Here is a 57,671-nt window from a genome sequence, read left to right as displayed (position 1 = left end):
CGGGCTGGGTCTACATGGGAATCCTCGCGCTGGGCGCGGAGTCCTTCGCGGTCGTCCAGATCATGACCGTGGGCCCCGGCGGCCCCGACTACTCGACGACCGTTCTGGTGCTGTACGTCTACCAAACGGCGTTCAGGGACGGCCAGGCAGGTTATGCGACAACGATCGGTGTGGCGCTGCTCGTCATCACTCTGGCCCTCGCGGCCCTGGTGATGCGGGTGGGCCGGCGTGAGCGGCTGGAGTTCTGATGAAGACCACTGACACCCCGCCCACAGGCGCGCCCGAAGACGCCCCGTCCCTGTCGAAGACCACCGGACAGGGACCCGCCAAGCCTAAGAAGGACGTGAGCGGCAGCACGCTCAACGTCTTCTCGCACGGCATCCTGATCCTCTGGGCCTTCATGGTCGTCATGCCGCTGCTCTGGGCTGTGATGACGTCCTTCAAGGACGACGCGTCGATCTTCGGGTCGCCCTGGTCGCTGCCGGACAAGTTGCACTTCGAGAACTGGTCGCGGGCCTGGTCCGAGGCGCACATGAGCGAGTACTTCCTCAACACGATCATCGTGGTGGGCGGTTCGCTCATCGGCACGCTGCTGCTGGGCTCCATGGCGGCGTACGTCCTCGCGCGCTTCGAATTCCCCGGGAACCGCTTCATCTACTTCCTCTTCGTCGGAGGAATGAGCTTCCCGATCATGCTGGCGCTGGTCCCGCTGTTCTACGTACTGAAGAACATGGGTCTTCTTGAGACCATCCCCGGACTGATCCTGGTCTACATCGCGTACTCGCTGCCCTTCACCGTCTTCTTCCTCACCTCGTTCTTCCGTACGCTGCCCAGTTCGGTGGCGGAAGCGGCGATGATCGACGGGGCGTCGCACACCAGGACGTTCTTCCAGGTGATGGTGCCGATGGCCAAGCCCGGCCTGATCAGCGTCGGCATCTTCAACTTCCTGGGGCAGTGGAACCAGTACATGCTGCCGACGGTGCTCAACAACGACCCGGACAACCGGGTGCTTTCACAGGGCCTGGTCGAGCTCGCGACCAGCCAGGGTTACAAGGGCGACTGGTCGGGCCTCTTCGCCGGCCTGGTGATGGCGATGTTGCCGGTCCTGGCGGCGTACATCATCTTCCAGCGCCAGGTCGTCGCCGGCCTGACCGCGGGAGCCATCAAGTAGTGCGCCCTCCGGGGGCACGTCCGCCTCGTCCGAACCGCCCGCCGGCAGCATGCCGGCGGGCGGTTCGGTGTGTCCTGCAGCTGTCTTGCAATGCTCAAGGTCTTGACGGGAGACAACCCGAAAGGCTCAGCTTAGAGTTCATATGTTGGAGGAAGGGTGGGGTCCTCATCGATGCGGCCCCGCCCGGGACGGCCCTCGGGCCGTCCGCCTAGGGCAGGAGTGGATGAGTCAATGGAGACTCCGGGGTCGCAGACGTCTTTGCACCGGGCCAACCTCGAACGGGTCGTACGCGCCGTTCGCATGGCGGGTTCCCTCACTCAGGCAGAGATCGCCAGGACCACAGGGCTCTCCGCAGCCACGGTCTCCAATATCGTTCGTGAGTTGAAGGACGGCGGGACCGTCGAGGTCATCTCGACCTCCGCGGGCGGCCGCCGGGCCCGCAGCGTCTCGCTGAGCGGTGACGCCGGCATCGTCATCGGCGTCGATTTCGGTCATACGCACCTTCGCGTCGCCGTCGGCAACCTGGCCCATCAGGTGCTCGCCGAAGAGGCCGAGCCGCTGGACGTCGACGCCTCGTCCGCCGAGGGCTTCGACCGGGCCGAACACCTGGTCAAGCGGCTGATCGCGGCCAGTGGCATCAGCCAGGACAAGGTCATCGGCGTCGGGCTCGGCGTGCCGGGACCCATCGACGTCGAGTCGGGCACACTCGGCTCGACCGCGATTCTGCCGGGCTGGAAGGGCATCAACCCCAGTCAGGAACTCGCCGGGCGCCTGGGCGTGCCCGTGTACGTCGACAACGACGCCAACCTCGGCGCGCTGGGCGAGCTGGTCTGGGGGAGCGGGCGCGGGGTCAAGGACCTGGCGTACATCAAGGTCGCCAGCGGCGTCGGCGCGGGCCTGGTCATAAGCGGCCAGATCTACCGCGGCCCCGGCGGAACGGCCGGCGAGATCGGGCACATCACGCTCGACGAATCGGGCCCCGTTTGCCGCTGCGGCAACCGCGGCTGCCTGGAGACCTTCACGGCCGCCCGGTACGTCCTGCCCCTGCTCCAGTCCAGTCACGAGCCCGGTCTGACCATGGAGAAGGTGGTACAGCTGGCCCGCGAGGGCGATCCCGGCTGCCGCCGCGTCATCGTGGACGTGGGCCGCCACATCGGCAGCGGTGTCGCGACCCTCTGCAATCTGCTCAACCCCAGCAGGGTCGTCCTCGGCGGCGACCTCGCCGAGGCTGGGGAGCTGGTGCTGGGGCCGATCCGCGATTCGGTCTCCCGTTACGCCATTCCGAGTGCGGCGCGGCAGCTTTCCGTGTTGCCCGGAGCGCTCGGCGGCCGGGCGGAAGTGCTCGGCGCGCTGGCTCTGGCACTCAATGAAATGGGCGATTCGACCCTTCTGGACAGTACGTTGCCCGCTAGTACACCTGCCTTCACTTAGATAACGAATGGCACCGTTGTCATCTCGTTAAGGATTTACTCCTTGACGCTGGCAGCGGGGCCGAGTTGACTTCCAGCCACCTCGGCCGCAACGTCGCGGCCTCGTCAGGGAGGTTTCTCAAGTGAACACGCAGATGCGTCGTGCCGCCGTGGCCGTGGCCGCCACCGCAATGGCCGTTTCCCTCGCCGCTTGCGGCAGCGCCAAGGAATCAGGCGACAAGGCCAAGGAGTCCGGCGCCAAGAAGGGCGACGATCTCAAGATCGGCCTGCTCCTGCCGGAGAACGAGACGGCGCGGTACGAGAAGTTCGACAAGCCGCAGATCGAGAAGAAGGTCAAGGAGCTGACCGGCGGGAAGGGCGAGGTCGTCTACGCCAACGCCAAGCAGGACGCGTCGACCCAGAACCAGCAGGTCGACACCATGATCACCAACAAGGTCGACGCGCTCATCGTGGACGCGGTGGACGCCAAGGCCATTCAGAACTCGGTCCAGAAGGCCAAGGACGCGAACATCCCCGTCGTCGCCTTCGACCGCCTCGCCGAGGGCCCGATCGACGCGTACACCTCCTTCGACAACGAAGAGGTCGGCCGCGTGCAGGGCAAGGCGCTGCTGGAGGCGCTGGGCGGCAAGAAGGACGCCCAGATCGTCATGATGAACGGCGCCATCACCGACCCGAACGCCGCCTTCTACAAGAAGGGCGCGCTGTCGGAGCTCGACGGCAAGGTCAAGATCGGCAAGAGCTACGACACCAAGGAGTGGAAGCCGGTCAACGCCAACGCCAACATGGACGGTGCGATCTCCGCCCTGGGCAAGGACAAGATCGACGGCGTCTACTCCGCCAACGACGGCATGGCGGGCGGCATCATCACCGCCCTCAAGGCCGCAGGCATCACCAAGCTCCCGCCGGTCACCGGTCAGGACGCCGAACTCGCCGCCGTGCAGCGCATCATCGCCGGTGAGCAGTTCATGAGCGTCTACAAGCCGTACCCGGTGGAGGCCACCGCGGCCGCCGAGATGGCCGTCAAGCTGGCCAAGGGCGAGAAGCTCGACTCCTTCGCCTCGGACAAGGTGGACAGCGCGTCCGCCAAGGCCGTCCCGAGCAAGATCATCCCGGTCGTCTCGCTGACCAAGGACAACATCCAGGACACCGTCCTCAAGGACGGCATCTACACGCTCAGCGAGATCTGCACGCCGAAGTACAAGGCCGCGTGCGACAAGCTCGGCCTGAAGTAGGCCGCCCGGTCGCGACTCCCCTGCCCCGCAGGGGAGTCGCGCACCGCTGAAGCCTGTCCGGTGCCCCGCCTTCACATGCCCCGCCGCACTGGCGGGGCGCCGGACAGAACACCCAGTCCGTTCTGCTCGTTTCTGCTCAGCCTCCGCGCCCCACCCCGGCGCGGCATCCCCGCCGGTCAGGCGGCGAAGGAGATGGTTCAAGTGTCCGCTACGCCCGTAATGGCGTTGCGAGGGGTCTCCAAGCGGTTCGGTGCCGTCCAGGCGCTCACCGACGTAGAGCTTGAGGTCCACGCCGGCGAGGTGGTCGCCCTCGTCGGCGACAACGGCGCCGGAAAATCCACACTGGTCAAGACCATTGCCGGTGTGCACCCCATCGATGACGGAGTCATCGAGTGGGAGGGCAAGTCCGTGGCGATCAACAGGCCGCACGACGCCCAGGGTCTTGGCATCGCGACCGTCTACCAGGACCTCTCGCTCTGCGACAACCTCGACGTCGTCGGCAACCTCTACCTCGGCCGGGAGCTGCGCAAGCGCGGCATCCTCAACGAGGTAGAGATGGAGCGCCGCGCCCGTGAGCTGCTGACCACGCTCTCGATCCGTATCCCCAGCGTGCGCATCCCGATTGCCTCGCTCTCCGGTGGCCAGCGCCAGACGGTGGCCATCGCGCGCTCGATGCTCGGTGAGCCCAAGCTCGTCATTCTCGACGAACCCACCGCCGCCCTCGGCGTCGAGCAGACCGCCCAGGTCCTCGACCTGGTCGAGCGGCTGCGCGAGCGCAACCACGCGGTCATCCTCATCAGCCACAACATGGCCGATGTGAAGGCCGTCGCGGACAAGGTGGCCGTGCTCCGGCTGGGCCGGAACAACGGTGTCTTCGATGTGAAGACCACCTCGCAGGAAGAGATCATCTCCGCCATCACAGGTGCCACGGAGAACGCCGTGACCCGTCGTGCGGCGCGCAATGGGGAGGCCCAGAAGTGAGCATCAAGAAGACCTCGGGCCCCGAGGACGCACCGGGCGCCGTCGACGCACCGGCCCCCGCGGCCGACGCGGTCACCGCCATCGACCCGCGACTCCTCGTCCGCGAGCAGGGCTTCGCCGGTTATCTGTCGGAGTTCAAGCGCAAGATGCGCGCGGGTGACCTCGGCTCGATCCCTGTGGTCGTCGGCCTGATCATCATCTGCGCGATCTTCCAGGGACTGAACTCCAACTTCCTGACCGCGCAGAACATCAACAACATCTCCGTGACCATGGTCGCCACCGGCATGATGGCGGTCGGCGTCATCTTCGTGCTGCTGCTCGGCGAGATCGACCTCTCAGTCGGCGCGGTCAGCGGTGTGTCCGGCGCGATCGTCGCCGTGCTCAGCGTCACCAACGGCGTCAACGAGTGGCTCGCGCTGCTCGCAGCCATCGCCGGCGGTGCGCTCATCGGCGCGATCCACGGCTTCTTCTTCGCCAAGATCGGCGCCCCCGCGTTCGCCGTCACCCTGGCAGGCCTGCTGTTCTGGCAGGGCTTCATGCTCCAGATCCTCGGCGAGAACGGCACGATCAACCTGGACGGCGACGGCCTGATCGGCCAGCTGACCACGTACTACTTCACCGATGTCGCGGCCGGCTACGGCCTCGCGCTCCTCGCGGTGGCGGCGTTCTTCTTCTCGTCGTACACCGACAGCCGCCGCCGCGACGCGGCCGGCATCCCGTCCCGCCCGCTCAGCGAGATCGTGCTGCGCACGGTCCTGCTCGCGATCGTGGCCTTCGCCGCCGCGATCATGTTCAACCAGTACAAGGGCACGCCGCTGGCCGTCGTGCTCTTCCTGGCCGTGCTGGTGCTCACGGACTTCGTGCTCCGCCGCACCACGTACGGCCGCAAGGTCTTCGCACTCGGCGGCAGCGTCGAGGCGTCCCGCCGTGCCGGTATCAACGTCGAGATGGTCCGGATCTCGGTCTTCGCCATCGCCGGCATGTTCGCGGCCATCGGCGGCCTGTTCTGGGCCTCCAAGATCGCCGCGGCCAACCAGGGCGCCGGCGCCGGTGACCTGCTGATGAACGTCATCGCAGCGGCCGTCATCGGCGGCACCAGCCTGTTCGGTGGCCGCGGTCGCACCTGGAACGCGCTCCTCGGCGTCATGGTGATCACGTCCATCCAGTACGGGCTGGCGCTCGAAGGCATCGCCACCCCCGTCCAGTACATGATCACTGGTGGCGTACTGCTGGCCACCGTCGTGATCGACTCCGTCACGCGCAAGACCCAGAAGACCGCGGGCCGCGCCTGACCGCGGAACCGCAGGCGTGCCCGGCACCGAACGCTGGTGCCGGGCACGCCTGCGTGTACGCCGCCCGAGTGACAGAGAACGCACCGCCCGCCGTCCGCAGTCGCGAGCGGAACATTAGACTCGGCAGACCGGCAAGCCAGACAGTTCAACTGCAAGGAGGCACGGGTGGCTCTGCTGACCCGCATCACGGGACCGCGCGACCTGGACAGGCTCGGCCCGGAGCAGCTGGAACAGCTGGCCGCAGAGATCCGGTCCTTTCTGGTCGACGCGGTCGCCAAGACCGGCGGACACCTGGGCCCCAACCTCGGCGTCGTCGAGCTGACGATCGCGCTGCACCGGGTCTTCGACTCCCCGAAGGACAAGGTTCTCTTCGACACCGGGCACCAGTCGTACGTGCACAAGCTGCTCACCGGCCGTCAGGACTTCGTCGGCCTGCGCACCAAGGGCGGCCTGTCGGGCTACCCCTCGCGCGCCGAGTCCGAGCACGACGTCATCGAGAACTCGCACGCCTCCACCGTGCTGGGCTGGGCGGACGGCCTCGCCAAGGCCAATGAGGTGCTGGCGAAGGAGGACCACGTCGTCGCGGTCATCGGCGACGGCGCGCTCACCGGCGGCATGGCCTGGGAGGCGCTGAACAACATCGCCGCCGCCAAGGACCGCCCGCTGGTCATCGTGGTCAACGACAATGAGCGCTCGTACGCCCCGACCATCGGCGGCCTCGCCAACCACCTGGCCACCCTGCGCACCACTGACGGCTACGAGCGCTTCCTGGCCCGCGGCAAGGACTTCCTGGAGCGCACCCCGGTCGTCGGCCGCCCGCTCTACGAGACCCTGCACGGCGCGAAGAAGGGCCTCAAGGACTTCATCGCCCCGCAGGGCATGTTCGAGGACCTCGGCCTGAAGTACGTCGGCCCCATCGACGGGCACGACATGGAGGCGCTGGAGTCCGCGCTGCTGCGCGCCAAGCGCTTCGGCGGCCCGGTCATCGTGCACTGCCTCACCGAGAAGGGCCGCGGCTACAAGCCCGCCGAGCAGGACGAGGCCGACCGCTTCCACGGCATCGGCCCCATCCACCCCGACACGGGTCTGCCCATCGCCGCCTCCGGCATGGACTGGACCTCGGTCTTCGGCGAGGAGATGGTCAAGCTCGGCCGGGAGCGCGAGGACATCGTGGCGATCACCGCGGCGATGCTCCAGCCCGTCGGCCTGCACAAGTTCCAGAAGGCCTTCCCCGAGCGCATCTACGATGTGGGGATCGCCGAGCAGCACGCGGCGGTGTCCGCGGCGGGCCTGGCCACCGGCGGCCTGCACCCGGTCTTCGCGGTGTACGCCACCTTCCTCAACCGCGCCTTCGACCAGGTCCTGATGGATGTGGCCCTGCACAAGTGCGGTGTCACCTTCGTGCTCGACCGGGCCGGTGTCACCGGCACCGACGGCGCCTCGCACAACGGCATGTGGGACATGTCGATCCTGCAGTGCGTCCCGACCCTGCGGATCGCGGCCCCGCGCGACGCCGACCAGCTCCGCGCCCAGCTGCGCGAGGCCGTCGACGTCGACGACGCCCCGACCGTGGTGCGCTTCTCCAAGGGCGCGGTCGGCCCAGCGGTGCAGGCCGTGGGCCGGGTCGGCGGCATGGACGTCCTGCGCAACGCGGACGTCGGCGCCGAGCGCCCCGACGTCCTGCTGGTCTCCATCGGCGCGCTCGCGCCCATGTGCCTGGAGATCGCGGCCCTGCTCGACGCCCAGGGCATCTCGACGACCGTCGTCGACCCGCGCTGGGTCAAGCCGGTCGACGAGGCGCTCGCGCCGCTCGCCGAGCAGCACCGCGTCGTCGTCACCGTCGAGGACAACAGCAGGGCAGGCGGCGTCGGCTCCGCCGTCGCCCAGGCGCTGCGCGACGCGGGCGTCGACGTACCGCTGCGCGACTTCGGCATCCCGTCGCGCTTCCTCGACCACGCCTCCCGCAAGGAGGTCATGGCCGAGATCGGGCTCACCGCGCCGGACATCGCCCGTCAGGTGACGGGCCTGGTGGCCAAGCTGGACGGCCGCCTGGCGGAAGCGACGGCCGAGGTCGCGCGCGACTGACACGCGAAGCGGCCGACGCACGAAAGGGCCGTACGTACGAAAGAGGCCGGGCCCGGAGCAGCACGCTCCGGGCCCGGCCTCTTTTTTTGTGCCTCTCCTGTGCCGGATGTGCCGTTCTGGGTACCCCGAAAGGGTCAACTGTGGAGTGATACCGGGCGGCGGCACGCGTGGGCGCCCCGATTCGCTCCGATCATGGGTGAAACTCGCTCATTTCAGGTTGGGCGGGGGTCGACACGCGGAGGTACGCCGTGAGTACACAGCAGGACCCGGGCCCAGCCAGAGACGGTGTGTTCCGGACCAAGACGGTCGAACAGTCGATCCTCGACACGGAGGAACCGGAGCACGCGCTCAAGAAATCCCTCTCCGCCCTCGACCTGACGGTCTTCGGCGTCGGGGTCATCATCGGTACCGGCATCTTCGTCCTCACGGGCAAGGTGGCCAAGGAGACCGCGGGCCCCGCGACGGCCCTGGCCTTCGTCGCCGCGGGCATCGTCTGCGCCCTCGCGGCCCTGTGTTACGCCGAGTTCGCCTCCACCGTCCCGGTGGCCGGCTCCGCGTACACGTTCTCGTACGCCTCCCTCGGTGAGCTGGTCGCCTGGACCATCGGCTGGGACCTGGTCCTCGAATTCGCGCTGGGCACGGCCGTGGTGGCGGTCGGCTGGTCGGGTTATGTCCGCTCGCTGATGGACAACGTCGGCTGGCACATGCCCGAAGCGCTCTCCGGAACCGACGTGGCGGACGGCTTCGGCTTCGACATCCTGGCCTTCGTCCTCGTACTGCTGCTCACGGTGGTCCTTGTCCTCGGCATGAAGCTGTCCGCCCGCATCACAGCGGTCGTGGTCGCCATCAAGGTGGCCGTGGTGCTCATCGTGATCATCGCGGGTTCCTTCATCATCGACACGAAGAACTACACGCCCTTCATCCCCGACGCCGTGAAGCAGCCCTCCGGAGCGGGCCTGGACGCGCCCCTGGTCCAGCTGCTGTTCGGCTACGAGCCCACCAACTTCGGCATCATGGGCATCTTCACCGCCGCCTCCGTCGTCTTCTTCGCCTTCATCGGCTTCGACGTCGTGGCCACCGCCGCCGAGGAGACGAAGCTGCCGCAGCGGGACATGCCGCGCGGCATCCTCGGCTCGCTGGTGATCTGCACCGTGCTCTACGTCGCCGTGTCCATCGTGGTCACCGGAATGCAGCACTACAGCGAGCTGTCGGTGAGCGCGCCGCTGGCCGACGCGTTCAAGGCCACCGGGCATCCCTTCTACGCCGGTGTCATCGGCTTCGGCGCCGCGGTCGGCCTCACCACCGTGTGTCTGATCCTGCTGCTCGGGCAGACCCGGGTGTTCTTCGCGATGAGCCGCGACGGGCTCCTGCCGCGGTTCTTCTCCGTCACGCACCCGAAGTTCGGCACGCCCTACCGCCCGACCATCCTGCTCGGCGTGATCATCGCGGTCGTCGCGGGCTTCACCAGCATCAACGAACTGGCGACGCTGGTGAACATCGGCACGCTCTTCGCGTTCGTCGTGGTCGCCCTCGGCGTGATCGTGCTGCGCCGGACCCGGCCCGAGCTGCACCGGTCCTTCCGCACCCCGTGGGTACCGCTGGTCCCGATCCTCTCGGTGGCGGCCTCGGTCTGGCTGATGCTCAACCTCCCGGCCGAGACCTGGCTGCGGTTCGGCATCTGGATGCTGCTCGGCTTCGTCATCTATTTCGCGTACGGGCGCAGCCACAGCCGGATGAGCCGCAAGTCCCGCTGACGGCAGCCCAGTTGCCCGCCGCACGCCCGGCCCCGTACGTCCTCGGATGCGGACTGCGGGGCCGGACGCTGTGTGCAGCTACGTGGTCTCGTCGCCCCTCACGGGCCGCACGGTGCGCGGCCCGGCGCACTGGGCGCCGTACGCCTCTACCCTTCGCCTGAGCTCCCGGTCGGCGGTGACGACCAGCACGGGCCTCGCCCCCGTCTCCACCACGACCTCCACGATCCGGTCGTCCCCGCTGCCCGGCGCCGACTCGACCCGCACCCCGGGCACGGAGTCGATGCCGCGGGCCGCGCCCTCCACCACGAGGACGATGTCCAACGGACCGGGGTGGCCGGGGACGCCCTGCTCGGCGTACGTCCTGAGATGGTCCCGCAGTCGCTCGGCCGCCCCGCGCCGGTCGCGCCACCAGCCGTCCGGGACGGACCCGACGACATTCGCCGCGTCCACGATCACCAGAGTTCTCATACCATCAGCGTGGCATGCGCGGCGGCCGCCACCAGCCAAAACGCTATGCTTGTTCGAAAGCAGGAAGCATCGATGCACGGAAGGCTGGCGTGACGCCAATGAGGCCGCGGGCCGCAGGCAAGTCCGAGCAAAAGCTTCCGCCGCCGCCGCCGTCCGGCACTCCGGCGGCGACCGGCCCCCGGTTCGCGCGCTGGCTGCTGCGCGGCAAGGACGACAGGCTCACGGCGTACGCGCCCACCCCCGGCGGGGTGCTGCGCTGGACGGAGACGGCTCCTGGCGGCCCCGACTGGTCGGGCCCCGAGTTCTTCCCGGCTCCCGGCATCGAGCACCTGGTCCTGGCCCAGGGCCCCGATGGCTATGTGCACCTGATCGGCCGCCGCAAGCGGAAGGCCGTTCAGAAGGGGCCGACCGTCGACATCGTGCACGCGATCCAGTACCAGACGGGCCGCCCGCTGACCGCCTGGCACTCCCTGGGCAATCCGTACACGGACCCGGACCGCATAACGCGGATCGGCGTCCCGGTCAGCACGGTCAACGCGGCGGGCTCGGTCCATGTCTTCGTGCGCAACGCGGGCGGCGGCGTGCAGATGCGCAGGCAGGCCGCGGACGGCAAGTGGGAGAACTGGAAGGACCTGCGCGGCAGTAAGACCCAGGACTGCCCGGCGGCGGTGGCCACGGCCACCGGCACGGTGGAGGTGCTGGCCGCCGCGGACAGCAGGGCGCTGCGCTGGACGCAGGAGAAGCCGGGCGGTGAGCTGAAACAGGCCGAGGCCATCGAGCTCAGCCCGGTGGCGGGCACCGTCACGGGCCTGGAGACCGCCGAGGGCGCGGTCACGTACTACTGGAACGACGCGGCCTCCAAGGGCATCACCGCACACCGCCCCGGGGCGGACACCGTCCCCCTGGGGGGCACGCCGTCCGACGGGCCCCTCGCGGCCCTGCGCACCGCCATCGACGGCCATGACTGCACGGTCCTGGCCCACCGCGGCAGCGACGGCCAGGCCCTCCTGGCGGCCTGCGTCACGCAGGCCGAGGCGGAGGGCGTGTGGTGGACGGAAACGGGCGGCGAGTGCCTGGGCGCACCGGCGCTCGCGGTGGACGTGAAGGGCCGTGTGGTCATGGCGGTGATCGGTGCGGACGGCGGGCTCCACGTGGCCCGTCAGAAGCCCGAGGAGGGCCTGGCCCTGGCGGCCTGGACCCGCGTCTGAGAGCGTGCCCTCGCCGCGCGTCACCGCCGGTCTGAGAGCACACCCCGCCGCGCGTCACCTCCGGCGGGACATGCGGAACGGGCCGTACGGAGAGAATCCGTACGGCCCGTTCCGCATGTCCGTCAGGCGTTACGCGGGGACGCTCGCCACGCCCTGCGCCAGGAACTTCTTGCCGTACACGCGCTCCGAGTAGCCCTCACGGTCCAGGTACGGCGTGATGCCGCCCAGGTGGAAGGGCCAGCCGGCGCCGGTGATCAGGCACAGGTCGATGTCCTGGGCCTCGGCCACGACACCCTCGTCGAGCATCAGGCCGATCTCCTGCGCCACCGCGTCCAGGACGCGGTGGCGGACCTGGTCCGCGGTCAGGACCTTGTCGCCCTGCTTGAGAAGCGTCGCGACCTCCGGGTCCAGCACGGGCGCACCCGTGTCGTAGACGTAGAAGCCGCGCTTGCCGGCCTTGACCACCGCGGCCAGGTTCTCCGAGACGGTGAAGCGCTCCGGGAAGGCGCGGTTCAGCGTCTCGGAGACATGCAGACCGATGGCAGGGCCGACCAGCTCAAGGAGGACCAGCGGGGACATCGGCAGACCGAGGGGCTCGATGCCCTTCTCGGCGACCGCGACCGGGGTGCCCTCGTCGATGATGTTCTGGATTTCGCCCATGAAGCGGGTGAGGATGCGGTTGACGACGAACGCCGGGGCGTCCTTCACCAGGACCGCGGTCTTCTTCAGCTTGCGGGCCACGCCGAAGGCCGTGGCCAGCGCGGCGTCGTCGGTCTGCTCGCCGCGGACGATCTCCAGGAGCGGGAGGATCGCGACGGGGTTGAAGAAGTGGAAGCCCACGACCCGCTCGGGGTGCTTGAGCTTCGACGCCATCTCGGAGATCGAGAGCGAGGAGGTGTTGGTGGCGAGGATCGCGTGCGCCGGGGCGACCGCCTCGACCTCGGCGAACACCTGCTGCTTGACGCCGATCTCCTCGAAGACCGCCTCGATGACGAAGTCGGCGTCCGAGAAGCCGTCGGCCTTGTCCAGCACACCGGTGACCAGGGCCTTGTAGCGGTTGGCCTTGTCCTGGTTGATGCGGCGCTTGCCGAGCAGCTTGTCGATCTCGGCGTGGACATAGCCCACACCCTTGTCGACACGCTCCTGGTCGATGTCCGTCAGGACGACCGGGACCTCAAGACGGCGCAGGAAGAGCAGCGCCAGCTGCGAGGCCATCAGGCCGGCGCCGACGACGCCGACCTTGGTGACCGGGCGGGCCAGCGACTTGTCCGGCGCACCGGCCGGGCGCTTGGCGCGCTTCTGGACCAGGTTGAAGGCGTAGATGCCGCTGCGCAGCTCGCCGCCCATGATCAGGTCCGCGAGAGCGACATCCTCGGCGTCGAAGCCGGCGCTCAGGTCGCCGTCCTTCGCCGCCGCGATGATCTCCAGCGCGCGGTACGCCGCCGGGGCCGCGCCGTGCACCTTGGAGTCCGCGATGGCCTTGCCGCGCGCCACGGCCTGGTCCCAGGCGTCGCCGCGGTCGATCTCCGGCCGTGTGACCTGAAGCTCGCCGCGCAGCACCGCGGACGTCCAGATCAGCGACTGCTCCAGGAAGTCCGCGCCCTCGAAGATCGCGTCCGCGATGCCGAGCTCGAAGACCTGCTTGCCCTTGAGCTGCCTGTTCTGGTTGAGCGAGTTCTCGATGATGACCGAAACCGCGCGGTCGGCGCCGATCAGGTTCGGCAGCAGCGCGCAGCCGCCCCAGCCCGGAACCAGCCCGAGGAAGACCTCGGGGAGGGAGAAGGCGGGGATCGCGGAGGAGACCGTACGGTACGAGCAGTGCAGGCCGATCTCGACGCCGCCGCCCATCGCCGCACCGTTGTAGTACGTGAAGGTCGGGACGGCGAGGCCGGCGAGGCGGCGGAAGACGTCGTGGCCGCCCTTGCCGATGGCCAGCGCGTCCTCGTGGCGCTTCAGCAGCTCCACGCCCTTGAGGTCGGCGCCGACCGCGAAGATGAACGGCTTGCCGGTGATGCCGATGCCGACGATCGTGCCCTCGGACGCCTCCTTCTCGACCTGGTCGACGGCGCGGTCGAGGTTGCCAAGTGACTGCGGCCCGAAGGTGGTCGGCTTGGTGTGGTCCAGGCCGTTGTCCAACGTGATGAGCGCGAAGCGCCCTGCGTTGGAGGGCAGGTCGATGTGGCGCACGTGCGCCTGCGTGACGACCTCGCCGGGGAACAGCTCGGCCGCGCCCTTCAGAAGCTCAGCGGTAGTGGTGCTCACTTGTTGCCTCCGTCAAAATGCGGGTTCTCCCAGATGACCGTTCCGCCCATGCCGAAGCCGACGCACATGGTGGTGAGGCCGTACCGGACGTGCGGCTGCTCCTCGAACTGCCGCGCCAGCTGCGTCATCAGGCGTACGCCCGACGAGGCCAGCGGGTGGCCGAACGCGATCGCGCCGCCGTACTGGTTGACGCGCGGGTCGTCGTCCGCGATGCCGTAGTGGTCGAGGAACGCCAGCACCTGCACGGCGAAGGCCTCATTGACCTCGAACAGCCCGATGTCGGAGATGGACAGACCGGCCTTGGCCAGCGCCTTCTCCGTCGCCGGGACCGGGCCGATGCCCATGACCTCGGGCTCGACGCCCGCGAAGGCGTAGGACGCCAGGCGCATCTTGACCGGCAGACCCAGCTCACGCGCCACGTCCTCGGCGGCGATCAGGGAGGCGGTCGCACCGTCGTTCAGACCCGCGGCGTTGCCCGGGGTGACCCGGCCGTGCGGGCGGAACGGCGTCTTGAGGCCGGCCAGGTTCTCCAGCGTGGTGCCGGGGCGCATCGGCTCGTCGGACACCGCCAGACCCCAGCCGGTCTCCCCGGCCTCCGGGTTGGTGCGGCGTACGGAGACGGGCACCAGGTCGGCCTGGATCTTGCCGTCGGCGTAGGCCTTGGCGGCCTTCTCCTGGGAGCGGACCGCGTACTCGTCCGAGCGCTGCTTGGTGACGGCCGGGAACCGGTCGTGCAGGTTCTCGGCGGTCATGCCCATGAAGAGGGCGGACTCGTCGACGAGCTTCTCCGACACGAACCGCGGGTTCGGGTCGACGCCCTCACCCATGGGGTGGCGGCCCATGTGCTCGACACCGCCGGCGACGGCGATGTCGTACGCACCGAAGGCCACGCCGCCCGCGATGGCGGTCACGGCGGTCATCGCGCCCGCGCACATGCGGTCGATGGAGTAGCCGGGGACGCTGCTGGGCAGGCCCGCGAGAATGCCGGCGGTACGGCCGAGCGTCAGACCCTGGTCGCCGATCTGCGTGGTCGCGGCGAGGGCGACCTCGTCGATGAGGGCGGGGTCGAGATCCGGGTTGCGGCGCAGCAGCTCCCGGATGCACTTGACGACGAGATCGTCCGCGCGGGTCTCGTGGTAGATGCCCTTCGGGCCCGCCTTGCCGAACGGGGTGCGGACGCCGTCGACGAAGACGACGTCCCTGACGGTACGAGGCACGATGGCTCTCCTCCAGGGAACGGGGTGGCACTGCTGCACGCACGGCACGCCGCGAAGGCGTGCTGCGTACCGCCATGCTACTTGCGGGTAACCAAGCTGCCCACCCCCCACGGCGGGAGCGTCGAACGTCACACACGGAAAACCCCGCGGGCCGCCTCGAAGGAGGCGGCCCGCGGGGCTAGCAGAGGCCGGCGCGCGGCGGGCGCGGTCAGGCGGCGGCGGCGAGCGCCGTCGTCAGCAGCGGCGTGACCAGGTCGATCTGCCACTGTCGTGCGCCGTACGTAGCCAGGGAGGCCGCCACCGCTTCCGGCGACGGGTCCGCCGGCGGCTCCCAGCACACGCGGCGCACCGTGTCCGGGGTGATCAGATTCTCCTGCGGCATGTTCAGCTCCTCGGCGAGGGCCGTGACCGCCGCCCGCGCCGCCGAGAGGCGGGCCGCGGCGGCCGGGTCCTTGTCCGCCCAGGAACGCGGCGGGGGCGGACCCGTCATGGCCTGTCCCGGCTGCGGGAGCTCCAGGTCGGGCAGCGCCCTGGCGCCGTCGACCACGGCCTGCCACTGGTCGAGCTGCCGACGGCCCATGCGGTGGCCGAAGCCGGGCAGCGCGGCCAGGGTCCGGGTGTCCAGCGGCACCGCGAGGGCGGCCTCGACGATCGCGGTGTCGCTCAAGACCTTGCCCGGCGACACGTCGCGGCGCTGAGCGATCTCGTCCCGGGCGTTCCACAGCTCGCGCACGATCGCCATCTGCCGACGGCGCCGCACCTTGTGCATCCCCGAGGTGCGCCGCCAGGGGTCCTTGCGCGGCGGCGCGGGCGGGGCCGACGCGATCGCGTCGAACTCCTGGTGGGCCCAGTCCAGCTTGCCCTGCCGGTCGAGCTCCTTCTCCAGGGCGTCCCGCAGGTCGACGAGGAGCTCGACATCGAGCGCCGCATAGCGCAGCCAGGGCTCGGGAAGCGGGCGGGTGGACCAGTCGACCGCGGAGTGGCCCTTCTCCAGGGCGTATCCGAGGACGGACTCGACCATCGCGCCCAGACCCACGCGCGGGAAGCCCGCGAGCCGGCCGGCGAGTTCGGTGTCGAACAGCCGGGAAGGGGCCATGCCTATTTCACGCAGGCACGGGAGATCCTGGGTGGCCGCGTGGAGGATCCACTCGGTGTCGGCGAGGGCGTCGCCGAGGGTGGAGAGGTCGGGGCAGCCGACCGGATCGATGAGCGCGCTGCCCGCGCCTTCACGGCGCAGCTGTACGAGATAGGCCCGCTGGCCGTAGCGGTAGCCGGACGCGCGCTCCGCGTCGACGGCGACGGGTCCGGTGCCCGCGGCGAACGCCGCGACCACTTCGGCCAGTGCTTCGGCGGTGGTCACCACGGGGGGAATGCCCTCGCGCGGCTCCAGCAGGGGAATCGGCGCCGGTTCGACGTCGACCGGGGCCTGCGACGGCGGCGGCAGCCGTCGCTCGTCCCCGGGGGTTCGCAGGTCTGGCTCTGCTGCGGTCGTCTCTTGGGCGTCGGTCACGTGTAAAGGGTATCTGTGTATGGACAGCGCCCGCCGACGGAACGTTCCGTCGGCGGGCGCTGGAGGGTTGCGAACCGGTCAGTGGATGATTCCGGTGCGCAGAGCCACCGCGACCATGCCGGCGCGGTCACCCGTGCCGAGCTTGCGCGCGATGCGGGCGAGGTGGCTCTTGACGGTCAGGGCGGACAGTCCCATCGAGACGCCGATGGCCTTGTTGGACTGGCCTTCCGCGACCAGCCGCAGCACCTCGACCTCACGGCCGGAGAGCTCGCGGTAGCCGCCCGGGTGGCTCGGGGACCCCGGGGGGCGGCGGTGCATTCGTGCTGCCGCGGCGCCGATGGGGGCGGCGCCGGGGCGGTTGGGATGCCCGATGTTCGTGCGGGTGCCGGTGACGACATAGCCCTTCACGCCGCCCGCGAGGGCGTTGCGTACGGCGCCGATGTCGTCGGCGGCGGAGAGGGCGAGGCCGTTGGGCCAGCCCGCCGCACGGGTCTCGGACAGCAGGGTCAGCCCGGAACCGTCGGGCAGGTGGACATCGGCGACACAGATGTCGCGCGGGTTGCCGATGCGAGGGCGTGCCTCCGCGATGGACGAAGCCTCGATGACGTCGCGCACTCCAAGGGCCCACAGGTGGCGGGTGACGGTGGAGCGGACGCGCGGGTCGGCTACGACGACCATGGCCGTCGGCTTGTTCGGGCGGTAGGCGACCAGGCTTGCGGGCTGCTCGAGGAGAACGGACACCAGGCCTCCTGGGGGGAGTGGCGGACGGACCGGCTCGGGGATGAAGCCGGGGCGAACCGTGCTGGAAGGGTCAATGACCTCTTCGGCAGCAGTGCCGCTCTCCTTTAGGGGAAGATCACGATTTAGTGAGTAACAATTCGGGCAATTCAGACACGCGATCGATCATGTGAAGAAATAGGAGGGCGATGGGAACGCGGCGGGAGCGCTCCGGACGCACGAAAGGGCGCGCCCGAAGGCGCGCCCCGGCACATTCCTACGAGGTCTGGGGCCCGCGCCGCTGCGGCAGCGACACCACGCCCGCACCCGCGTCCACCGAACCGGAACCAGGTTCGCCGACGGGCGCGGGCGGCAGCCCCGCGAGCTGGCACAGCAGATCGCACCAGGCCGCCAGATGTGCCGCGGTGTCCGGCACTCCGCCTCGGCCCTCGCGCGGGGTCCACGACGCACGGATCTCGATCTGTGTCGCGGGGCGCCGGTCAGCCAGCCCGCCGAAGTAGTGCGACCCGGCCCGGGTGACGGTGCCGCTGGCCTCCCCGTACGACAGGCCGCGCGTCTCCAGGGCGCCGGTCAGCCAGGACCAGCACACCTCGGGCAGCAGCGGGTCGGCCGCCATCTCCGGCTCCAGTTCCGCCCGTACGAGCGTCACCAGCCGGAACGTTCCCTGCCAGGCGTCGTGCCCCGCGGGGTCGTGCAGCAGCACGAGTCTGCCGTCCGCCAGATCGTCCTCGCCGTCGACGACCGCTGCCTCCAGGGCATACGCGTACGGCGCGAGTCGTTTGGGCGGCCGGGTCGGATCGACCTCGACCCCTGGGCGCAGCCGCGCTGTGCGCAGGGCGTCGACCGCCTGACGGAACGCGGGCGGGGCGGAGTTGTCCTCTGTGCCACCGGTGTCGTCAGCATCATCCGAAAGTCGTCCCTGAGCCGGAGCCATGCGGGGAAGAGTAGGCGGAACGGGGGCTTCGCGCAGGGACAGACACCCTGCCCGGGACAGCGGCTTCGGCGCGCATGCGAAGATTCTGGGCGTGAGTGCCAACGACCTTCCCCAAACTCTCAAGTTCCTTCGAGCAGGGGAGACCCCACCCTCGGGCCGACCGCAGAGCCAGACGTACGACTCCACCTTCCTCAAGGCATGCAGGCGCGAGCCCGTGCCGCACACGCCGGTGTGGTTCATGCGGCAGGCGGGGCGCTCACTTCCGGAATACCTGAAGGTGCGCGAGGGCACCGCGATGCTCGACTCGTGCATGCGGCCCGACCTGGTCGCCGAGATCACCATGCAGCCCGTACGACGTCACAAGGTCGACGCGGCGATCTACTTCAGCGACATCGTGGTGCCGCTCAAGGCCATCGGGATCGACCTGGACATCAAGCCGGGCGTCGGTCCGGTCGTCGCCCAGCCGATCCGCGGCCGCGCCGATCTCGCACAGCTGCGCGACCTCACGCCGGACGACGTCGCGTATGTGACCGAGGCGATCGGCATCCTCACGGGGGAGCTCGGGTCCACTCCGCTCATCGGATTCGCGGGCGCGCCGTTCACTCTGGCGAGTTACCTCGTGGAGGGCGGGCCCTCCCGCAACCACGAGCACACCAAGGCCCTGATGTACGGCGACCCGCAGCTGTGGGCCGATCTGCTCGACCGGCTCGCGGAGATCACCTCGGCGTTCCTGAAGGTGCAGATCGAGGCCGGCGCGTCCGCCGTGCAGCTCTTCGACTCCTGGGTCGGCGCGCTCTCGCCCGCGGACTACCGGCGCTCGGTGATGCCCGCCTCGGTCAAGGTCTTCGACGCGGTCGCCGGGTACGGCGTCCCGCGCATCCACTTCGGCGTCGGCACGGGCGAGCTGCTCGGCCTGATGGGTGAGGCCGGCGCGGACGTCATGGGCGTCGACTGGCGCGTCCCGATGGACGAGGCGGTACGCCGGGTCGGCCCCGGTAAGGCGCTGCAGGGCAACCTCGACCCGGCCGTCCTCTTCTCCACGACCGAGGCGGTCAGGACCAAGACCCGCGAGGTGCTGGACGCGGCGGCGGGGCTCGACGGGCACATCTTCAACCTCGGCCACGGGGTGCTGCCGACGACGGACCCGGACGCGCTGACCCGCCTCGTCGAGGACGTCCACGAGCAGACGGCACGGTAGCGGCGGGCGGCCCCCTACGCCCCCGTCTTCCGCACCGCGGTCACCGCCTTGCGCGCCGCCACCAGAACCGGGTCCCAGACCGGGGAGAACGGCGGCGCGTACCCGAGGTCCAGCGCCGTCATCTGGTCCACCGTCATCCGCGCGGTGAGCGCGACCGCCGCCACGTCCACCCGCTTCGCCGCACCCTCCCTGCCGACGATCTGCACGCCGAGCAGCCGCCCCGTACGCTTCTCCGCCGTCATCTTCACCGTCATCATCGACGCGTCCGGGTAGTAACCGGCGCGGCTCGTCGACTCGATGGTCACCGTCACGAACTGCAGGCCCTCGGCCCGCGCGTCCTTCTCGCGCAGCCCGGTACGGGCGATCTCCAGGTCGCAGACCTTGCTGACCGCCGTGCCCACGACCCCGGGGAACGTGGCGTAACCGCCGCCCGCGTTCGACCCGATGACCTGGCCGTGCTTGTTCGCGTGGGTGCCGAGCGCGATATGGCGCAGTCGGCCCGAGACCAGGTCCAGGACCTCCACACAGTCGCCGCCCGCCCAGATGTTGTCGTGGCCCCGCACCCGCATCGACAGATCGGTGACCAGCCCCCCGGATCCGCCGAGCGGCAGCCCCGCGGCGCGGGCCAGGGCGGTCTCCGGCTCGACACCGATGCCAAGGACCACGACGTCGGCCGGATACCGCGCGTCCTTGGTCGCGACCGCCGTGACCCGGCCGTCGTCGCCGGTGAGGACCTCGGTGACCTCGGCGCCCGAGACGGTGGTGATGCCCATGCCGTTCATCGCGTCGTGCACCAGGCGGCCCATGTCCGGGTCGAGGGTCGTCATCGGCTGCTCGCCGCGGTTGAGTACCGTCACGTCGTAGCCCCGCCGGACCAGCGCCTCGGCCATCTCGACACCGATGTAACCGGCGCCGACGACCACCGCCCGCCGGCCCTTCGTCTTCTCCAGGGTGTCGATGAGCGCCTGGCCGTCGTCCAGGGTCTGTACGCCGTGCACCCCGGGCGCGTCGATGCCGGGCAGTGACGGCCGGACCGGGCGGGCGCCCGTCGCCACGATCAGCTTGTCGAAGCCGGTCCAGGACTCAGCGCCCGATTCGACATCGCGGGAGCGGACCCGCTGCCCGGCGACGTCGATCTCGGTGACCTCGGTCCTGACCCGCAGATCGATGTCGCGCTCGCGGTGCTCCTCGGGCGTACGGGCGATCAGGGCGTCGGGGCCCGCCACTTCGCCGCCCACCCAGTACGGGATGCCGCACGCCGAGTACGAGGTGAAGTGGCCGCGCTCGAAAGCGACGATCTCCAGCTCGCCCGGGCCCTTGAGCCGGCGGGCCTGCGATGCGGCGGACATGCCCGCCGCATCGCCCCCGATGACCACCAGTCGCTCCGCCGCCATCGCGTGTCCTCCTCAGTGTGTGAAACCTGAGAACAGTCTCACTCCTGCGGCTTCTCCCCGGCGGGCGGCCCGACCGGAGTGGCCGTCACGGCAGCGGGGACCGGCGTCCGCCGCCGCGGCAGCCGGTCGCGCAGCAGTCGCCACAGCACATGGAGCACGGCGAGCGCGGCGGCGAACGGAGCGACCGCGCCGAGCGCCATGGCGACCCACTTCAGGGTCGTGATGAACGCGTCCCAGCCGCCGCCGAGCGCGTCCAGGAAACCGGGGTCGTCGTCCTTGGGGTCCTTCTTCGGCTCGGTCTCGGAGAGTTCGAGGGTGATCGTCGCCATGGTCGTGCGGTCCTTCAGCGACTCCTGCTGGGCGAGCAGCGCCTCAAGGTCCGCCTGACGCGTGGTCAACTCGCTCTCGGTCGTGACCAGATCGCTGATCTTCGTCGCCCTGTCCATTATCACGCGGATGCGCGCGATGCTGGTCCGCTGCGACTTGACGCGGCTCTCGACGTCCACCACCTCACCCGTGACGTCCTTGGCCTCGGCCTTGCGGCTGAGCAGCTTTCCGGTGCCCGCCAGCTCCTTGAGCACGGCGTCGTACGCGTCCTGCGGGACCCGCAGGACCACGCGCGAGAAGACATGGTCGTCATCGGTCCGTTCGGTGCTCTCGTTCCCGACGATGCCGCCCGCCCTCTCGGCCGCGGAACGGGCCTCGGCGAGCGCCTTGGGGGCGCTGTCCACCTGTACGTCGAGCGAAGCGGTGCGCACGATGTGGGTCGCGGCGCGCGGGAGTTTCTGCTGCCCCGCCCGGTCGGCGGGCTTGCCGGACCCCGCCGCGTTCCCGTTGTCCGGGGCCTTGGCCCCCGCATCCGGGCCGTCGGCGACGCTCCCGTCGTAGCCCCGCTCCTCGGACGTCGCGGCCTTGTCCGACATCGTGCCCTCGCCGCTGTCCCCGCCCGCGCATCCGCCGAGCGCCAGCGAGGCGGTGAGCAGGGCGGCCGCGAGGACCTTGAGAGAACGATGCCTGGGCGTACGTACTGCACGCATGTCGGCTCCCCCGAATGTGGTGATGAATGTTGCCGGTTCGACGTGGGAGGCATCGGAACGGGTTGCCCCTTTCGGGTCCCGAAGCGGTCACGTTCGGGACTCGTTCAGGGTCTGTCCGGGACTCGTTCAGGGTTTGAGAGAGTGGACCCATGCAGCGTTCCTCGCACCACGTGGACACCCACGCGCGCCATGTCGTCGTCATCGGCGGCGGGATCTCCGGTCTCGCCGCCGCGCACCGGCTCACCGGCGCCGGCCTGCGCGTGACCCTGCTCGAAGCCACCCATGGGCTCGGCGGCAAGCTGTTGGCGGGAGAGATCGCTGGCGCGGCCGTCGACCTGGGCGCCGAGTCGATGCTCGCGCGACGGCCCGAAGCGGTTGATCTCGCGCGCGAGGTGGGGCTCGGCAACCGGCTTCAGCCGCCCGCCACCGCCACCGCCTCCCTGTGGAACCGGGGCACCCTCCAGCCGATGCCCGAGGGACACGTCATGGGGGTGCCCGGCGACCCCGCGGTGCTCGGCGGAGTCATCTCCGAGAGCGGCCTCGCCCGCATGGCACAGGACCACGAGCTCACCCGCACCGAGGTCGGCGAGGACATCGCGATCGGCGAGTACGTCGCGGCCCGCCTCGGCCGCGAAGTCGTCGACCGGCTCGTGGAGCCGCTGCTCGGCGGGGTGTACGCGGGGGATGTGTACCGGACCTCGATGCGGGCCGCGGTACCGGCGCTCTTCGAGGCGGCCAGGACGTACGCCTCACTCCTCGACGGCGTACGCGACATTCAGCGACGAGCCGTCGAGAAGCAGCAGACAGGTCCCGTGTTCATGGGCATAGAGGGGGGCGTGGGCACGCTGCCGCACGCCGTCGCCGACGCCGTGCGCGCCCGGGGCGGCGAGATCCTCCTGGACGCCCCGGTGATCGGGCTGACCCGCAGCGCCACCGGCTGGCACGTGCGCACCGACGCGCTGCTGATCGAGGCGGACGCCGTTGTCCTCGCGGCGCCCGCCTGGGCCGCCTCCGCGCTGCTCGCCGCCGAGTCACCGGCCGCGGCCACCGAGCTGTCGACCGTCGAGTACGCCTCTATGGCCCTGGTGACCATGGCGTTCCGGCGGGAGGACATGGCGGGGATGCCGCAGGGGTCGGGCTTCCTGGTGCCGCCCGTCGACGGGCGCACGATCAAGGCCGCCACTTTCTCCACCCGCAAGTGGGGCTGGGTGGACGCGGGCGCCCCCGACCTCTTCCTGCTGCGCACCTCCGTCGGGCGCTACGGCGAGGAGGATCACCTGCACCGCGAGGACGCCGAGCTCATCGGTGTGTCGATGCGCGATCTCGGCGCGGCGACCGGGCTCGCGGCCCGGCCGGTGGCCACCGAGGTCACCCGCTGGATCGGCGGCCTTCCGCAGTACCCCGTCGGGCACCTCGCCCGCACCGCACGCGTGCGTGGAGAGGTGGCGAAGCTTCCCGGACTGCGGGTCTGCGGGGCGGCGTACGACGGAGTCGGCATCCCCGCCTGTGTCGCGAGCGGCACGCGGGCCGCCGACGAGATCATGGTCACCCTGGCCCCGGCGCGGGGCACGGATCACGGCGCGGGAGAATAGCCCTATGACTGATGCCCCGGAGACTGCGACATCCCCCCGAGGTCCGAACGCAGGCAAGAAGGCCAAGGACCTCAACGACGTCATCCGTTACACGCTGTGGTCCGTCTTCAAGCTGCGCGACGTGCTGCCCGAGGACCGCGCCGGTTACGCGGACGAGGTGCAGGAGCTGTTCGACAAGCTCGCGGCGAAGGACATCACCGTGCGCGGCACGTACGACGTGTCCGGCCTGCGCGCCGACGCGGACGTCATGATCTGGTGGCACGCGGAGACCTCGGACGAGCTCCAGGAGGCGTACAACCTCTTCCGCCGCACCAAGCTGGGCCGCGCGCTGGAGCCGGTCTGGTCGAACATGGCGCTGCACCGGCCCGCCGAGTTCAACAAGTCGCACATCCCGGCGTTCCTGGCCGACGAGACGCCGCGCGACTACATCAGCGTCTACCCCTTCGTGCGCAGTTACGACTGGTACCTGCTGCCCGACGAGGACCGTCGCCGCATGCTCGCCGAGCACGGCAAGATGGCCCGCGGTTACCCGGATGTGCGCGCCAACACCGTCGCTTCGTTCTCGCTGGGCGACTATGAGTGGCTGCTGGCCTTCGAGGCCGACGAGCTTTACCGCATCGTCGACCTCATGCGGCACCTCCGCGCGTCCGAGACCCGGATGTACGTACGCGAAGAGGTGCCCTTCTACACCGGACGTCGCAAGGACGTCGCGGATTTGGTGGCGGGACTCGCCTGACCGGCGGTCCCGTCATCCTGGCCCGGAAGATCAGACGGCGGGCGCAGGCCTTCTGGCCACTGCTCGTTCGTCCAGCGACACCGGGTTCGGCTCCCGGTGCGGCGCGCATTGTGCGCGCCGCACCGGCGTCCGGCCGGTCAGCAGATACCTCTCCAGATGGCCGTTGACACACGCGTTGTCGCCACCGCCGATGCCGTGCGTACCGGCGTTCCGCTCCGTGACCAGCGCGGACCCCGGCAGCCGCCGTTGCAGCTCCAGAGCGCCCGGGTACGGCGTCGCCGCGTCCCGCTCGGCGGCCAGGATCAGCGTCGGGGGCAGCTTGCCCGGCTCCACGCGCACATCGAGGGGCACCTGGCGCGGCGCGCTCCAGAAGGCGCAGGGCAGATTCATCCAGGCGTTGGCCCAGGTCTCGAAGGGCGCGCGCGCCGCCAGCGCCGTGTTGTCGCGGTTCCACACCCGCCAGTCGGTCGGCCAGGGCGCGTCGTTGCACTCGACGGCGGTGTACACGGCGTTGCCGTTCTCGTCGTCCCACGCGGCCTCGGGCTTGGGCGCTGCCTGGTCGATCAGCGGCCTCGGGTTGCCCTTGAGGTACTCGCTGAGCGCGGTGGCCCGCATCGCCCAGTAGTCGTCGTAGTAAACCGTTCTGAGGAACGCCGACTGGAGCTCGCCGGCCCCCACGCTGCCGCCCGCCGGTTTCTTGGCGACCGCGGCGCGCACCTTCTCGTAACTGGCCAGCACCTCGCGCGGCGTATCGCCGAGCAGGTAGGTCCTGTGGTGCTTGGCGACCCAGGTGCGGAAGTCCGCCCAGCGGCGCTCGAAGGCCAGTGACTGGTCGAGGTTGTTGCGGTACCAGATCTGCCCCGGGGCGGGGTTGACCGCCGAGTCGAAGACCATGCCGCGCACATGGGTGGGGAAGAGCGTCGCGTACAGGGCGCCGAAGTAGGTGCCGTACGAGGCTCCCATGAAGGTGAGCCTCCGCTCGCCGAGCGCCGCCCGCAGGACGTCGAGGTCACGGGCGTTGTTGAGGGACGTATAGTGGCGCAGCGCGTCGCCCGCGTTGCGTGCGCACCCGTCGGCGTACGCCTTGGCCCGGTCGATCCGCTCCTGCCGGTACGCGGCCGAGGGCTCGGCCGGGTCCTTGGTCGGTGCCTTCGTGAAGTCCTTGGGGCTCTGGCAGGAGAGCGTGGCGGAGCGGCCGACGCCGCGCGGCGCGTAGCCGACGAAGTCGTACGCCGCGCCGATGCGCTTCCACTCGGGCATCTGGGCGGCCATCGGGAAGTACATGCTGGAGGCGCCGGGGCCGCCGGGGTTGTAGACGAGCGCGCCCAGCCGCTCCGTGGGTTTCCCGCCCGCCTTGACGCGGCTGACGGTCAGGGTGATCAGACGGCCCGAGGGCTTGGCGTAGTCGAGCGGTACCTTGACCGTGCCGCACCGGACCGGGGCGGGCAGGTCCTCGGCCTTGGGGCAGGCACCGAAGGCGATACCGGCGGTGGCCGCACGCCGGGCGGCCACCGCGGTGCCGAGGGTCTCGGCGGCGCGGGGCTGGCCTGCGCGGGGTTCGGCGCCGCCCGCGGGGACGGCGACGAGGGCCGTCAGGACCAGGGAACCGAGGGATGCCACGGTCCCGTACATCACAACTGCTCTCACCGCTGCCATCCCTTCATGCGATTAACCTACAAAAGGGATCCTGGTGGGGTGACCGGTGATGTAAAGGACCTGGGCCCGGTGTCGGGGTCAATGACCCCGATGCTTCATACGGATGTCTCGTGACCGCTGCCGGTGCTGGTCAGAGCGGCCCGCAGAGCGGGGTCCGCGACGGCGTGGGCGCCGTGCAGGGCGACGGCGGTGAGGAACTCGGCATCGGCGCCGTCATGGCCGCCGACGGGCCGGGGCGCGAGCGCGCCGAGCAGCCGCAGGCCGGTGGGGGAGGCCCAGCGGGTGTACGAGCCGACCTCCATCCGGGCCACGACGAGACAGCCCGGACTGAGGACGAGTGGCAGCGCGAACCAGGCCACGATGTGCAGCCGGACGGACTGCTCCTGATCGGGCATCAGCAGGGAAACGGCGCCCAGCGCCAGCACGAGCAGAGTCGCGCCCCGCACCGTGCGCACCGCGGTGTTGAGGGATGTCCTGGTCGCGTCGGGGACGGCGAGGCCCGCGGCGACCAGCCGGTCGGCCACGCCCCGTACAGCGCCCGCGGCAGCCGTGGCGGTCCGTACGGCCGCCGTCCTGGCCTGCCCGCCGGAGCCGATCGCGCGTATGACGGAGCGCTCCAGGTCGTCACGGCCCACCGGGTCCACGACGGTCGCCCAACCGGTGTGCGCGAGCAGCAGCCTGCGGTGGCGGTGCATCGACAGCAGGGTCAGATCCGCGACCCTGGCCGGGCCGCCGGTGAGGAACGCGGCCTCGGGCAGGGCCAGTGCGCGCTGCGTGGCGGTGGCCTCCGCCGCCGAGCCGAAGTCGGCCGCGGCGGTGGCAGCGAGGCAGAGCCTGGCGCAGGCGGTCACCACTGCCGCGCAGGCCACGGCGAGGAAGAGGACCCAGAACATGGCGGATGTCTACGCGAAGGGCCCGGCGGGGCGCCATGGGCTGTTCAGCATGTGGACCGTCCGTCGTGCGCCCGGGGACTCGTCACCTGGCCTCCCTGCTGATCGCGGCACGCGCCGCCCGGACGATGCGGGTCGCCCGACGGGTCGGGCGCGGCCCGGAGTGGTCCTGCCACCAGTGGGTCAGCCTGCGGCGTACGACGGCGTCCGACGGCGGGTCGGTGACCAGCAGCTGCTCGGCGAAATCCAGTGCGTCGCGACGGTAACCGTCCGACATCGGGAGGGACTTGGCGTAGGCGAGGAACGCGAGCCGGTAGCCGTCACCGAGGATCTCAGCCAGCTCGGGGGCGACCTTGGCGACGACGTCGGCCCGCTTGCCGGCGAGCGCGCGGCTCTGGACGCGCAGCCGCGTGGAGTCGAAGCCCTCGGGGGCAGGGGTGCCGGCCACGAGGGAGGACAGGAGGGCGGTCTGGGCGAGCGCGACGTGCGTGCGGGTGTCGGCGGCGCCTTCCCCCTGGCCCGGCCCTTCCCGGAGCAGGGGGCCGGATCCCGGACCCCTGGCGGCGCTTGCGGTGGCGCACGGTGCGGTCGGGGCCACGGAGGGCGGGTCCGACCTTTCTGCGTCCCGTTCCCGAAGCCGGGTGCCGACCCCCGGCCACCCGGCGGCGCGTGCGTCGCCGCGCGGTGCGGCCGGAGTCCCGAGGGGACGGTGGCCCGTCCCCTCGGGGGCTGTCGCGCCGGGCCGCTGGGACCCGCCGGTCGTGGGCCGTGTGCGCGGGGCGGTCAGTGTCGTACGTATCTCCGCCAGTTCCGCGGCCAGTTCATCCGGCGACGGGAAGTTCTCGTCCCGCTCCAGGAGCACCCCCGGCGGGTCCGTGCGGGAGCGCAGCTCGGCGAGGATGTCCAGGATCGGGCGCGACACCGGGTGCCCGTGGGTGTCGTGCCAGACGCCGTCCTTCTCCACGCCGCCCGCGACATGGACGTACGCGATCGCCTCCACCGGGAGTTCGTCCAGCGCCGCGGCCGGGTCCTCGCCGCGGTTCACCCGGTTCGTGTGGAGGTTGGCCACGTCGATCAGCAGCCGTACGCCGGTGCGCTCCACCAGTTCGGCCAGGAACTGCCCCTCGGTCATCTCCTCGCCGGGCCAGTTGATCAGCGCGGCGATGTTCTCCAGGGCGAGCGGCACCGGCAGCGAGTCCTGCGCGACCCGGACGTTCTCGCACAGCACGTGCAGGGCGTCCCAGGTGCGGGGGACCGGCAGCAGATGCCCCGCCTCCAGCCGCGGTGAGGCGGTGAGCGGGCCGCCCGCCCGTACGAACGCGATGTGCTCGGTGACCAGGGGGGAGCCCAGCGCCTCCACGCGGGCCGCCAGGTCGGCCAGGCGGTCCGGGTCGGGGCGGTCCGCGCCGCCCAGGCCCAGCGAGACCCCGTGCGGGATCACCTTCGTGCCGCGGGCACGCAGGCGCAGCAGGGATTCGGGGATGTGGCCGGGGCAGATGTTCTCCGCGACCGCCTCGACCCAGTCGATGCCGGGCAGCCGCTCCACCGTGTCCGCGATCTCGGGACGCCAGCCGATTCCTATTCCCAGACGCTCCATGTGGGTGTCCCCCTCCTGCGCTTCGTGCAGGGGTAATGGCCCCGGCGCGCGGCATCGAACCCGCAGGAGGGGATGTTCAGAGGTTGATTTGAGGTTACCGCCGCGATGCCGTCCCTCCTACGGCGAGGGCTCGGGGCGGTTCGTATTGACCGCGGGCCTGCCGATTTCCCCGGTCGGTTGCGCGGAGGGCTTCGATGTGGCGCTCTGGCCCCCGGTCGGTTGCACGGCCGGCGCCGAGGGCACGGTGACCGCGCCATTGGGCGGCGGCGGCCCCGAGGGACTCGCGGTGGCGCCACCCGCCGCCTCGTTGGCCATGGCGTCGAAGTCGACGAGGCCGGTGGCCTCCAGCATGGTGATGTGGTCCAGGACGGTCTGGTTGGAGTCGGTCGCCAACTGCCGGATCAGGGAGTTGCGGGTGGTGTGCCGCACCTGGGCGATCGCCGAGAAGACCTTGCCGTGCGCGTTGCGCAGGAGGTTGGCGAACTTGCGCTCGTACTCCTGGCCGGTGGCCGCCGACAGCTCCCTGAGCCAGCCCTGCTGCTGCTCCGTGGGCTGGTTCGGCAGCGGCACGTTGAGCTGCGCGGCCACTAGACGGGCCCGCTTGTCGAGGTCCGAGTGGCCGACGATCAGGTGGTCACCCGCCTCCTTGATGGCCTCACTGGGCGCCCGCTCGATCGCCTGCTGGCCCGCGGGCAGTTCCCACAGGCCCGCCAGCCGCACCTTCACCAGCAGATCGCGGTCGGCGGCGGACAGCGGGCCCCACTGGGTCCCGACGGACGAGGCGTTGAGATTCGCCTCGCCCGTTCCCGAGCGGTCCGCGTAGGACCACACGGGGAAAGCGAGCGCGCCGAGGGTGGCGACAAGTGCCGCGATGATGAGCGCTGTGCCGTTGATACGTCGCAACAAAATGTGTCTCCCGAGCCGATGCGTTACCACCGTCGAACCAACCGCCTACTGAACGGCCGGACAACCCAATCACAGGTATTCGTAGGTACGTGTGACGCAGTCGACGTGTTCAACGCGACTCAGGAGCAAGCTGATTCAGACGTGTCGCGACGGGCGGAGCGCGGGGTGATCGGCGACCACCGTGCAGGAGCCCGGGGCGATCTCCGTGAACCCCGCGTCCCGGACCACCGGCAGCCCGCTCGTGGTGAGCTCCCGCCATCTGTCGGCCGGAGGCGTCCGTACGGACAGCGGGAATCCGGCGTCCCGCCAGGCCACGCGCTCCGCCTCCGACAGTTCCCACCAGGCCAGTTGCGCCCCGTGCCCGGCCTGCGCCATCGCCTTGCCCGCCGACATGCCCAGCTCCGGGCTCAGCCACAGCACGGGGGCCGTCGGATCGGGGGCGGGCGGCGGCTCCGGGTCGTCCAGGTCGGTCCCCGACACCTGGAGCTTCGCCAGCTCCTTGGGCCAGCCGTCCAGCGGCACTGGCGGAAAGACCCGCACCTCGGCGGCGTCCGCCGCGCCCGCCGCACCCTCGGCCCCGTCCGTCGCCACCTCGGCCGCGTCCCCCGTTTCCGCTCCGCCTCCGGTGACCGTGATGCCGGGCAGTGCCGACGCCTTGCGCCACTCCGCCCCGCGGGCCCGCCGCACCACCTTGCGGATCCGGGCGTCCTGCCAGTCCCGTACGGCCTCGGCCCACTCGCCCTCACCCAGCGAGCGCTCGTCCGAGAGCATCACCAGCACCGCGCGCGCCGCGGTCTCCAGGGCGTTCGTACGGGTCGGTGGCTCGGTCTTCTCGATGTGGACGACCAGAGGCAGCACATACTGCGGTGCCTCGTCGCGTGCCGTCTGCTCGTGCCGGAAGGGACTGTCGGGGGTGTCGTCGGTGCTCACTCGCCCCAGTCTGCCAGCCGGATTCCCGCACAGCCGGATTCCCGTGGCGTCTTGGCGGAGGGAGGCCGTCCGGGTGAGGATGCACCTCATGAAGAGCGATCTTTTTGCCTCAGAGAACATGGCGCAGCAAGCCACCGTCCCCGGGATGACTCTCCAGAACGCCAAGTCGGTCAAGTACGCCGTCAACGGCGAGATGCACGCGCGGCAGGGCTCGATGATCGCCTTCCGCGGCAATCTCCAGTTCGAGCGCAAGGGCCAGGGCATCGGCGGCATGCTCAAGCGCGCCGTCACCGGTGAGGGCCTGGCCCTCATGGCGGTCACCGGCCAGGGCGAGGCGTGGTTCGCGCACGAGGCGCAGAACTGCTTCATCGTCGACATCGACCAGGGCGACGCGCTCACCGTCAACGGCCGCAATGTGCTGTGCTTCGACGCGACCCTCTCGTACGAGATCAAGACAGTGAAGGGCGCCGGCATGACCGGCGGCGGGCTTTTCAACAGCCTCTTCACCGGATACGGCAAGCTCGCCGTGATCTGTGAGGGCAACCCCATCGTGATCCCCGTGACCCAGCAGCAGCCCGTGTACGTCGACACCGACGCGGTGGTCGGCTGGAGCGCGCAGCTCAACACCAGCCTGCACCGCTCGCAGTCCGTCGGATCGATGGTGCGCGGCGGTTCCGGTGAGGCGGTCCAGCTGATGCTCCAGGGCGACGGCTTCGTGATCGTGCGGCCCAGCGAGCTCACAGCGAAGCCGACCGCCTGAAACGCGTAGGGGTGGCCCGCGCACTATTGCCCCCGAGGTCGTTACTGCGGGCGGGTCGACCTCGACCCGCCCGCACGCACCCTGGTCCGCGTCGAGGGCGCGGGCGGGGTGGCGGCGGTGGCCCGGTGCGCCTCAGCTCGCGACCCGGCTGAGCGGGCTCGTACGGGCTGAGCAGGCACGTAGACATGGCTGAGTAGGCTCGTAGACATGGAAGACAGCGGCCCGTACTGCGAGATCCCGGCGCACGAGACACCCGTCGCGGGCGGCCCGCCCTTTGCCGAGTGTGTGCTGTGTCGCGAGCCGACCGAGTACTCCGAGTCGGTCAAGGGCGTCGTGTACTGCGCCGTCTGCGAGTGGCAGGAGGCGCAGCGCACGGCCTGCTCCGGGTGAAATCCGGTGGACACCGTTCCGGCGCGCGATGATGATCCGCACGATGACAAATCACCCCGGACCGCCCCTGCGCTTCGTCGAGCTGCCCGCCGCGGCCATGACCGCCCTCCTGGACAAGGACCTGGTGAAAGCCAGTGCCCTGACCGGGGTCGAGCTGACGGACCTCTTCCTGACCGACGGCCTGATGTGGCTGTGGCGCTACCGGCTCGGGCAGCTGGCCGGCGACCCCGGCGGCGCACCCTGGATTCTGCGCATCCTCGCCTGCGGGGCGGACGGCGCCGTCGTCGGGCACGCCGGGTTCCACGGCCCGCCCGACGACGTGGGCATGGTCGAGGTCGGCTATGGCGTGCTGCCGGAGTTCCGCCGCCGGGGACACGCCCGCGCCATGCTCGTGGAGCTGCTGAGCAGGGCGGCCACCGATCCGGGCGTCACCACCGTGCGGGCCTCGATCAGCCCCGGGAACGTGGCCTCGGAGGCCACGATCGCCGACTTCGGCTTCGAGGAGGTCGGAGAGCTGTGGGACGAGGAGGACGGCATGGAGACGCTGTACGAGCGCCCCGCCCGCCCTACCGCTGTCGGCCCTGCCGCTGAGCAGACTGCTTCATGAGGTCGGAGACCTTGACGAAGCGATAGCCGCGCTCGCGCAGTTCCGGCACGATGCGCCTGACGGCCGCGTCCGTGACCGGCGCGGCGCTCCGTGTGCAGTGCATGACCACGAGCGACCCTGGCCGTACACCGGCCAGCACTTGCTCGGCGACGGCGTCCGCGTCCCGCGCGAAAGCGTCGCCGCTGACGACGTCCCACTGGACCGCCGTCACCTTCGCCGGGCCCAGTGCGCGCAGCGCGCGGTCGTCGTAGCAGCCGCCGGGGAAGCGGAAGTACGGCACGATGTGCCGCGCGCCGGCCGTGCGGAAGGCGGCGAAGGCACGCTCCACGTCGGCGCGCATCCGCTGCCGGGAGACCGTCGGGAGTCCGTAGCAGGGGGTCGCGAAGGCGTAGTGGCTGTACGAGTGGTTGGCGATCTCGAAGAGTGGGTCCCGGCCGATGGAGCGGGCCTGCTGAGGATACTCCTCGGCCCACCGGCCCGTCATGAAGACGGTCGAAGGCACCCTGAGCCTGCGCAGCGAGGAGATCAGAGCGGGATTGTCGAACCGCTCACCGCCCGCCGCGCGCGGCCCCTGACCGGCGGTCATGTCGGCGTCGAAGGTGAGAGCCACGGTCTTCGCCGCCTGCGCCCCGGTGGCGCGGCCGGCCTTGAAGACGGGGGTGAGCCCGCCGGGACCCGGCGCGAGGGTCGGCGGCGCCGGCAGCCCGGGACGGGCCTGGCGGGGGAAGGAAGGGGCGGCGGGCGGGGGCGCCGCGGCCTCGGAGCGGGTGGTGTCGGTGCTGCTGCCGCAGCCCGTGAGCAGCGCGCCCAGGGCAGCAACGGTCACCAGTCTCTGCGCAAAAATGATCACTGACGGAAAATAACCGATCAATCAGACAATATCCGTCTGCGGCGCTCCGGCGCGCTCCTGGCCGCGCGCACGGTCAGGGCATGTCCAGCAGCCGCGTCCGGCACTCCGCCACGTCGAAGTCCGCCTTCGGGTACTGCGGATCCAGCCTTTCCAAGTGCTCCAGCAGCAGCTTGCTGATGGCCCAGTTGCGGTACCACTTGCGGTCGGCCGGGACCAGGAACCAGGGAGCGGGCCCGGTCGAGCAGCGTTCCAGGGCCAGCTCGTAGGCCTCCTGATAGGCCGGCCACAGGGCGCGCTCCTCGATGTCGCCCGGGTTGAACTTCCAGTGCTTCTCCGGGTTGTCGAGGCGTTCCAGCAGCCGCCTGCGCTGTTGTTCGTAACTGATGTGCAGGAAGACCTTCACCACGGTCACGCCGTCGTCGGCGAGGGTCTTCTCGAAACGGTTGATCTGGCTGTAGCGGCGGCTGAGTTGGCCGTGTGGCGCCAGCCGGCGCACCCGGGCGATCAGGACGTCCTCGTAGTGCGAGCGGTCGAAGATGCCGATCTCGCCCGGCTCCGGCAGACCTCGCGTGATCCGCCACAGGAAGGGATGCTTCCGCTCCTCCGCCGTCGGTGCCTTGAAGGCCCTGATCCGGCAGCCGGACGGGTTGAAGAGGCCGATGACGTGCTTGACCGTGCCGCCCTTGCCGCTGGTGTCCATGCCCTGGAGTACGAGCAGCAGGCGCCGCCGGTCGCCCGCGGTGCTCGCCGCGTACAGACGCTCCTGGAGATCCGCGAGCCGCTCGCCCATCAGGGTGGTCGCGGCCAGGCCCGCGGCCTTGTCGGGCGGGCCCCCGGGGGTGGCCTTCGCGTCGTACGCGGAGAGGTCCACACGTTCGCCCCCGGGGATACGCAGGAGGTCCGTGAGCGCGGGCGGCGGCGGGCTCTGCCGCGTTCCCTTCGGTGGCTTCTTCGGCTGCGCCGGCCGGTCTCGCTGCTCGGGCTTCTTCTTGGCCACTGCGCGCCCCTCTACGGTCCTCTGCCGGCCTTGTGCGGTCCCCTCGATCCTGCGACGGGACCGCACGAACCGCGACTGCGGGACGGGCGGCGGGACGGGTTCGCTCAGTGGTTCCAGTGGCCTGTCACGGCGAAGGTGGTCCCCGGCGTGTAGCAGTTCACATACATCGTCTCGCAGTCCGGCGAGAAGGTGACCCCGGCGAACTCACCCCACTCCGGAGCCTCCGGCGTGCCGATGTTCTGCCGGCCGCGCGCCATCGCGTACACCTCGCCGCGCTTCGTCAGCCCGTACACGTGCTGGGTGCCGCTGCCGTCCTCGCACACCATCAGGCCGCCGCGCGGGGCAAGGCAGATGTTGTCGGGGGACTCGCCGGGCAGCTGGATGTCCGTGCTCGGGCCGAAGACCACGACCAGCGTCAGGCGCCGCTTGTGCGGCTCGTACTTCCACACCTGCCCGAAGTGGTCGGCCGCCGAGCCCGCGGCGCTCTTCGCGAAGCTGGAGACGAAGTAGACCGCCTTGTCGCCCCAGTAACAGCCCTCCAGCTTCTGGGCGTGCGTGATGCCCTTCTTGCCGAAGTCCTGCAGCCGGATCGGCGTCTCCTTCGCCAACGGGTCGGGTACGTCCACCCACTCGACCCCGCCGAACATGGCGCCGGTCTCCTGGACCGCGGACAGGTCGGGTACGCCGGGAACGCGCATCGCCTGCAGTTCGCCGCCCGCGCGCAGGGAGCCCCTGCCGCCCTGCGGCTTCTCCGGCAGGAAGCGGTAGAAGAGCCCGAAGGGCTTCTGGAACGCGTCCTCGGTCTCGTAGACGACCCCGCTCCTGGGGTCGACCGCGATGGCCTCGTGCTGGAAGCGGCCCATCGCGGTGAGCGGGACGGCGCCGGTGCGGCGCGGGTCCACCGGGTCGACCTCGAAGACGAAACCGTGGTCCTTGGTGTAGCCGTTGGCGCCGGCCTTGTCCTCGTTCTCCTCGCAGGTGAGCCAGGTGCCCCAAGGGGTCGGCCCGCCCGCGCAGTTGACTGCGGTACCGGCGATGGCGACGCGTTCACCGAGGACGTTGTTGCGGCCGTCCAGGGCGATGGCCGTACAGCCGCCCTTGGCCGCCGGGTCGTACGTCAGGCCCTCGACGGTCGGGACACCGATCGCGGCGGTGTGCCGGTTCTCGTGGTTGCGGACGAGGTCGACGCGGCCCCGATGGCCCCTGAACGCGGCCATGCCGTCGTGGTTGCTGGGCACTCTGCCCTCGCCCGAGCGGAGCGGTTCGCCCTCCCGGGAGAGGACCTTGTAGCGGAAGCCCCTGGGCAGATCGAGCAGTCCGGCGGGGTCGGGCACAAGTGGTCCGTAGCCACTGCGGCCGAGCCCCTGTGCTGCTGCGGTGCCCGCGAAGATCTCCGATACGGACCCGGCGAACGCGATACCGATGCCCAGGGCGCCGGTGCGGGCCAGGACCTGTCGCCGCGAGGCCGACGGGACCGATGGGTCAGGTGAGGCGGGCCGTCCGGATGCTCCGGACGGTGTGGAAGATGCTGCGGATGCGGACGGTGCGGACATGGGCAACTCCCTGTTGGCGGACAGGAATGTGACCCGCACGTGTGTACCACGCAATGAGTGGTACGTGAACCATGCGGGCCACAATGCCTGCTTCGGCGCGCCGCGGTGAGTGCGCCCTGCCCCGGGCGATTACCCCGCCCCGGGCGCTCCTCAGTTCAGGTGACGCCGGGTGCCGGGTGACGCCGGGTGCCAGGTGGAGCGTGTGTCAGGCGAGCGACGCGGTCAGCGTGATCGTCGTACCCGTGAGCGCCTGGCTCACGGGGCAGTTCGCCTTGGCGTCCTCGGCGGCCTTCACGAAGTCCGCCTCGTCCATGCCGGGGATCTCGCCCTGCACGGTGATGTGGATGCCGGTGATGCCCTCGCCGGGCTGGAAGGTCACATCGGCCTGCGTGTTGAGCCTGGTCGGCGGGTTGCCGACCTTGGCGAGCCCATTGGACAGCGCCATGGAGAAGCAGCTGGAGTGGGCGGCGGCGATCAGCTCCTCGGGGCTGGTCCTGCCGTTCGCCTTCTCGGCGCGCGACGGCCAGGAGACCGGGTAGTCGCCGATGCCGGACGAATCGAAGGTCACGGTGCCCGTGCCCTTCAGCAGGTCGCCCTCCCAGACGGTGTGTGCCTGACGCGTGGTGGCCATGTTGAACCCTTCTCGCGGATCTGGAACGGAACTGCCCCAAACCTACTGGGTGACCAGGTCCTTCGCGTCGCGCGCCAGAGCGGTCAGCCGGGAGATCGCCCGGAAGTACTTCTTCCGGTACCCGCCGTTCAGCATCTCGTCACTGAACAGCCGGTCGAAGGGCAGCCCGGACGCGAGGACCGGGACCTCCCGGTCGTACAGCCGGTCGGCGAGCACGACCAGGCGCAGCGCCGTCGACTGGTCGGCCACCGGCCGCACATCGGTGAGGCAGACGGCCCGCACCCCGTCCGTGAGCGCCCCGTACCGGCTCGGGTGGACCTTGGCGAGATGGTCGAGCAGATGCGGGAAGTCGTCGAGGCTGGCTCCCTCGGTGGCGTACGCCGCCTTGGTGACCCGCTCCTCGGAGTACGGCGCCGGGGCCTCGGGCAGCCCCCGGTGGCGGTAGTCCTCGCCGTCGATGCGCAGCGGGCGGAAGTGGGCCGACAGGCCCTGGATCTCCCGCAGGAAGTCGACGGAGGCGAACCGGCCCTCGCCGAGCTTGCCCGGCAGCGTGTTGGAGGTGGCGGCGAGGGCGACGCCCGCCTCGACCAGCTTGCGCAGCAGCGAGGACACCAGGACGGTGTCGCCCGGGTCGTCGAGCTCGAACTCGTCGATGCACAGCAGCCGGTGACCGCTGAGCGTCTGCACGGTCTGCTGGAAGCCGAGCGCGCCGACCAGGTTCGTCAGTTCGACGAAGGTGCCGAACGCCTTCTGCTCGCGGGCCGCGGGCGTGGCGTGCCACAGGGAGGCCAGGAGGTGCGTTTTGCCGACGCCGTAACCGCCGTCCAGGTAGACGCCGCGCGGCCCGGCGGGCGCGGCGGGCTTCTTCGCGAACCAGCGCCGCTTGCCCCCACCGATCGCGGACGCCCCGCCGAGACCCGCCGCGAAGGCGCCGAGCACCTGGACGGCCCCGGTCTGGCTGGGCTGATTCGGGTCGGGTACGTACGTCGAGAAGCGCACCGAGTCGAAGCGCGGCGGCGGTACCATCTCGGCGACCAGCCGGTCGGCACGGACGTGCGGCGCGCGTGCGCACAGGGACAAGGGGGACGCTTCGGCCATGGGGCTCTGCCCCTGAGCGGCGATGGAGGACGACACAACACTCCACTCTAGGGCCGTGCCACACTGCACGGCATGCGACGCCTGTTCCCTGTGACCGATGAGACAGTCTCCGCCACGGCCCCTGTCACGGTCTCCGCCACCGACCGCGAGTGGAGCCTCGACGAACTGGCCGACGCCTACGCGTATCCGAAGGCGGCCGAAGGACCGGAGACCTGGCTGCGGGCCAACATGGTCTCCTCGCTCGACGGCGCGGCTCAGCACGACGGCCGCTCCCAGCCGATCTCCTCCAGCACCGATATGCGGATCTTCGGCACCCTGCGGGGCCTCGCCGATGTCGTGATCGTCGGTGCGGAAACGGTACGGCTGGAGGGCTACCGGCCCGCACGCGCGCGTGCGGCCTTCGCGGCCCGCCGGGCGGCGGCCGGACAGGGCCCCGCGCCCGCCGTCGCCGTGGTCAGCGCGAGCCTCGACCTGGACTTCGCCCTGCCGCTCTTCACCTCCCCGCTCGTCCCGACCCTGCTGCTCACCGGCGCCACCGCGCCCCCGGACCGGATCCGCGCGGCCCGCGAGGCCGGGGTCGAGGTCGTGCTCGCCGGGGACGGGGCGGCGGTGGAGCCTTCGCAGGCGGTGGCGGCGCTGGCGGAGCGCGGGCTCACCCGGTTGCTGACCGAGGGCGGGCCGCGGCTGCTCGCGCAGTTCATCACCGGCGGCGTACTCGACGAGCTGTGTCTGACCGTCTCGCCCACGCTGACCGCGGGCCGCGCGCAGCGGATCGCCGACGGGCCGGAAGTGGCGGTGCCGGAGAGGTTCACGCTGGCGTCGGTAATGGAGGAGGCCGGGTTCCTCTTCACCCAGTACCGTCGGATGTGACAATCGGCAGCGGAATTTACCGTTCCGGTTTGCTCCCGTTGGGCACACTTACTCTCGCAGACCCCGTGCGGACACGGGGAAGGATGGTTTCCGCAGGGCCGGCCGCGCTACCCAAGTGCGCCGGCCCTCGAAGAAGAGAAGGGCGCCCGTCGTGTTCACGAGCGTATTGATGATCGAGAAGCCTCTGACTCCCGTCGACGTGGAATTCGTCACCACCCTGCACGGGGACGAGACCGTCTCCTTCGTCGTGCTGATGCAGCCCCGCGGCGACCAGGCGGACCGGTTGCTGCGCAGCATCGACGACGTCGCGCTGGGTGAGCTCGACGAGGCGGTCAGGGAGGGCGACGAGCCCGAGGGCAAGGAAGCGCGGGTGCCCGCGGAACGCGCCCTGGCGGAGTCCCTGGCGTCCTTGCGGGCGTCGGGCAGTGAGGCGGTGGGCCAGGTCGTGGAGGACCACCCGCTGGACCTGCTCAAGTCCGTGGTGGCCGAGACGGGCGCCGACGAGGTGATCGTGCTGACCGCACCCCACTACGTCGAGGAGTTCTTCCACCGCGACTGGGCGTCCCGCGCGCGCCACAAGGTCGGTGTACCGGTGCTCAAGCTCTTCTCCCACAACGAATAGGCTGGGGTACCGCTCACACGCCGCACCTTGGGAGACACACGTATGGCACCCGGCCTGCCCACTTCGATGGACCGACCGCACTTCATCGGCATCGGCGGCGCCGGAATGTCGGGCATCGCGAAGATCCTCGCCCAGCGCGGCGCTCAGGTCGCGGGCAGCGACGCGCGGGAATCCGCGGCCGTCGCTGCCCTGCGGGACCTCGGTGTCACGGTGCACATCGGCCACGCCGCGGCGCACCTGGCCCCCGGCGCGACGTGCGTCGTCGTCTCCAGTGCGATCCGCGCCGACAACCCGGAGCTGGTCCGCGCCGCCGAGCTGGACATCCCCGTGGTGCACCGCGCGGACGCCCTGGCCTCGCTGATGCAGGGCCTGCGGGCGATCGCCGTCGCGGGTACGCACGGCAAGACGACCACGACCTCGATGCTCGCGGTCGCCCTGACCGAGCTGGGCAGCGACCCGTCGTACGCCATCGGCGGCGACCTCGCAGGGCCCGGCACCAACGCGCGGCACGGCGGCGGCGAGATCTTCGTCGCCGAGGCGGACGAGAGCGACCGCAGCTTCCACAAGTACGATCCCGAGGTCGCGATCATCCTCAACGCGGAGCTCGACCACCACGCGAACTACGCGTCGATGGACGAGATCTACGACTCCTTCGAGACCTTCGTCGGCAAGGTCGTCCCCGGCGGCACGCTCGTCATCTCCGCGGACCAGACCGGCGCCGTCGAACTGACGTCGCGGCTGCGGGATCTCTCCACCCTGAAGATCGTCACCTACGGCGAGTCGGCCTCGGCCGACGTCCGCGTCCACAAGGTCACCCCGCGCGGCCTGACGAGTGAGGTCACCGTCGTCCTCGGCGGCAAGTTCCTCACTTTCACGGTGTCGGTCCCCGGCAGCCACTACGCCCACAACGCGGTCGCCGCCCTCGCCGCTGGCGTGGCCCTGGGCATCCCGGCGCACAACCTGGCGTCGGCCCTCGGCAAGTACACGGGCGTCAAGCGCCGCCTCCAGCTCAAGGGTGAGGAGAACGGCGTACAGGTCATCGACTCGTACGCGCACCACCCGACCGAGATGACCGCCGACCTGGCGGCCATGCGCGGCGCGGCAGGCGCCGGCGATTCCCTCTCCGGTCGCATCCTGGTCGTCTTCCAGCCCCACCTCTTCTCCCGCACCCAGGAGCTGGCCACCGAGATGGGCCAGGCCCTGAAGCTCGCGGACGCCTCGGTGATCCTCGACATCTACCCGGCCCGCGAGGACCCGATCCCGGGCGTCACCAGCGCCCTGATCATCGACGCGGCCCGCACGGCGGGCGCCGATGTGACCGCCGTCTCCGACAAGGAAGCCGTCCCGGACGTGATCGCGGGAATGGCCAAGCCGGGCGATCTCGTTCTCACGATGGGAGCGGGCGACGTCACGGACCTCGGTCCGGCGATCCTGTCCCGCCTGTCGGCCGGCCCGTCGAACTGAAGTCGAACTGAAGGGGACGCATCACATGTCGTACGACGTAGAGAAGCCCGACGAGCAGTGGCGCGCGGAACTGACCCCCGCCGAGTACGCCGTGCTGCGCAAGGCCGGCACCGAGCCCGCCTTCGTCGGTGAGTACACGGACACCGAGACGACCGGCGCCTACGACTGCCGGGCGTGCGGCGCGGAGCTGTTCCGCTCCGACACGAAGTTCGCGTCGCACTGCGGCTGGCCGTCCTTCTACGACCCGAAGGACACCGACGCGGTCGAACTGATCGAGGACCGCACTCTCGGCATGGCCCGCATCGAGGTCCGCTGCGCGAAGTGCGGCTCGCACCTGGGCCATGTCTTCGAGGGCGAGGGTTACGCGACGCCCACCGACCAGCGGTACTGCATCAACTCGATCTCGCTGCGGCTGACGCCCGACGAGGGCTGAGACCGGCCGGCCGCATCACGTAGCGGCCGGCTCGCGCAGGGGGCCGGGTGCCTCCAGTGCGATGGCGGTCAGCCCCAGACCGGCCCCGACCAGCCAGCGCCCGGAGAGCAGACCGACCCGGCCGCCGTTCACCCGTAGGCCCTCGGGCACCAGGAGGCGGGCCGTGAAGGTTCCGTCGAGGGCCAGGTCGATGTCCGCCTCCTCGAAGTCGAGCCAGCTGCGGTTCAGCGGGAACCACACCTTGTATACGGACTCCTTGGCGCTGAACAGCAGCCGGTCCCAGTGGATTTCGGGCCGCTGCGCCTTCCGCTCGGCCAGCATCCTGCGCTCCTGGGGCAGGGACACCGTGTCCAACACGCCGTCCGGCAGCGGCTGGTGCGGTTCGGCGTCGATGCCGAGCCCGAGCACGTCACCGGCGGTGGCGAGCACCGCCCCGCGGTAGCCGGTGCAGTGGGTCATGCTGCCGACCGTGCCGGCGGGCCACAGCGGCTCGCCGCGCTCTCCCGGCAGCACCGGCCCCGGTGGCAGGCCCAGTTGGGCCATGGCGATCCTGGCGCAGTGCCGCGCGGTGTGGAAAGAACGCCGGCGCTCGTCCACGGCGCGGGCGACCACCGCCTCCTCTTGCGGGAACGGCGACACGGGGTCCGCGTCGTCGAACCGGTCGGCGCAGGCGACCGAGGCGGGCACGATCTTCTCGATCACCGCTGCTCCCAGTCCGGAAAGATTTCGCGCAGAGTGCCGCGGACCAGACCCCGGGCGCGCCACTCGCGAGGATATCCGATGGAGACTTCTTCGAACCTGACGCCGTCGTACCAGGTGGTCCGCGGGATATGCAGATGGCCGTAGACAACGGCCGCCGTGGAAAATCTGCGGTGCCAGTCGCCGGTGAGCTGCGTGCCGCACCACTGGGCGAACTCCGGGTAATGCAGCACATGAGTGGGATCGGGCACCAGCGGATAGTGATTCACCAGGACAAGAGGAACCCCGGGGTCGACTTCGGCCAGGCGCTTCTCGGTGTACGCGACTCGGGCCCGGCACCAGTCGTCCATGCTGGAATAAGGTGTCGGATCGAGCATGTATTCATCGGTGCAGACAATTCCGGCGTCGTTTGCCCGAGCCAGTGATTCCTCTTTGGTCAGCGTCGGATCCGTACGGAAACTGTAGTCGTAGTGCACAAAGAGGGGGGCGATGGTCAAGGGCCCGTCCGGGCCTTCCCAGACGGGATATGGATCCTCCGGAGTCACCACGCCCAGGCTCCGCAGGCGCTCCACGAGATAGCGGTACCGCGGCTCTCCGCGCAGCTGGACGGGGTCCTTCGGGACCGTCCACAATTCGTGATTGCCCGGCGCCCAGACCACCTTGGCGAAACGGTTGGCGAGGAGTTTGAGTGTTCGCTCGATATCTGTGCTGATCTCACCGACGTCACCCGCGACCAGCAGCCAGTCGTCGTCGAACTGTGGATGTATGCCCGCTACGATGGCCTGGTTGTCGGATATCCCTGCATGGAGGTCGCTGACGGCGAGGAGCTTCCCCGTGCGCTTGCCGTGAGATTCTCCTCCCGCATTCCGTGAGGAATTGTATTCCGGCAAGGTGCTTTCATCCTTCGAGTCGTTGTCGCACGCCGTCGGCCCGGGTGGGCTCAGAAGAAGTGGAAAGACAAGCAAGGTACGCGACGCACCGGCCCCAGTGGTACCCCTGTGGTCCTCCATAGGGGCCCCGGAGCCTCAGAGGTTGAGCGAGGCGAGTACCGCCAGCACCCGCCTGTTGTCGTCGCACGAGGGCGCGAGGCCGAGCTTCGCGAAGATGCTGTTGGTGTGCTTGCCGACCGACTTCTCCGAGATGTAGAGCTGCCTGGCGATCGCCGCGTTGGTCCGTCCCTCCGCCATCAGCCCGAGCACCTCGCGCTCCCGCGCCGTCAGTGACTGCATCGGCTCCTGGGCCGAGCTCTTGGCCAGCAGCTGGGAGACGACCGAGGTGTCCATCGCCGTACCGCCGGCCGCCACCCGCCGTACGGAGTCGACGAATTCGCTGACCTCGAAGACGCGGTCCTTGAGCAGATAGCCGATGCCCCCGCGGTGGTCGGAGAGCAACTCCCGCGCGTACAGGTGCTCCACGTGCTGGGACAGCACCAGGACCGGCAGCCCGGGGATCTCCAGGCGGGCCTTCGTGACCGCCTGGAGCCCCTCGTCGGTGAAGGTCGGTGGCAGCCGTACGTCGACGACCGCGACGTCGGGCCGGTGGTGGAGCAGCGCCCGGAGGAGGTCGGGGCCGTTGTCCACGGCCTCCACGACCTCGAAGTCGTTGACCGTCAGCAGCTGGGTGATGCCCTCCCGGAGGAGAGCCAGATCTTCGGCAATCACAACACGCATGGCAACTCCATGGTCACGGTGGTGGGTCCGCCCACCGGGCTGTTGAGTTCGAGCGTTCCGTCGAAGGTCGCGAGCCGGCGCTGCAGTCCGCGGAGTCCACCGGCGTCCTGGAACACCGCGCCGCCCTTCCCGTTGTCGCCGACCGTCATGGTCAGCTTCCCGTTGGAGTGGCGCAGCCGTACCCACGCCGAGGTGGCGCCGCTGTGCTTCACCACATTGGTGAGCGCCTCGGCGATGGCGAAGTACCCGGCGGACTCCACCGGCGCCTGCGGTCGGCCCGGCAGGACGATGTCGACGTCCACCGGCATGGGGAGGTCCAGGGCCAGTGCCCGGATGGCGCCGTCGAGGCCGCGCTCCGCGAGCACCGGCGGATGGATGCCGCGGACCAGGTCCCGCAGCTCGATCAGGGCCTGGCCGCTGGCCTTCCGCGCGTCCGTCAGCAGCCGGTAGGCGGTGTCGGGGTCCTTTCTGAACACCTGGTCCGCCAGGCCGAGCTTCAGGCCGACGGCCACCAGCCTGGCCTGGGCGCCGTCATGCAGATCCCGCTCGATCCGGCGCAGCTCGGCGGCCTGCGCGTCCACGGCCTCCGAGCGGGTCTCGGTCAGCTGCGCTATGCGGAGGGACAGGCGGGTCTTCTCGGTCGGTGCCAGCAGTTTGTACGTGAACCGGGAGTGCAGCCGCAGCAGCCGGGTCCCCGACCAGAAACCGAAGAACAGGAACACCAGGCCCTGGAAGAAGGCAAGCACCGCGGTGTACGGGCTGTGGACCGGCCAGGTCAGCGCGTACCCGTAGGTGTCGTCCATCCAGGGCCAGAACAGGGGAGTCGCCACCACCCCGTGAATGCCGTAGATGATCATCCATCCCGGCAGCAGACCGGCCACCAGGCCGAAGGGTATGTTGATCGTCATCCACAGCAGATCGCGCCAGGTCGCGGGGTCGGCGAGCAGCGATCTCGAACGCCGCAGACTGCTGGGCAGATCGAGCGGCTCGAAATTCTCGTCCTTGTGCGGGCGGTAGGGCGTGGCAATGGCGATCGAGCACCATTCACCGGCGAAGCGCCGGTGCAGATCGGCCAGGTTCCGGACGGCGACGGAGATGATCGGCAGCGTGAAGATGCCGACGCCCAGGGGGAGCAGCGGCAGGGACACGACGGACAGGATGACGAGCGGATAGCAGCCCAGCTGCGAGGTTATCGAGAGGGCCAGGCCGCGCCTGGCGGCCACCAGGCCGGTGCTCAGCCAGGGAAGGAACTCCCCGCGCAGCCAGGGGCGCACTTCCCGGCGACGGCCGTGGATCGTGCGTATCGCGCCCAACCAGTGAGTAGCCCTCACGTACAAGCCCCGCTCTCCAGGGCCCAGGTGGGCGCTCTCGGCAGAACACCGAACGCGGCGATCGTACGGTGACCGGGGCACAGGTCCAAACCCCCGGCCTCGGGTGATGAAGGGGTGGGCCCTGCGGACACCTTAGTCCCGGCGGGCGCCGCCCGGCACCGATATCGGCCCTGATCCACCCCTGGTGCCGCCCCCGTTCTCATCAGCCTCCGCGCCCCTCGTCCGTACGACCCTGCGCGGCCCCGTACGGCTCCGTAGGGGGCCGCACGGGGAGGCCGAAAGCAAAACGTCACATTGTACTGTTGGGGCCCCGCCCGGTGCTGGAGGAACAGACATGGCCCGCCTGACCTCGCTCCATGTGATCTCGGCGCAGGAGCACCTCCGTGATCAGGTGGCGCACGCGCTGCGCGCCGCGTTGATCGCCGGGGATCTCCGGCCGGGCATGATCTACTCTGCTCCGGCGCTCGCCGCGGAGTTCGGCGTCTCCGCGACACCCGTCCGCGAAGCCATGCTCGACCTGGTCCGGGAGGGGCTCGTCGAGGCGGTCCGCAACAAGGGCTTCCGGATCACCGAGCTGACCGAGCAGGACCTCGACGACTTCACCGAACTCCGCGCGATGATCGAAGTCCCCACCGTCGGCCGGATCGCGCGGCTGGCCCGGCCCGAGCAGCTGGAAGTGCTGCGCCCGATCGCCCTGGAGATCGTCGAGGCCGCGCGCAATCACGACATCCTGGGCTATCTGGAGGCCGACCGCCGGTTCCACCTCGGCCTGCTCGCGCTGGCCGGCAACCGCCGGCTGGTCGAGGAGGTGGGGAACCTGCGCAAGCGCTCCCGGCTCTTCGGTCTGAACCGGCTCGCCGAAACGGGCCAGTTGACGGCTTCGGCCGAGGAGCACATCGAGCTGCTGGACCTGCTGGTCACCGGGGACGCCGAAGGCGCCGAGGCGTGCATGCTCGCCCATATGTCACATGTCCGGTCGCTGTGGGCCGACGGACAGCAGCGCCCCGGCGGCAGCTGACCCTCGCCCGATCACCGATCACCGGACCTGCCGTACGGGACCCCTTCGTTGCGCACCTTTGTTGTGCACCCACCTTGTTGTGCGCTCACACGCCTCGAAGGCATGCCGAAAACCCGTGACCAGGTACGGGAGTTGAGCCGTCGCCATCCGGTCTGCGAATGTGCGCGCAGCGTCTTCCGAAGGCCATGTGACATGTGCCATTGTACTGCCGCGAGAGGCGGTCGTGCCCATGCCAACGATGTGGGCGCCGACGGCCGCACCAGAGGCCGGCCGGATCCGCTCCGTGACTCTCCCCGGTGCGGACGGATCCCCGCCCCGCCTCACTCCCGCGAGATCCCCCACGGCCGCGCGCCGCGCGGCCTCCACTCCGCTGGGAGGCGGCACGTGAAGAACCGAACCGTTCGACAGAGACTCACCGGCTTATCCACGCTCGTTCTGGCAGCCTGCCTGGGCACCGGAATGCTCGCCGCGCCGAGCCGGGCCGCCGAGCCGCCGCCCAGTGCGTCCGTAACGGCGCCCGCATCCGGGGCCCTCGACGCCGAGAGGCCCGGCGGCCCCGCCGCGCACTCGCCCACCGCGCCCGCCGGGGACGCCGGCCACGCGGACCGCAAGCCCCTGAAGCCGGCGGACCGCCCGCCGCTGAGCGCCTCCAAGGACGCGCTCAAGCGGGATTACGACGACCCCGGCGCCGCCCGGCCGAGCCACCCGGCACCTTCGATGAAGGCCCCGGGCGCCGCCGCGGCCGAGTGCAGGGTCGAGGACTTCACCGGCCGCACCGGCAGCGCTCTGGTCCAGCAGGTCAAGTCGTCGACCACCGACTGCGTCAACACCCTGTTCGGCATCAAGGGCAACAACGCGTATCTTGCCTTCCGCGAAACTCAGATGGTCAGTATCGCCAACGCCCTGCGCGACGGCTCGGCGGCCTACCCCGGAGACAGCAGCACCGGCATGCCGCAACTGGTGCTGTTCCTGCGGGCCGGCTACTACGTCCAGTACTACAACCCCGAGGTCGTGGGCGGTTACGGCCCCACTTTGCGCACCGCCATCCAGGGCGGACTCGACGCCTTCTTCGCCTCCTCGCACTCCTCCGACGTCACCGACGCCAACGGTGAGACCCTGGCCGAGGCTGTCACGCTGATCGACAGTGCGGAGCAGAACGCCCGTTACCTGTACGTGGTCAAGCGGCTGCTCGCCGGGTACAACGCCTCGTACAACAGCTCCTGGTACATGCTCAACGCCGTGAACAACGTGTACACCGTGACCTTCCGCGGCCATCAACTGCCCGCGTTCGTCAGGGCCGTCGAGTCCGACCCCAGCCTGATCGACGCGCTCCACGCCTTCGCCTCGGGCCACCTGGATCTGCTGGGCACGGCCCAGTCGTATCTGACCTCCAACGCGGGACGCGAACTCGGCCGTTTCCTCCAGGAGGCGTCACTGCGCGCCAAGGCCAGGCCGTTGGCGGCAGCACTGCTCAAGCAGAGCTCCATGACCGGACGTACCGCCCCGCTCTGGGTCGGCGTCGCGGAGATGGCCGACTACTTCGACCGGGCCAACTGCGCCTACTACGACATCTGCGGGCTGGCCGACCGGCTCAAGCGCGCCGTGCTGCCGGTCAGCCACACCTGCAGCCCCAGCATTCGCGTCCTCGCCCAGCAGATGACCACCGCCGAGCTCTCCGCCAGTTGCACCAGCCTGCGCGAGCAGGACGCCTACTTCCACGACGTCGCACGGGACAACGGTCCGGTGGCCGGGGACAACAACACCACCATCGAAGTGGTCGCGTTCGACTCCAGCACCGACTACCAGACCTACGCCGGGGCGATCTACGGCATCGACACCAACAACGGTGGCATGTACCTGGAGGGCGACCCCGCCGCCGCGGGCAACCAGCCGCGGTTCATCGCCTACGAGGCCGAGTGGGTCAGGCCCGCATTCCAGATCTGGAACCTCAACCACGAGTACACCCACTACCTCGACGGCCGGTTCAACATGTCCGGCGACTTCGGCGCCGGAATCAGCACCCCGACCATCTGGTGGATCGAAGGCTTCGCGGAGTACATCTCCTACTCGTACCGCCAGGTCGTCTACGAGGACGCCATCGCGCAGGCCGGGGCGCACACCCACACGCTGCGGACCCTGTTCGACACGACCTACGAGAACGCCGACCAGGCCAGGGTCTACAACTGGGGCTATCTGGCGGTCCGTTACATGCTCCAGTCGCACCGCGCGGAAGTCGACACCGTGCTCGGCCATTACCGCAGCGGCAACTGGAACGCGGCCCGCACCCACCTGACGTCCACCATCGGCACCCGCTACGACGCCGGATTCAACACCTGGCTCACGGCGTGCGCGGCGGGCGACTGCGGTTCCACCACCACACCGCCCGCCCTGCCCGAGTGCACCGGCAGCGACGCCCGGCTGCTTGGTGAGAACTGCGGGCGCAGCGCACTGCGGGCCACCACGGGCAACTACGCCTACCTGTACCTCTACATACCGGCCGGCACCACCCAGCTGAAGATCACCACGACCGGTGGTACGGGCAATGCCGACCTCTACTACAGCGCCACCGGATGGGCGACCACCACCAGCCACACCAGCAGGTCCACCGGCGCCGGGAACGACCACACCCTGACCGTCGACAACCCCAGGGCCGGGGCGCACTACATCAGCCTGCACGCGGCCCAGGGGTTCGAAGGGGCGACCGTCTCCACGCGGTACTGAACGCGGCACCGAGCCCGTCCGTGTGGGTGGGGCACACTCCGGGGGAGCGCGCCCCACCCACACGACACCCCCTAGGCGGGCCGCCCCAGTTCCTTGCGGAACAGGTCGAGCACATTGCCACCGATGATCCTGCGTACGTCGTCCTCGGGCAGGCCCCGTCGGATCAGCGCCTCGGTGACCAGGGGCAGCCCACGCGGGCCCTGGACGCCGGGCAGGGACCAGGGAAATCCATAGTCCTTCTCGCAGCACGGCGGGGTGATGTCGCCGATGACTTCCTCGATGAAGTCCGGTCCCAGGCCGACGTGTTCGACGCCGACGACCCCAGTGATGTGCAGGATGTGGTCGGCCAGCCGGTCCACCGTGCAGTCGGCCGGTTCCGCGGCGAGAAACTCCGGGAGGAAATTCACGCACACCGTCCCGCCGGTCGCGGCGACCCCACGGAGCTGGGCGTCGGTCAGATTGCGGTGGTGGTCGCGCAGGGCACGCGCCGAGGAGTGCGTGGCGATGACGGGGCGGGTGGCCAGCTCCAGGACGTGCCCGACCCCGGCCGCGCCGAGATGGGACACGTCGAAGAGGATGCCCAGGCGCTCCATCTCGGCAAGCGCCTCGACCCCGGCGCCGGTCAGACGGCTGCCGGTGGCGTCCTCGCCGCTGCCGTCGGCCAGCGGCGTACGGCCCCAGTGGGCGATGGACGCGACCCGCACGCCGAGTCGGTGCAGGGTCCCGAAGAGCTCCACGTTCGCGTCGACACCCGGCGCGCTCTCCAGGGCGAGGACGAGGGCGATCTTCCCCGCGGCCAGCGCGGCGTCGACGGCGGACCCGTCAAGGCACAGCGCCACCTCGTCGGCGTTGCCCTCGGCCAGCGTGTGCGCGCACTCGATCATGCGCAGGGTCTCGCGCAGCGCGCCCTCGGGGCGGTACTGGTCCTCGATGAAGACCGGCAACACCTGGAGGTTCACCCCGCCGTCGCGCAGTTGCGGCAGCCACTGTTCGCGGAAGAATCCCGCCCATTGCCGGGGCTCCCGGGCGGTGACCGCCATCAGCAGGTCGTTGTGCGTATCGGCTACGACGCCGCGGTCGTGAAGTTCGTAGGACACGTGGGCGGATGCTACGGGCCGCGAACGCCCCTGTACATCGCAATTCGCCGCCCCGCCCGCACGTCCCCGCCGCACCGGGCGGTCCCGCCGAGGGACCGCCGTCGCCGTCTACGCGCCCGTCCCCAGCCGCAGCGTGAGGATCTGGAACGGCCGCAGCGACAGTTCCACGGTCCCGTCGGCCGTCGGGGCGTACGCCGCCGCGTCCGCCAACGGGCGTTCCAGCAGGTCCGTCTCCACCACCGACGTGATCGGGAAGCCCGCGCCGAGCGTCGCCGTGCCGCGACCGCCGCCCGACTCGTAGATACGGACGACCACATCGCCGCCGCGGTCCTCGGCCAGCTTCACCGCCTCCACCACGATCCGGTCGTTGTCGACGGACACCAGCGGCGCGACCGGGCTGCTGCCGTCGCCCGTGCGGGTGCGCTCCGGGAGATTGATCCAGTGGCTCTCCCGGACCGCGTCGGTGACCGTGGCGCCGGGTGCGAGCGCGAAGCGCAGGCGGTGGCTGCCCTGGTCGGTCTCCGGGTCCGGGTAGCGCGGGGCGCGCAGCAGGGAGAGCCTGACCGTCGTGGTCTGCCCGCCGTCCTCCCGCATGTCCCGGGTGACGTCATGGCCGTACGTCGAGTCGTTGACGACCGCCGCGCCCCAGCCGGGCTCCTCGACCTGGATCCAGCGGTGCGCGCAGATCTCGAACTTGGCAGCCTCCCAAGAGGTGTTGGTGTGCGTGGCGCGGAAGACATGACCGAACTGGGTCTCGGCCGCCGACCGGTCGGCCTTCACATCGAGCGGGAAGGCAGCCTTCAGGAACTTCTCCGTCTCGTGCCAGTCCACATCCGTCTCGATGTCGAGGACCTTCGCCCCCGAGCGCAGCGTCAGCCGCTGCACGACCGTCGACTCGCCGAAGGACCTGGCGACGGTGAGCACCGCACGGTCCCCGGTCGACTCGGTGAGGGCGAGCGTGTCGACGCCCACCAGGTCGGTGACCTTGTGGCGGTAGAACTCGTCGATGTCCCAGGCGTCCCACATGTTCGGGAAGTCGGGGTGGATCTGGAGCAGGTTGGCCGCCAGGCCGGGAGCCACCGCCTCCCGCCGCGCCGCCACGTCGTACGCCGAGACCACCAGGCCCCGGGCGTCGACCGTGATGCGCAGCAGCCCGTTGTCGAGGTCGAAGCCGCCGTCCGGGCGGGACGAGGCCGTGACCGTGTCGGCCGTCGGGGACGGATCGGCGACCGACGCGCCGCCGGCCGGGACCGAACCACGGCTGTGCGGAGCGGCGTTGAAGGTCAGGTTGTCGGACCCCTCGCCCGCCAACGCCGTCTGCGCGGCGGCCGTGATCGCCTCCAGCTCCGTACGCACCCGCGCGTACGTCTCCCGCGCCTCTCGGTGCACCCAGGCGATCGAGGAGCCGGGCAGGATGTCGTGGAACTGGTGCAGCAGCACCGTCTTCCAGATCCGCTCCAGGTCCTCGTACGGATACACGAAGCCCGCCACGCGGACCGCCGCCGTCGCCGACCACAGCTCCGCCTCGCGCAACAGCGACTCGCTGTGCCGGTTGCCCTGCTTGGTCCTCGCCTGCGAGGTGTACGTACCGCGGTGCAGCTCCAGATACAGCTCGCCCGCCCACACCGGCGCGTCCGGGTACTCCGCCTCGGCCTTCGAGAAGAACGCCGACGGCTTCTCGACCGTCACCTTCGGCGAGCCCTCCAGGTCCCGCAGTCGCTCCGCGCGCGCCAGCATCTCCCGGGTCGGCCCACCACCGCCGTCACCCCAGCCAAAGGGGGCCATGGAGCGTGAACCCCGGCCCTTCTCCTGGTAGTTGCGTGCGGCGTGCGCCATCTGCTCGCCGCCCAGGTCGGAGTTGTACGTGTCGACGGGCGGGAAGTGCGTGAAGACGCGGGTGCCGTCGATGCCCTCCCACCAGAAGGTGTGGTGCGGGAACTTGTTGACCTGGCTCCAGGAGATCTTCTGCGTCAGGAACCACTTCGACCCGGACAGCCTCACCAGTTGCGGCATCGCCGCCGTGTAGCCGAAGGAGTCGGGCAGCCAGACCTCGTTGGTCTCGATGCCGAACTCGTCCATGAAGAACTTCTTGCCGTAGAGGAACTGGCGGGCCATCGCCTCGCCGCCGACCATGTTCGTGTCGGACTCCACCCACATGCCGCCGACCGGCACGAACTGCCCGTCCGCGATCTTCTTCTTGACCTTGGCGAAGACCTCGGGCCGGTGCTCCTTGATCCAGGCGAGCTGCTGCGCCTGCGACATCGCGAAGACGAACTCCGGGTGGTCGTCCATGAGGTTGACCACGTTGGACGACGTACGCGCCACCTTGCGCACCGTCTCACGCAGCGGCCACAGCCACGCCGAGTCGATGTGGGCGTGCCCGATCGCGCTGATGCGGTGGGCCGACGCGTTCGCGGGGGCGGCCAGTACCCCGGCCAGCTCCGCGCGGGCCGCCGCCGCCGTGCCCGGCACGTCCGTCAGGTCCACGGCGTCCAGACAGCGCTCGATCGCCCGCAGGATCTCCCAGCGCCGGGCGTCGCCCTGCGACAGCTCCGTCATCAGGGAGCCGAGCACCTCCAGGTCCTGGACCAGCTCCCACACCTCGGTCTCGAAGACCGTGAGGTCCATCCGCTCGACGCGGTAGAGCGGCTTGTCGCCCGAGGTGAGCCTGTCACCCTCGTACGTCGGCGCGTGGTCGACCAGGACGGGGTTGGAGGACGCCTCGACGTACAGCAGGACCTCCTCGCCTCCGACGGCCGGTTCGCCGATCCGCACCCAGTCGTTGCGCGGGTTGAGGGCCTTCACCGCCTCCCCGTCCTGCCGGTAGATCAGGCCCTCGCACTGGAAGCCGGGCATCTGCCGGTCGAAGCCGAGATCGATGACGGCCTCGACGGTGCGCCCGCGCCACTCGGCCGGGACCTGCCCGGTGACCTTGAACCAGGTGGTGCCCCAGGCCGGGCCCCACAGGTCACCCGCGGCGGCCGGACCGTACGTGGCAGCCAGGCCCTCCGCGACCGGGACGGGCTCGCCCGGCGCCTCCCACCGCTCGATGGTCAGCGGGACGGGCGTGGAGTGGACGGCCGGCTGGATGCGGTCCTTGAGCACGCGGCGCAGGCGGTGTTCGACGATGCTTCGGTCGTCGTGCATGAGGGTGGCTCCGATGTTCTGGGACGAGAAGGTGGGGGTGACTACCAGGTGTGGGTGACCGGGGCGGGACGCGATGAGGTCAGCAACTGACCGGTGGCGCGCACTTCCAGCGAGGTGGCCGCCTCGCTCGACGTGCGGCGCAGCGAGGCAACGTAGTACGCGATGCCCGCCGTGCCGCCGAGGAAACGCCGCCCGCCGCCGGGGAGCACCTGTGCACCTCGTAGTGGCGCGCGTCCGCGGCCGCCTGCCGGCGCAGTCGCAGCTCCGCCGCACCGGGCGCGAGGACGCGGGCGGCCTCGACACGTACCCCGGTGGGGCTGCCGGGGGTGGGCGCGGATCCGGCCCGCACGGACAGGGCGCCCAGCCGTCAGGCCCCGCCGGTGCCCGTTCCGGTGCCGGTCAGCCGCAAACCCAGCGCGTGCACGGCGCCGCGCGGCAACGGGACCGATGAGGTGGTCCACCCGTCGCCGGTACGCACGGTCGCGCCCGGTATCCGCCGTACTCCGCCGGGGCCCGTGACCGTGACCTCCACCGTGACCGGCGTCGAGCCCCGCCGCGCTCCAGCGGAAGTCCACGAACATCGTGTGGGACGCCTTGAAGAACGCGGCGTTCTTGTCGTTGAGCGCACCCTGCCAGCCGACCTGGCCGTCGGAGTTGAAGGCGTCGTACCAGGTGATCCTCAGCTGGGGAGCCCCGGCGCACAGCGCCCGTACGAACTCCTTGAGAGCGGCGGCCAGTTGGCGATCTCCGCCGCCCGTCTCGCCGTTGAGGAACCAGCCGTCGAAGCCGTACGCCCGCGCCACCTCGATCAGCTTGTCGGCGATCGGGAAGCGGCCGAACGCGTCGCGCTGCACCAGCTCGCGAGTCCACCGCAGATCGCCGCCGTACGCGGTGGGCGGCAGGAAGACATTGCCGAGGACCCGCACACCGGCCCGGTGCGCGGCGTCCACTACCGGGGCGTTCGGCGCGAGGATGATGCCCTCGCCCGACGACCCGCCCCAAAGGACCAGCCGTAGCAGTCTGGGACGTCCCACCAGGGCGCACCACCCGCACCCGCCATCTGATCCCGTCGATGAGCTGCCGTTTCGTCCACGCCGACGGCCGACCCGACGGCGTGGGCACAGGCAACAGCGGTTCCAGCCGCGCCCACTGCTCATCGGTCAGGCCAACCGCCTCGTCACCGCCAGGGTGGCCACGAGGTCTCCGGTGTTCAGGTTTTTCTTGGTCGATGAACCCTCTACCGGAGACCTCACTTCTTCACGATCACGACACGCCCGTCACACCGGACTTCGAGGCAGACCCTAGGTACCTGGTGCCGAGGCGTGACCGATGAGCATCAGAGTGGGTTGAGACGGGCCTTGAGCAGGCAGAACTCATTACCTTCGGGGTCGACCAGGACATGCCACTGCTCCTGCCCTGTCTGGCCGATGTCGGCCGGGCGCGCACCGAGCTTCAGAAGGCGTTCGAGCTCGGCGTCCTGATCGCGGTCGGTGGCGTTGACGTCGATGTGCAGCCGGGATTTCCCCTTCTCCGGCTCATCCCTGCGACTGAGGATGATCGTCGGCTGCGGACCGCCGAACCCTTCGCGCGGCCCGATCTCCACCGTGCCGTCGTCCTCGCGATCGAGCACGACGAAGTCCAGGACCTCGCACCAGAATCGCGCCAGCACCTCAGGGTCGCGGCAACCGAGCACGAGCTCACTGATACGACATGCCATAACGAAACCTGCTCTCAGCTTGGGAACTGCCGGGGAGGTCACCCGCGAACCTCCTGGGCTCCCAGCGGTGAAAACAATCCCGCGACCGTACCGGACGAGGCGAGCACGGGCGAAATGATTTCAGGGCCGCCCCTGTCCGGGCAGCCGGGCAAGGCCGTTGGCGATGCGGTGGGGAAGCTGACCTTGAGACACGCCCCAGGCGCGGGACCAGCACCCAGCGACGTGATCCGCACCCTGATCCGCACCCCGCCCCGCATCCCCCCGCCCCCTCACACCACCGCCGGCTCCAGCAGATCCCACCGGTTCCCGTACAGGTCCTCGAACACCGCGACCGCCCCGTACACCTCATGCCGCGGCTCCTCCACGAACCGGACCCCCGCCGCCACCATCCGCGCGTGATCGCCCGCGAAGTCCTCGGTATACAGGAAGAACCCGACCCGGCCACCCGTCTGATCGCCCATGCGCGCGTGCTGCGCGTCCCCCTTCGCCCGAGCGAGCAGCAGCCCCGTACCGGCCCCCGCGCCGCGCGGGCGGACGACGATCCACCGGGAGCCGTCACCCCGGTCCGTGTCCTCGACCAGCTCGAATCCGAGCGCGTCGGTGTAGAAGGCGATCGCCTCGTCGTAGTCACGGACGACCAGGGCGGTCAGAGCGATGTGCGACATGGGCGGTACCTCTTCCGGTCGGAGGACGGAAGTCATACGTACCACCTCGGCCCGCGGCCACCACAATGCCCTCATGGAACCGCAGCACCTGATCGACCGCGCTCACCGTCTCATCGCCCCCGGCCGTCGCCGCGTCCTCGGCATCGCGGGCGCCCCGGGCGCGGGGAAGTCCACCCTCGCCGCGCACCTCGCCGACCGCCTCGGTCAGGCCGCCGTACTCGTCCCGATGGACGGCTTCCACCTGGCCGGAGCGGAGCTGGAGCGCCTGGGGCGCACCGACCGCAAGGGCGCCCCCGACACCTTCGACGCCACCGGATACACCGCACTCCTCACCAGGCTGCGCACTCCCCAGCCGCCGGGCACCGTCGTCTACGCGCCCGCCTACGACCGGTCCCTGGAGGAACCGGTGGCGGGCAGCATCCCGGTGCCCGCGCCCCTGGACGCCCCGCTGGTCATCACCGAGGGCAACTATCTGCTGCTCGACGAAGGACCCTGGGCGGCCGTACGGGACCTACTCGACGAGGTCTGGTTCCTGGAGCTCGACCAGGACGAGCGGCTGCGCAGGCTCATCGACCGGCATGAACGTTTCGGCAAACCCCGGCAGCGCGCCGAACACTTCGCCCGCACCTCGGACGAGGCCAACGCCCGCCTGGTGCGGCAGGGCCGCGACCGCGCCGACCTCGTCGTGTCCTTCGCGCCGAACACCGTCCTGCCATCGGCTGGTGGGGATCCGCTGCGCCGGGCAGGATGAGGCCATGTCAGATGCGCCCGCCCCCTTCACCGCCGACGACTACCGGGCCCGCATGGCCCGCGCCGTGCGGTCCGCCGCCGACGCCGGGCTTGCGGGTCTGCTCGTCGCCCCCGGCCCCGACCTGGTCCACCTCACCGGCTACCGGCCGACCGCGACCACCGAGCGGCTGACGCTCCTGGTCCTGGCCGTGGGACAGGACCCCGTCCTGGTGGTCCCGACGCTGGAGGCGCCGGACGCCGAGCGGGCCGCCGGAGCCGCCGCGTTCACCCTGCGCGACTGGACCGACGGCAAGGACCCGTACGACGTCACCGCGCCGCTCCTGGACGCGCAGGGGCGCTTCGGCATCAGCGACAACGCCTGGGCGATGCACCTCCTGGGCCTCCAGCGGGAACTGCCCCACACCTCGTACGTCTCGCTGACCACCGCCCTGCCCCTGCTTCGGGCGGTCAAGGACGCGTCCGAGCTGGCACGCCTCGAAGCGGCGGGCGCGGCTGCGGACGCCACGTACGAGGAAATTGTCAAGATCCGCTTCTCCGGCCGTCGTGAGAGCGAGGTGGCCGCCGAACTCGCCCATCTCCTCACGCAGTTCGGGCACGAACAGGTGGACTTCACGGTCGTCGGCAGCGGCCCGAACGGCGCCAGCCCGCACCACGAGGCGGGCCCGCGTGTCATTGAGGAGGGCGACATGGTCGTCCTCGACTTCGGCGGCCTCAAGCACGGTTACGGCTCCGACACCTCCCGCACGGTCCACGTCGGCGCCCCGAGCGCCGAGGAGCAGCGCGTCCATGACGTCGTACGGGAGGCACAGCAGGCGGCCTTCGACGCGGTACGTCCGGGGATCGCCTGCCAGGACGTGGACCGGGTGGCGCGCGCGGTCATCACCGAGGCGGGGTACGGAGAGCGGTTCATCCACCGCACCGGGCACGGTATCGGGGTGACCACGCATGAGCCGCCGTACATGATCGAGGGGGAGCTGCGGGCGTTGGTGCCTGGCATGTGCTTCTCGATCGAGCCCGGCATCTACCTTCCCGGCCGCTTCGGTGTGCGGATCGAGGACATCGTCACGGTCACGGAGACGGGAGGCCGGCGCCTCAACACGACGGCGCGGGAAATGGCGGTCGTCGGCTGAAGCGGGCGCCTGCGGCTGGCTGTTCCCCTACCCGCCCCTTCCCGAAACTTGGGGGCAGGCCCCAGCCCCCCGGACGCCCTACGGGCGTGTCCTCAAACGCCGGACGGGCTGAATAGCTCAGCCCGTCCAGCGGGTGAGGCCCAGCGGCAGGGGCGGGGCTGTTCCCCGCCCCCACCCCGCCTGCCGTCACGCCACGTCCGGCCCCAGCACCACACACGACTCGGCCGGCAGCGCAAGCAACCCGTCGGCGCCCGGCGCCTCCACCGGCTCCCACGCCGCCAGCACGCGGCTGCGCCCATCGCGGCCCAGGCCGATCGTGGCCTGCTCCTTCGAGAGGTTCACCGCGACGCGGATGTCACCGCGTCGGTACGCGAGCCAGCGCGCGTTCTCGTCGTACGCGACCTTCACCGCCGCCAGATCCGGGTCGGCCAGGTCGGGCCGCGCGTGGCGCAGGGCGATCAACTCGCGGTACCAGGCCAGCACGCGCGCGTGGGGCTCGCTCGCGGGCTCCGACCAGTCGAGGCAGGAGCGTTCCCTGGTCCGCGGGTCCTGCGGATCGGGAATGTCCTCATCCGCCCACCCGTGCGCCGCGAACTCCCGGCGCCTGCCGTTGCGTACGGCCTCGGCGAGCTCCGGGTCGGTGTGGTCCGTGAAGAACTGCCACGGTGTACGGGCCGCCCATTCCTCACCCATGAACAGCATCGGGGTGAAGGGCCCGGTGAGCACGAGCGCGGCGGCGCACGCCAGCAGCCCGGGGGACAGGCAGGCGGAGAGCCGGTCGCCGAGTGCCCGGTTGCCGATCTGGTCGTGGGTCTGGGCGTAGCCGAGGAACCGGTGCGCGGCGGCCCTGGTGCGGTCCACCGGGCGCCCGTGCGCGCGGCCACGGAAGGTCGAGTACGTACCGTCGTGGAAGAAGGCGTGCCCCAGCGTCTTGGCGAGCGCTCCGAGGGGGGCACGGGCGAAGTCGGCGTAATAGCCCTGGGATTCACCGGTGAGAGCGGTGTGCAGGGCGTGGTGGAAGTCGTCGTTCCACTGGGCGTGCAGTCCGAGCCCGCCCGACTCGCGCGGTGTCGTCGTTCGCGGATCGCCCAGGTCGGACTCGGCGATCAGGAAGAGCGGCCTGTTCGTCTCGGCCGAGAGAGTGTCGACGGCCGTGGACAGCTCTTCGAGGAAGGTCAGCGCACGGGTGTCGGCGAGGGCGTGCACCGCGTCGAGCCGCAGCCCGTCGACGCG

The 57,671-nt window shown here is 70.4% G+C and carries 50 protein-coding genes and 1 pseudogene (2 of these 51 cut by a window edge); 23 read left to right on the top strand and 28 right to left on the bottom strand.

Annotation, left to right across the window (positions count from 1 at the left end; all coding sequences use genetic code 11):
• From QMK30_RS22365 to QMK30_RS22330, 8 genes are all read left to right on the top strand, one after another.
• Positions 1-248, top strand: partial view of a carbohydrate ABC transporter permease gene (locus QMK30_RS22365; RefSeq protein WP_283520066.1) — the 3' end only. It extends 676 nt beyond the left edge of the window; 248 of the gene's 924 nt are visible here — the last part of the coding sequence; its start codon lies beyond the left edge, outside the window; it ends in the stop codon at positions 246-248.
• A complete protein-coding gene (locus QMK30_RS22360) occupies positions 248-1,171 on the top strand; it encodes a carbohydrate ABC transporter permease (RefSeq protein ID WP_283520065.1) in 924 nt (307 codons plus the stop codon). Before QMK30_RS22365 ends, QMK30_RS22360 begins: the two co-directional genes overlap by 1 nt.
• A 231-nt stretch (positions 1,172-1,402) precedes the next feature.
• On the top strand, positions 1,403-2,602 hold the full coding sequence (locus QMK30_RS22355; RefSeq protein ID WP_283520064.1) for an ROK family transcriptional regulator: 1,200 nt from the start codon (positions 1,403-1,405) through the stop codon (positions 2,600-2,602).
• 133 nt (positions 2,603-2,735) lie between these two features.
• On the top strand, positions 2,736-3,833 hold the full coding sequence (locus tag QMK30_RS22350) for a sugar ABC transporter substrate-binding protein (RefSeq protein WP_283520075.1): 1,098 nt from the start codon (positions 2,736-2,738) through the stop codon (positions 3,831-3,833).
• 192 nt (positions 3,834-4,025) lie between these two features.
• Positions 4,026-4,814, top strand: coding sequence for an ATP-binding cassette domain-containing protein (locus QMK30_RS22345; protein ID WP_283520063.1), 789 nt, complete (start codon positions 4,026-4,028; stop codon positions 4,812-4,814).
• Entirely contained in the window at positions 4,811-6,106 is a 1,296-nt protein-coding gene (locus QMK30_RS22340) for a sugar ABC transporter permease (protein WP_283520062.1), read from the top strand. Before QMK30_RS22345 ends, QMK30_RS22340 begins: the two co-directional genes overlap by 4 nt.
• A 165-nt stretch (positions 6,107-6,271) precedes the next feature.
• On the top strand, positions 6,272-8,191 hold the full coding sequence (gene dxs, locus QMK30_RS22335; protein WP_283520061.1) for a 1-deoxy-D-xylulose-5-phosphate synthase: 1,920 nt from the start codon (positions 6,272-6,274) through the stop codon (positions 8,189-8,191).
• Positions 8,192-8,439: 248 nt separating this feature from the next.
• Positions 8,440-9,945, top strand: coding sequence for an amino acid permease (locus QMK30_RS22330; RefSeq protein WP_283520060.1), 1,506 nt, complete (start codon positions 8,440-8,442; stop codon positions 9,943-9,945).
• Positions 9,946-10,023: 78 nt separating this feature from the next.
• On the opposite strand, the gene QMK30_RS22325 is transcribed toward QMK30_RS22330, so the two are convergent.
• The gene (locus QMK30_RS22325) at positions 10,024-10,413 is read right to left on the bottom strand and encodes a PIN domain-containing protein (RefSeq protein ID WP_283520059.1); all 390 of its coding nucleotides are present in this window, start codon (positions 10,411-10,413) and stop codon (positions 10,024-10,026) included.
• Between the two features lie 98 nt (positions 10,414-10,511).
• Here QMK30_RS22325 and QMK30_RS22320 point away from each other — a divergent pair, with 98 nt between their 5' ends.
• Entirely contained in the window at positions 10,512-11,621 is a 1,110-nt protein-coding gene (locus QMK30_RS22320; RefSeq protein ID WP_283520074.1) for a DUF8189 domain-containing protein, read from the top strand.
• Positions 11,622-11,750: 129 nt separating this feature from the next.
• Here the strand turns inward: QMK30_RS22320 and QMK30_RS22315 are convergent, their stop codons facing one another.
• From QMK30_RS22315 to QMK30_RS22295, 5 genes are all read right to left on the bottom strand, one after another.
• The gene (locus QMK30_RS22315; protein ID WP_283520058.1) at positions 11,751-13,883 is read right to left on the bottom strand and encodes a 3-hydroxyacyl-CoA dehydrogenase NAD-binding domain-containing protein; all 2,133 of its coding nucleotides are present in this window, start codon (positions 13,881-13,883) and stop codon (positions 11,751-11,753) included.
• Positions 13,880-15,100, bottom strand: coding sequence for a thiolase family protein (locus QMK30_RS22310; protein ID WP_283520057.1), 1,221 nt, complete (start codon positions 15,098-15,100; stop codon positions 13,880-13,882). The genes QMK30_RS22315 and QMK30_RS22310 overlap by 4 nt, the downstream gene beginning before the upstream one ends.
• Before the next feature lie 208 nt (positions 15,101-15,308).
• Positions 15,309-16,610, bottom strand: a complete 1,302-nt coding sequence (locus QMK30_RS22305) for an HRDC domain-containing protein (protein WP_283520056.1) — start codon at positions 16,608-16,610, stop codon at positions 15,309-15,311.
• A gap of 78 nt (positions 16,611-16,688) precedes the next feature.
• Positions 16,689-17,351, bottom strand: coding sequence for a helix-turn-helix transcriptional regulator (locus tag QMK30_RS22300; RefSeq protein ID WP_283520055.1), 663 nt, complete (start codon positions 17,349-17,351; stop codon positions 16,689-16,691).
• Between the two features lie 253 nt (positions 17,352-17,604).
• Entirely contained in the window at positions 17,605-18,282 is a 678-nt protein-coding gene (locus QMK30_RS22295) for a DUF3000 domain-containing protein (protein ID WP_283520054.1), read from the bottom strand.
• A 91-nt stretch (positions 18,283-18,373) separates the two neighbouring features.
• Between QMK30_RS22295 and hemE the strand changes: the two genes are divergently transcribed.
• Positions 18,374-19,480 (top strand): uroporphyrinogen decarboxylase, encoded by a 1,107-nt coding sequence (gene hemE / locus QMK30_RS22290; protein WP_283520053.1) that lies wholly within the window; start codon positions 18,374-18,376, stop codon positions 19,478-19,480.
• Positions 19,481-19,494: 14 nt separating this feature from the next.
• Here the strand turns inward: hemE and QMK30_RS22285 are convergent, their stop codons facing one another.
• Positions 19,495-20,874, bottom strand: a complete 1,380-nt coding sequence (locus QMK30_RS22285; RefSeq protein ID WP_283520052.1) for an FAD-dependent oxidoreductase — start codon at positions 20,872-20,874, stop codon at positions 19,495-19,497.
• 38 nt (positions 20,875-20,912) lie between these two features.
• Positions 20,913-21,911: a DUF4349 domain-containing protein gene (locus tag QMK30_RS22280; protein ID WP_283520051.1), complete on the bottom strand. Its 999-nt coding sequence runs from the start codon at positions 21,909-21,911 to the stop codon at positions 20,913-20,915.
• Positions 21,912-22,060: 149 nt separating this feature from the next.
• Here QMK30_RS22280 and hemG point away from each other — a divergent pair, with 149 nt between their 5' ends.
• Both hemG and hemQ read left to right on the top strand, forming a co-directional pair.
• Positions 22,061-23,503 (top strand): protoporphyrinogen oxidase, encoded by a 1,443-nt coding sequence (hemG, locus tag QMK30_RS22275; RefSeq protein WP_283520050.1) that lies wholly within the window; start codon positions 22,061-22,063, stop codon positions 23,501-23,503.
• A gap of 4 nt (positions 23,504-23,507) precedes the next feature.
• The gene (gene hemQ / locus QMK30_RS22270) at positions 23,508-24,239 is read left to right on the top strand and encodes a hydrogen peroxide-dependent heme synthase (protein ID WP_283520049.1); all 732 of its coding nucleotides are present in this window, start codon (positions 23,508-23,510) and stop codon (positions 24,237-24,239) included.
• A gap of 30 nt (positions 24,240-24,269) precedes the next feature.
• Here the strand turns inward: hemQ and QMK30_RS22265 are convergent, their stop codons facing one another.
• The 5 genes from QMK30_RS22265 to QMK30_RS22245 all read right to left on the bottom strand — a co-directional run bounded on the left by QMK30_RS22265 (position 24,270) and on the right by QMK30_RS22245 (position 30,218).
• Positions 24,270-25,895, bottom strand: coding sequence for an alpha/beta hydrolase (locus tag QMK30_RS22265; protein ID WP_502963196.1), 1,626 nt, complete (start codon positions 25,893-25,895; stop codon positions 24,270-24,272).
• Between the two features lie 95 nt (positions 25,896-25,990).
• The gene (locus QMK30_RS22260) at positions 25,991-26,788 is read right to left on the bottom strand and encodes a TIGR04222 domain-containing membrane protein (RefSeq protein WP_283520048.1); all 798 of its coding nucleotides are present in this window, start codon (positions 26,786-26,788) and stop codon (positions 25,991-25,993) included.
• A gap of 82 nt (positions 26,789-26,870) precedes the next feature.
• Positions 26,871-28,382, bottom strand: a complete 1,512-nt coding sequence (locus QMK30_RS22255; RefSeq protein WP_283520047.1) for a multinuclear nonheme iron-dependent oxidase — start codon at positions 28,380-28,382, stop codon at positions 26,871-26,873.
• A gap of 117 nt (positions 28,383-28,499) precedes the next feature.
• Positions 28,500-29,285, bottom strand: a complete 786-nt coding sequence (locus QMK30_RS22250; protein WP_283520046.1) for a DUF4142 domain-containing protein — start codon at positions 29,283-29,285, stop codon at positions 28,500-28,502.
• Between the two features lie 138 nt (positions 29,286-29,423).
• Positions 29,424-30,218: a peptidyl-tRNA hydrolase gene (locus QMK30_RS22245; RefSeq protein WP_283520045.1), complete on the bottom strand. Its 795-nt coding sequence runs from the start codon at positions 30,216-30,218 to the stop codon at positions 29,424-29,426.
• An 88-nt stretch (positions 30,219-30,306) separates the two neighbouring features.
• On the opposite strand from QMK30_RS22245, the gene QMK30_RS22240 reads away from it, so the two are divergent.
• The 3 genes from QMK30_RS22240 to QMK30_RS22230 all read left to right on the top strand — a co-directional run bounded on the left by QMK30_RS22240 (position 30,307) and on the right by QMK30_RS22230 (position 31,975).
• Positions 30,307-30,978 (top strand): AIM24 family protein, encoded by a 672-nt coding sequence (locus QMK30_RS22240; protein WP_283520044.1) that lies wholly within the window; start codon positions 30,307-30,309, stop codon positions 30,976-30,978.
• 207 nt (positions 30,979-31,185) lie between these two features.
• On the top strand, positions 31,186-31,368 hold the full coding sequence (locus tag QMK30_RS22235; protein ID WP_283520043.1) for a hypothetical protein: 183 nt from the start codon (positions 31,186-31,188) through the stop codon (positions 31,366-31,368).
• A 43-nt stretch (positions 31,369-31,411) separates the two neighbouring features.
• The gene (locus QMK30_RS22230) at positions 31,412-31,975 is read left to right on the top strand and encodes a GNAT family N-acetyltransferase (RefSeq protein ID WP_283520042.1); all 564 of its coding nucleotides are present in this window, start codon (positions 31,412-31,414) and stop codon (positions 31,973-31,975) included.
• Here the strand turns inward: QMK30_RS22230 and QMK30_RS22225 are convergent.
• From QMK30_RS22225 to zapE, 5 genes are all read right to left on the bottom strand, one after another.
• Entirely contained in the window at positions 31,935-32,804 is an 870-nt protein-coding gene (locus tag QMK30_RS22225) for a polysaccharide deacetylase family protein (protein ID WP_502963198.1), read from the bottom strand. The genes QMK30_RS22230 and QMK30_RS22225 overlap by 41 nt on opposite strands.
• Positions 32,805-32,898: 94 nt before the next feature.
• A complete protein-coding gene (locus QMK30_RS22220; RefSeq protein WP_283520072.1) occupies positions 32,899-33,720 on the bottom strand; it encodes a PPK2 family polyphosphate kinase in 822 nt (273 codons plus the stop codon).
• Positions 33,721-33,926: 206 nt separating this feature from the next.
• Entirely contained in the window at positions 33,927-35,375 is a 1,449-nt protein-coding gene (locus tag QMK30_RS22215) for an alkaline phosphatase PhoX (RefSeq protein ID WP_283520040.1), read from the bottom strand.
• Positions 35,376-35,580: 205 nt separating this feature from the next.
• Positions 35,581-36,006: an OsmC family protein gene (locus tag QMK30_RS22210; RefSeq protein WP_283520039.1), complete on the bottom strand. Its 426-nt coding sequence runs from the start codon at positions 36,004-36,006 to the stop codon at positions 35,581-35,583.
• 42 nt (positions 36,007-36,048) lie between these two features.
• Positions 36,049-37,140 carry a cell division protein ZapE gene (zapE, locus tag QMK30_RS22205; protein WP_283520038.1) on the bottom strand — a complete coding sequence of 364 codons (1,092 nt, stop codon included), beginning with the start codon at positions 37,138-37,140 and terminating at the stop codon, positions 36,049-36,051.
• Positions 37,141-37,176: 36 nt separating this feature from the next.
• On the opposite strand from zapE, the gene QMK30_RS22200 reads away from it, so the two are divergent.
• From QMK30_RS22200 to msrB, 4 genes are all read left to right on the top strand, one after another.
• Positions 37,177-37,974: a pyrimidine reductase family protein gene (locus tag QMK30_RS22200; protein WP_283520037.1), complete on the top strand. Its 798-nt coding sequence runs from the start codon at positions 37,177-37,179 to the stop codon at positions 37,972-37,974.
• A 151-nt stretch (positions 37,975-38,125) separates the two neighbouring features.
• Complete coding sequence (locus QMK30_RS22195; RefSeq protein WP_283520036.1) at positions 38,126-38,596, top strand: indole-3-glycerol phosphate synthase; 471 nt, start codon at positions 38,126-38,128, stop codon at positions 38,594-38,596.
• Between the two features lie 42 nt (positions 38,597-38,638).
• Positions 38,639-40,060 carry a UDP-N-acetylmuramate--L-alanine ligase gene (gene murC / locus QMK30_RS22190; RefSeq protein WP_283520035.1) on the top strand — a complete coding sequence of 474 codons (1,422 nt, stop codon included), beginning with the start codon at positions 38,639-38,641 and terminating at the stop codon, positions 40,058-40,060.
• Between the two features lie 25 nt (positions 40,061-40,085).
• Positions 40,086-40,493, top strand: coding sequence for a peptide-methionine (R)-S-oxide reductase MsrB (msrB, locus tag QMK30_RS22185; RefSeq protein ID WP_283520034.1), 408 nt, complete (start codon positions 40,086-40,088; stop codon positions 40,491-40,493).
• Between the two features lie 15 nt (positions 40,494-40,508).
• Here msrB and QMK30_RS22180 read toward each other — a convergent pair whose 3' ends face one another.
• The 4 genes from QMK30_RS22180 to QMK30_RS22165 form a co-directional block, all read right to left on the bottom strand.
• On the bottom strand, positions 40,509-41,195 hold the full coding sequence (locus QMK30_RS22180) for a 4'-phosphopantetheinyl transferase family protein (protein ID WP_283520033.1): 687 nt from the start codon (positions 41,193-41,195) through the stop codon (positions 40,509-40,511).
• Positions 41,192-42,082, bottom strand: a complete 891-nt coding sequence (locus QMK30_RS22175) for a metallophosphoesterase family protein (RefSeq protein WP_283520032.1) — start codon at positions 42,080-42,082, stop codon at positions 41,192-41,194. Before QMK30_RS22175 ends, QMK30_RS22180 begins: the two co-directional genes overlap by 4 nt.
• A 135-nt stretch (positions 42,083-42,217) precedes the next feature.
• Positions 42,218-42,862: a LuxR C-terminal-related transcriptional regulator gene (locus tag QMK30_RS22170; protein WP_283520031.1), complete on the bottom strand. Its 645-nt coding sequence runs from the start codon at positions 42,860-42,862 to the stop codon at positions 42,218-42,220.
• Positions 42,850-44,175, bottom strand: coding sequence for a sensor histidine kinase (locus QMK30_RS22165; protein WP_283520030.1), 1,326 nt, complete (start codon positions 44,173-44,175; stop codon positions 42,850-42,852). Before QMK30_RS22165 ends, QMK30_RS22170 begins: the two co-directional genes overlap by 13 nt.
• Before the next feature lie 352 nt (positions 44,176-44,527).
• On the opposite strand from QMK30_RS22165, the gene QMK30_RS22160 reads away from it, so the two are divergent.
• Together QMK30_RS22160 and QMK30_RS22155 are read left to right on the top strand one after the other, a co-directional pair.
• On the top strand, positions 44,528-45,211 hold the full coding sequence (locus QMK30_RS22160; protein ID WP_283520029.1) for a GntR family transcriptional regulator: 684 nt from the start codon (positions 44,528-44,530) through the stop codon (positions 45,209-45,211).
• A gap of 384 nt (positions 45,212-45,595) precedes the next feature.
• Positions 45,596-47,932 (top strand): M9 family metallopeptidase, encoded by a 2,337-nt coding sequence (locus QMK30_RS22155; RefSeq protein ID WP_283520028.1) that lies wholly within the window; start codon positions 45,596-45,598, stop codon positions 47,930-47,932.
• A gap of 71 nt (positions 47,933-48,003) precedes the next feature.
• Here QMK30_RS22155 and QMK30_RS22150 read toward each other — a convergent pair whose 3' ends face one another.
• The 5 genes and pseudogenes from QMK30_RS22150 to QMK30_RS22130 form a co-directional block, all read right to left on the bottom strand.
• Positions 48,004-49,029 (bottom strand): dipeptidase, encoded by a 1,026-nt coding sequence (locus QMK30_RS22150; protein ID WP_283520027.1) that lies wholly within the window; start codon positions 49,027-49,029, stop codon positions 48,004-48,006.
• Between the two features lie 108 nt (positions 49,030-49,137).
• On the bottom strand, positions 49,138-52,176 hold the full coding sequence (locus QMK30_RS22145) for an alpha-mannosidase (protein ID WP_283520026.1): 3,039 nt from the start codon (positions 52,174-52,176) through the stop codon (positions 49,138-49,140).
• A 545-nt stretch (positions 52,177-52,721) separates the two neighbouring features.
• Positions 52,722-53,186: pseudogene (locus tag QMK30_RS38865) on the bottom strand (endo-beta-N-acetylglucosaminidase); the annotation flags it as partial.
• Positions 53,187-53,512: 326 nt separating this feature from the next.
• Complete coding sequence (locus QMK30_RS22135) at positions 53,513-53,893, bottom strand: VOC family protein (RefSeq protein ID WP_283520024.1); 381 nt, start codon at positions 53,891-53,893, stop codon at positions 53,513-53,515.
• Positions 53,894-54,162: 269 nt separating this feature from the next.
• Complete coding sequence (locus tag QMK30_RS22130) at positions 54,163-54,558, bottom strand: VOC family protein (RefSeq protein WP_283520071.1); 396 nt, start codon at positions 54,556-54,558, stop codon at positions 54,163-54,165.
• Between the two features lie 73 nt (positions 54,559-54,631).
• Here QMK30_RS22130 and QMK30_RS22125 point away from each other — a divergent pair, with 73 nt between their 5' ends.
• On the top strand, positions 54,632-55,309 hold the full coding sequence (locus QMK30_RS22125) for a nucleoside/nucleotide kinase family protein (RefSeq protein WP_283520023.1): 678 nt from the start codon (positions 54,632-54,634) through the stop codon (positions 55,307-55,309).
• Between the two features lie 4 nt (positions 55,310-55,313).
• Positions 55,314-56,438, top strand: coding sequence for an aminopeptidase P family protein (locus tag QMK30_RS22120; protein WP_283520022.1), 1,125 nt, complete (start codon positions 55,314-55,316; stop codon positions 56,436-56,438).
• A 186-nt stretch (positions 56,439-56,624) separates the two neighbouring features.
• On the opposite strand, the gene treZ is transcribed toward QMK30_RS22120, so the two are convergent.
• On the bottom strand, positions 56,625-57,671 hold the 3' portion of the coding sequence (gene treZ / locus QMK30_RS22115) for a malto-oligosyltrehalose trehalohydrolase (protein WP_283520021.1). Its footprint extends 708 nt past the window's final position; the window shows 1,047 of its 1,755 coding nt (coding positions 709-1,755); its start codon lies beyond the right edge, outside the window; its stop codon occupies positions 56,625-56,627.

Origin of the sequence: Streptomyces sp. H27-C3 (assembly GCF_030063415.1) — a bacterium.
Classification (GTDB): Bacteria; Actinomycetota; Actinomycetes; order Streptomycetales; family Streptomycetaceae; genus Streptomyces.
Note: the sequence above shows the minus strand (reverse complement) of the source record. Positions and strands in the feature narration are given on the sequence as shown.

What these genes read in the sequence shown, in the direction of transcription:
- QMK30_RS22230 (WP_283520042.1), top strand. Translation starts at nt 31,412, where the DNA reads ATGACAAATCACCCCGGACCGCCCCTGCGCTTCGTCGAGCTGCCCGCC.
- QMK30_RS22260 (WP_283520048.1), bottom strand. Translation starts at nt 26,788, where the DNA reads ATGTTCTGGGTCCTCTTCCTCGCCGTGGCCTGCGCGGCAGTGGTGACC.
- QMK30_RS22170 (WP_283520031.1), bottom strand. Translation starts at nt 42,862, where the DNA reads ATGCGTGTTGTGATTGCCGAAGATCTGGCTCTCCTCCGGGAGGGCATC.
- hemQ (WP_283520049.1), top strand. Translation starts at nt 23,508, where the DNA reads ATGACTGATGCCCCGGAGACTGCGACATCCCCCCGAGGTCCGAACGCA.
- QMK30_RS22145 (WP_283520026.1), bottom strand. Translation starts at nt 52,176, where the DNA reads ATGCACGACGACCGAAGCATCGTCGAACACCGCCTGCGCCGCGTGCTC.
- murC (WP_283520035.1), top strand. Translation starts at nt 38,639, where the DNA reads ATGGCACCCGGCCTGCCCACTTCGATGGACCGACCGCACTTCATCGGC.
- QMK30_RS22320 (WP_283520074.1), top strand. Translation starts at nt 10,512, where the DNA reads ATGAGGCCGCGGGCCGCAGGCAAGTCCGAGCAAAAGCTTCCGCCGCCG.
- QMK30_RS22325 (WP_283520059.1), bottom strand. Translation starts at nt 10,413, where the DNA reads ATGAGAACTCTGGTGATCGTGGACGCGGCGAATGTCGTCGGGTCCGTC.
- QMK30_RS22280 (WP_283520051.1), bottom strand. Translation starts at nt 21,911, where the DNA reads ATGCGTGCAGTACGTACGCCCAGGCATCGTTCTCTCAAGGTCCTCGCG.
- QMK30_RS22350 (WP_283520075.1), top strand. Translation starts at nt 2,736, where the DNA reads ATGCGTCGTGCCGCCGTGGCCGTGGCCGCCACCGCAATGGCCGTTTCC.
- QMK30_RS22265 (WP_502963196.1), bottom strand. Translation starts at nt 25,895, where the DNA reads ATGGCAGCGGTGAGAGCAGTTGTGATGTACGGGACCGTGGCATCCCTC.
- QMK30_RS22285 (WP_283520052.1), bottom strand. Translation starts at nt 20,874, where the DNA reads ATGGCGGCGGAGCGACTGGTGGTCATCGGGGGCGATGCGGCGGGCATG.
- QMK30_RS22215 (WP_283520040.1), bottom strand. Translation starts at nt 35,375, where the DNA reads ATGTCCGCACCGTCCGCATCCGCAGCATCTTCCACACCGTCCGGAGCA.
- QMK30_RS22125 (WP_283520023.1), top strand. Translation starts at nt 54,632, where the DNA reads ATGGAACCGCAGCACCTGATCGACCGCGCTCACCGTCTCATCGCCCCC.
- QMK30_RS22130 (WP_283520071.1), bottom strand. Translation starts at nt 54,558, where the DNA reads ATGTCGCACATCGCTCTGACCGCCCTGGTCGTCCGTGACTACGACGAG.
- QMK30_RS22200 (WP_283520037.1), top strand. Translation starts at nt 37,177, where the DNA reads ATGCGACGCCTGTTCCCTGTGACCGATGAGACAGTCTCCGCCACGGCC.
- QMK30_RS22120 (WP_283520022.1), top strand. Translation starts at nt 55,314, where the DNA reads ATGTCAGATGCGCCCGCCCCCTTCACCGCCGACGACTACCGGGCCCGC.
- QMK30_RS22345 (WP_283520063.1), top strand. Translation starts at nt 4,026, where the DNA reads ATGGTTCAAGTGTCCGCTACGCCCGTAATGGCGTTGCGAGGGGTCTCC.
- msrB (WP_283520034.1), top strand. Translation starts at nt 40,086, where the DNA reads ATGTCGTACGACGTAGAGAAGCCCGACGAGCAGTGGCGCGCGGAACTG.
- QMK30_RS22255 (WP_283520047.1), bottom strand. Translation starts at nt 28,382, where the DNA reads ATGGAGCGTCTGGGAATAGGAATCGGCTGGCGTCCCGAGATCGCGGAC.
- QMK30_RS22160 (WP_283520029.1), top strand. Translation starts at nt 44,528, where the DNA reads ATGGCCCGCCTGACCTCGCTCCATGTGATCTCGGCGCAGGAGCACCTC.
- QMK30_RS22235 (WP_283520043.1), top strand. Translation starts at nt 31,186, where the DNA reads ATGGAAGACAGCGGCCCGTACTGCGAGATCCCGGCGCACGAGACACCC.
- QMK30_RS22355 (WP_283520064.1), top strand. Translation starts at nt 1,403, where the DNA reads ATGGAGACTCCGGGGTCGCAGACGTCTTTGCACCGGGCCAACCTCGAA.
- QMK30_RS22135 (WP_283520024.1), bottom strand. Translation starts at nt 53,893, where the DNA reads ATGGCATGTCGTATCAGTGAGCTCGTGCTCGGTTGCCGCGACCCTGAG.
- hemG (WP_283520050.1), top strand. Translation starts at nt 22,061, where the DNA reads ATGCAGCGTTCCTCGCACCACGTGGACACCCACGCGCGCCATGTCGTC.
- QMK30_RS22240 (WP_283520044.1), top strand. Translation starts at nt 30,307, where the DNA reads ATGAAGAGCGATCTTTTTGCCTCAGAGAACATGGCGCAGCAAGCCACC.
- QMK30_RS22295 (WP_283520054.1), bottom strand. Translation starts at nt 18,282, where the DNA reads ATGGCTCCGGCTCAGGGACGACTTTCGGATGATGCTGACGACACCGGT.
- QMK30_RS22210 (WP_283520039.1), bottom strand. Translation starts at nt 36,006, where the DNA reads ATGGCCACCACGCGTCAGGCACACACCGTCTGGGAGGGCGACCTGCTG.
- QMK30_RS22360 (WP_283520065.1), top strand. Translation starts at nt 248, where the DNA reads ATGAAGACCACTGACACCCCGCCCACAGGCGCGCCCGAAGACGCCCCG.